A 54,904-nucleotide genomic window follows, 5' to 3' on the forward strand; every position below is an offset into this window, starting at 1 on the left:
GCCCGCGTGAGCGGAGCGGGGAAAGGCTGGTACCCTACGCAGCTGGCCGATCGGCCAGCTGCGCACGCTGTCTGGCGGTCTTCGGAAATCTTCGATTTCCGGGACCCAGAAAGGGCGCTCCGCGCCCTTTCTGATGGACATGCAAAGGGCGAGCAGGGCGAGGTTGCGAAGCGACCTCGCTTGCGAACGGGACGCTTCGCGTCCCGTGAAGCTGACCCGCCAGGGTCAGCCGAGGGCGTTCATTTGAAACGGAACGTTTCGAGGTTCTTCGGGGCGAAGGTGCGCATGTTGTAGTTGTGATAGAGCGCGCTCGAGAGGTCCTGCACCGAGCGTTCGTCGCCGTGGACACAGAGTACCTTCTCGGGGCGGGGGTTCATCGTCTTGACGAAGTTCTCCAGTCCCTGGCGGTCGGCGTGGCCCGAGAAGCCGTCGACGGTTTCGACGTCGAGGTTCAGCTTGAGCCGGTTCGAGCGCCCGCGGCTGTCGTTCATCGGGATCTCGTCGCGACCGCTCTGGATCCGCCGGCCCATGGTCCCCTGGGCCTGATAGCCGACGAAGATCATGGTGTTGTCCGGGTCGGGACCGAGGTGTTCGAGCCAGGACATGATCGGGCCGCCGGTGACCATCCCCGACGTCGACAGGATGATACACTGCTCGTCATCGGCGACGCGCTGGCGTTCGTCCTCGCCGCCGTCGATATGGTTGAAGTAATCGGCGAGAAACGGGTTCTGGTCGTCGTGGAAGATCCGATCCCGGACGTCGTCGTTCAGGTACTCGGGGTAGGTGGTGTGGATCGCGGTCGCCTCCCAGATCATCCCGTCGAGATGGATCGGCATCTCGGGGATCTTACCCGTCCGCATCGCCTCCTCCAAAACGAGCATGATCTCCTGTGAACGACCCACCGCGAACGCGGGGATCACGATCTTCCCGCCGCGGTCGTAAGCCTCGCTGATCGTCTCGATGAGCTTTTGCTCGGAGTCGCTCTGGTCGGTCTGGTAGTCGTTTCGGCCCCCGTAGGTGGATTCGAGCACGAGCGTCTCGACTCGGGGGAAGTCGTTGACCGCGCCGTTGAGCAGGCGCGTCTCGTCGTAGTGGATGTCCCCCGAGAACGCGACGTTGTACATCCCGTTGCCGATGTGGAAGTGTGAAACGGCCGAGCCGAGGATGTGACCCGCGTTGTGCATCGTGAGTTTGACGTCGGGCGCGATGTCGGTGACGTCGCCGTACTCGATGGGGATGGTGTGTTTGATCGTCTCCCGGACCATCTCCGAGGCGTAGGGCGGGGTCCGGCCCTCCTTGGCAGCGACGTCAAGGTAATCGAGCTGGAGCAACCCCATCAGGTCACGGGTGGGCTCGGTGGTGTAGATCGGGCCGTCGTAGCCGTACTTGAAGAGGAGTGGAAGGAGCGCCGAGTGGTCGAGGTGGGCGTGAGTCAGGACGACGGCGTCGATCGAGTTCGCGCCCGAACCGAGCGCTTCCGGGACCTGGAGGTACGGAACGTCGTCCGAGCCGGGCTTGTCCCCACAGTCGATCAGGATGCGGGTGTCGGCCGTCGAAAGAACGAAGGCGGCCCGCCCGACCTCGCGACAACAGCCGAGCGTACTGATACGAACCCACTGCTCTTCGGAGAGCTGTTCGCGGTGGATCTGGCGGCCGACCCGTTCGAGGATGTCTCGACGGTCGTCGCGTTCCTGTTTGAGGAAGCTCCGGACGTTCGAGACGGTTGGCGATTCGATCGGCGGCGTACGAACGACCTCGGGCGTCCAGCCGACCTTCTGGGTGATCTCCCGGAGCGTCGATCCGCGCCGGCCGATCACCATCCCCGGTTTCTGGGCCTCGATAACGACCTCGCCGGTGTCGGCGTGGAAGTCCAGATCGGTGACGCCGGCGTCTTCGGGGATGACCGATCGGATCTGCTCGCGGGCCTTCGCCGGCGGCGCGAGGACGTCGGGGTCCGGGCGGACGGTGATACGTTTGCGGAGCTTGCTCGCGAGCTGCCGGACGAGATCGCCCTGCTGGGCGAATTTCTTGGGCTCGCGGGTGTAGACGACCAGCTCCGGTCCCTCGTAGGTCACATCGGAGACGGAGATATCCGCGGGGATCTCGTCTTTGATCGTTTGCAGTGCGTCGTCGAGTTTCTGATCTACCGTGCTCATAGGTGAGACTGAAGTTGCGGGTGCGTCGCCACGCCGGGGAAACGTCGGTGAGCGATCGGCTCGCTCGCAACGATCGATCCGGTCGGACGTGGCATTGGAGACATCGTCGGTGACACGAGACGGCGACACCGTCGGTCGGACGTCAGTACCCGAGTTCGAGGCAACGGGCCGCGAACTGGCGTACCACAGGTACGGCCGGTGGTGTACCAGTGGTGAGACTGGATTTCGGACCCCGGACGGCGCCGAGGAAAACCCGCTTGTCCGACGGTATGACGCCGGGATTATAAAATCCCTTCGGCCGAACACACACTATGCGGCTCTCACCGTCCACCGTCGCCGACCAGTTCGAGTGGATCCACACCCGCCACGAGATCGTCGTCCCGCTGGTAAACGAGGTCCGCGCGGGCCTCGGGGAGGCGTTCGCGACCGAGGTCGATCCGATCTCGACCGAGGGGTACCACGCCGCGATCGACGCGGTCGGGTCCGAGGGCGACCTCGCGGTCAACGTCGCCGCGCTCGTGGCGATCCTCAGGGAACTCGACGTCGAGGGCGACTACCCGGGGTTCGTCGTCGACGAGCTGCTGGGACGGGAACTGGCCGCGATGGTCGCCGGCACCCAGCCCCGCCGTCTGCTCGCGGAGGCAACGTTCCACTACGCGGACGTCCACCACCATACCGACGGGCCCGCGGGTGCGGACGACCTCGACGCGGCGCTGGCCGCGGGCGTCCAGACCCGCCTCCCGGGTTGGGACTGGACCGAAACCGAGAGTCCGTTCGATATCGAGAGGCCGTCAGGTCAGTAATCGTTGAGATCACGAAGAGCGGTAACTTGTTAGTGAACCAGCCGATTCGCTCGCATGATATCGATTCCCGTCCGGAATCCGACTGGTGAGAACACGGCGTCCGCTTCGGGTCGGATCGAAACCCGTTGTTCGAGGACGAAATACGATCGAACCGACCGGTCGCGAACACCTGCCAACTCGTTTTCCAGTTGCGAGTGAACGACCCAGAGACGAACTACAACGCCTCATACACGAACTATTTTCTTCTTCAGAATTATCGACCAGTAGATATATTTCTCGAACCGGCGCCCTCAGAGTGTGCGCCGAACCGACCACAACGCAGCCGACGTATCGCGACGAACCGTCATCCGAACCGGCACCGCAGGGCTTCTGGCGCTGGGCGGAGTCGGCACCGTCTCGGCCCAAGACGACGGGGACGAAGAGGAATCGGAGGCCGACGGATCGGACGAGGGCGCCGAACCGACCGCGGACGTCACGTTCTCGGATCAGACGGTCGCCGACAACGACGACGCCCCGACCGTGACGGTCGACCGTTTGGAGATGAACGAGGGCGGGTATCAGTCGATCCATCAGTACAGCCGCTTTCAGTTCGCCGACGGGGAGGATCCCGACGAGTACGACGTTCCGGTCCCCGATGAACTGGAAAACCCCATCTGCGAGTCACTGATCGGTATCACGGAGTACCTCGAACCCGGCGTCTACGAGGACTTCGAGGTGCCGCTGTTCCGAGAGGACTCGCCGGCCGTAGAGCTCGGGGCGGCTGAGGTGGGACCGCTCGAGGAGAGCCAGGTCATGATCGCCATCCCGCACCACAACACGACCGACGAGGACACGTTCAACTGTCCCGACGACCCCTCGACGCCGGATCTGTTCGAGGACCCCGAAGCGGTCGACGGCGCGTTCCAGAACGGCGACCGCGACGTCGAGGACATCGGCGTCTCGCACGACCTCGCGACGGTGCTCGTCGAGAGCGACGACGAGGAGCAGAAAGAAACCGCCGAGCGGCAGACGGAACTGGTCAGAGAGGGCGTGCTCGTCCCACAGCCGATCGGTCCCGATAGCGAAGAGCAAGAAGAGGCAGACGAAGGGGACGAAGAACAACAGGAAGACGAGGACGAAGAGAACGACGACGAAAAAGAGCAGGAAAGCGACGACGAAAAAGAGGAAGAACGCGAGGACGAGGAGCGAGACGACGAGAGGGACGGGAAAGGAAACGACGACGACGATGACGATGACGACGACGATGACGGTGAGAAGAGCGACGGCGACGACGATGGGAACGACGAAAACGGGGACGACGACCGAAAGGACCGCGACGACGAGGACTCCTCGTAGTCGATAGGAACGAGGAGCCGCCCGGTCGCTCGTGGTCACCCTTTTCGACCCGGGATTCAAATACACGCGAGAGCGTAGCGGCGGGCGATGCGGTCACTCGGAGTCCTCACGGCGGTCGCGGTCCTCGGGAGCGTCGCGCTGACGACAGCGGTGTCGACGCTCGGTCCCGACGCGCCGCGGGCGGTCGTCGCCGCGTACAACATCTGGTTGCTCGCGACCGTCGCGCTGGTCGTCGCGACGGGGATCGTCCTCTGTGTCCGGTTCTTCTCGGCGATCACGGGCGGACATCGGGGCTAGACGGACGGCCGGACGATCAGCGCTCGGCGATCGCCTCGACGGCGGGCATCTCGAGGATCGTAAACAGCGTATAGAGCGCGGCGGTGTGGTCCTCGCCGTCCATATGGGCCTCGTAGCAGGCGTAGGCGGCCTCGCGGTCGAGAAACGGGAGCGCTTCGAGGAGCGCGTCGTTGCGTTCGAGGACCTCCCGACCGAACCCTCGCTCCCGGAGGACGACGCCCCGGTCGCGCCACGGTCCCCGCGAGTAGTACGGCTTGGGCGAGCGTTCGTCCGTGACGTGCTTTCGCCAGAACAGCGAGGCATATCGCTTCGCGTAATCGAGCGGGAACCGACTCGCGGGCCGGACGCCGGTCTCGGAGTGGGGAACTGTTGCGAGGGCGGGCGACAGGGCGCTCAGTGCGGCGTTGACGACGTCGCGCCGGAGGTGATAGCGCACAGGCATCGAGCGCGCGAGGTCGACAAAGCGGTTGTCGAGAAACGGCGTCCATTGAGGGACCATCTGCGTGAGCCCGAAGTAGTGGTAATCGCTGTCGTTCGAAAGCGGGTAGTACGGCCCGAAGAGCGCGAGTTCGTAGAGGGAGGCGTACTCGATCCCGTGAAACGACACCGACCCGTCCGGGCGCTCCTCGAGGTTCGCACGGAGGACCGCCCCGAGTTCCGGCGGGGTCTCAATGAACGGGGGAAGCGATCCGTCGAGCACGTCGAGGTAGTCGTCGACGGACTCGATATCGCGTTCGATCGGCGGCGTGACCGACCCGACCGGACCCAGATCGAGGTCGAAGGCGGGGACCAGCCCGCCCTTGAAAAAGGAGTCGCCGTACAGACCGGTGGCAAGGACGTCACACTCCTCGCGCAGTCGGGCGTCGAACCCATGGAGGTGAGCCTGGTCGAACCGCCCGTTGAAGTTCATGTGCCGGGGGACGTGATCGAGCATCCGCTCTACGTGGTCGTCGAGGCGTTCGAGCAGTCGAAAATCCGCGTCGGCGAGGAAGGCGATCCGTTCGGCGGTACGGGCCTCGCGGCTCATCCAGTCTGCGAGGTGGTAGGCGACGGGAAACTCGCCGGCCGCAAGCAGCAGTCGAGAATCGCTGCCCCCCGAGAGCAGTAGTCCGTACCGCCGGTCGTCGTCGGCCCGTTCGGCGAACACCTGCTGGAGGAGTTCGACGAACCGATCGACGAAGTAGGAAAACGACCGGTCGAGGGGCTCGTACTCGAGGTGCCAGTACCGTTCGGTGTCGAGGTCTCCGGTCGCGAGATCGACCGTCGTGATCGCGCCCGGCGGCAGGGTCGAGACCGCCTCGAAGGGCGTGTCGACGCCCGGAACGCGGTCGAACGCCAGATACGAGTACAGCCCGTGGGTGTCGATCGCGGGATCGACGGCCGGATGGGCGAGGACGGCCTGAATGCTGGTCGAGAAGACGATGCCGTCGTCCGTCTCGGCGTAGTAGACGGGATGGGTACCGAGGCGGTCGGTGACGATCGCCAGCCGATCGTGTTCGCGCTGGTGGACGAACACGCTCGCGGTAGCGTTCATCCCCCGGGCGAAATCGAGGCCGTGTCTGCGATAGAGATGGGCGGCGTACGTCGAGTCCGTATAACAGCCCGCATAGCGGTTCTCGTAGGTGTCCCCCTCGAAGCCGTGGATCTCGCCGAACGTCCAGATCGCGTCGTGGCCGTCGGTCCGAACCGGATCCTCGACCGCCCCGTGAGAGGACTTCGTTACGAGCACCTCGTCGGCGACGGTCGTCTCGACGACCTCGTCTCCGTCCCAACACAGCGTCTCGATCGGGGCCTCCGATCGCCGCTGTCTGCCACCGATCACACCCCACACACCGACCATACGGAGATATAAGAGTGTGGACAGGAATAGTTACCGACACGCTAATCGGGAACGGGGATCGAGTAGTGGTGGCCTATAGGTCGGAGGGGCGTTGCGGAACGCGACCGGCCCCCTCGAATACGTCGGGTTTAAGCGAGTCGTCGGGCACCAACGAAGTATGAGCGACGATCAGGAACTCGGCATCACCGAGTCGAAAGAACACAGCCCCGGCGAGTGGTACGCCGAGGTCGTCCGGAAGGCGAAACTCGCCGATTACGCCCCCATGGGCGGCTTTATCGTCACCCGTCCCCGTGGCTATGCCCTCTGGGAAGCCATTCAGGACCGACTGGACGGCTGGTTCAAGGAGACGGGGGTCCAGAACGCCTACTTCCCGCTTTTCATCCCCGAGAGCTACCTCGAACGCGAAAAGGACGTCGTCGAGGGGTTCGACCCCGAGGTCGCGTGGGTCACCCAGGGCGGCCACGACGAGTTAGAGGAACGCCTCGCCGTGCGCCCGACCAGCGAGTCGATCATCGCACCGTTCCTGAGCCAGTGGGTCCGCAGCCACCGGGACCTCCCTCTCAGAGTCAACCAGTGGTGTTCCGTGGTTCGATGGGAAGCGACGGAAACGAAGCCGTTCTTCCGCACGAAGGAGTTCCTCTGGCAGGAGGGCCACACCGCCCACCGCGACCATGACGACGCCTGGGACGAGACGATGCTTCGATTAGAGCAGTACGAGCAGGTCTATGAGGACGTGCTCGCGATCCCGGTGATGCGTGGGCGCAAACCCGAGCACGACAAGTTCCCCGGTGCCGACACCACCACCACGGTCGAGGCGCTGATGCCCGACGGTAAAAGCGTCCAGGGCGGCACCAGCCATCACCTCGGCCAGTCGTTCGCGGAAGCGTTCGACATCACCTACGTCGACGAGGACGAGGAGGAGACCGTCGCCCACACCACCTCGTGGGGCCTTTCGTGGAGAGCGATCGGCGCGCTGATCATGACTCACTCGGACGATCAGGGGCTCGTCCTCCCGCCCACTGTCGCCCCCGAGCAGGTCGTGATCGTCCCGATCTGGCAGGAGGAGAACCGCGAGGAAGTCTTGGAGTACAGCGAGGGCATCGCCGACGACCTCGAGGAGGCGGGTTTCAGAGTCGAACTCGACGACCGCGACGAGCGAAACCCCGGCTTCAAGTTCAACGAGTGGGAGCTGCTCGGTACCCCGCTTCGACTCGAAATCGGCCCCCACGAGGTCGAAGACGGCGAGGTAACGGCGGTCCATCGCCCCGACAGCGAGAAGTCAGTCGAAGGGCGCGAGGGGATCGTCGAGGCAGTCGAGGGACACCTCGAGACCGTCTACGCGAAGCTGTACGCCGCCGCCGAGGAGAACTTAGCGGAGAACGTTCGCGAGGCCGACAGCCGCGAGGAGATCCTCGGGACGATCGGCCGGTTCGGTGGGTACGTCCGTGCGCCGTGGTGTGGCGAAGAAGCGTGTGAGACCGCCATCAAAGAGGAGATCGCCGCCGAGATCGTGATGGTCCCGATGGAGGACGAGAAACCCGAGGGCGACTGTGCGGTCTGTGGGGAGGAAGCCGAGGAAACGGCTTACTTCGCGAAGTCGTACTGAGAACACTCTCGACGCGCTACTGCTCGGTTTTTCGAGAAGATATTGATAGATTATCGACAAAACTGCCTCCAGCGGTGGACAATCGAAACCCCCATGAGAATCCCGACGAACGTTCGATAGAAAGCCGAGAACCTATCGGAACGTCCCACTCATCGGAGCTCCGCTAAACGGATGTTAATACATCCTGGTTGTTCATGAGTGACATAAGGATCATAATATGGCATTAACAGACCCTTAGTCCTTCAGGAGTACCTTAATAAGGGAGTGATCCCCCTGTGACTGTATGACCAACCACGCTAGCGGGACGACTACCCAGCAGGGGCTCGCGAACCCGACCGACGAGCGATCAAACTGCGGGGTCGGTGTCGTGATGGATCTCGATGGAGGGGCCGATAACGGGGTCGTCGCAGAGGGACTCGAACTGCTCTCGAACCTCGAACATCGGGGGACGACCGGCGCCGAGGAGAACACCGGCGACGGGGCGGGCGTGTTGCTTCAGCGACCCGACGACTTCTTCGAGAGCGTTCTCGACTGTGATCTGCCGGATACCTACGCGGTCGGCTCCCTCTTTCTCCCGCAGGACCAGACGGCACGCGAGGAGCTTCAAGAACTGGTCGAAGGGACGCTCGCCGACAACGATCTGGATGTCTTGGCGTGGCGGGACGTCCCGACCGATAACACCGAGATCGGCCAGACGGCACTCGATTCCGAACCCGATGTCTGGCAGTGTTTTGTAGAACCCCGAGACCTCTCCGAGGAGGAGTTCGACCGCGCGCTCTACGTCGGTCGTCGGGCGCTCGAAAATCGGGTCAAACAGGAGGGAAACGAGGAGTGGAGTCGGTTTTACGTCTGCTCGCTGGACCGAAAGACGGTCGTCTACAAGGGACTGTTGAAGGGTGAGCAGGTTCCGGATTACTACCCCGATCTGACCGACGAGCGGGTAACGTCCACGTTCGTGATGGTCCACGAGCGCTTTTCGACGAACACGCTCGGCGCGTGGCACCTCGCACATCCCTACCGGAACATCATTCACAACGGCGAGATCAACACGATCCAGGGCAACATCAACTGGATGCGCGCCCGCGAGACCGACATCGCACACGAGGAACTCGACACCGAGACGATCAAGCCGATCATCGACGACCTCGAACAGTCCGACACCGCGAGCGTGGACAACGCCCTCGAACTCCTCTTGGAAGGCGGCCGGGACCTCCCCCACGCGCTGCGAATGTTGATTCCCGAGGCGTGGCGTGACGAGGCCAACGACCTCCCCGAGGACCGGAAGGCGTGGTACGACTTTCATGCCAATTTGATCGAGCCGTGGGACGGCCCCGCGCTGGTGGCCGCCACGGACGGCGAGCGGGTCGGTGCGGTGCTCGACAGGAACGGTTTCCGACCGTGTCGCTACGACATTACTACTGATAACACGCTGATCATGGCCAGCGAGGCCGGCGCGGTCGACCGCGATCCCAGCGAGATCGAGGAACGCGGGCGCCTCCAGCCCGGCCAACTGTTCCTCGCCGATCCCGCGGAGGGTCGAGTCATCCCCGATGCCGAGGTCTTCGACGGCCTCGTCGACGAAAAATACGAAGAATGGGTCGACGAGAACCAGGTAAACGTCAACGACCTCGCGGACGATCTGACCAACCAGGGCGCGACCGACGAGCAGCCCCGGCCCGATGATCTGACACTCGCGGAACTCGACGGCGATCTCCGGGGCCTGCAGGCTACCTTCGGGTACACCCACGACGAGTTCGACAACCTGCTCGAACCGATGGCGAAGAAGGGCAAGGACCCGGTCGGGTCGATGGGTGACGACACCCCGCTGTCGGTGCTGTCGGATTTCAACCGTCCGCTGTTTTCGTACTTCAAGCAGCTGTTCGCACAGGTGACCAACCCGCCGCTGGATTACATCCGCGAGGAGCTGGTCACCTCGATGGAGAGCCGGTTGGGCTTCCAGCGCAACCTCCTCGACGAGTCGCCCGAGCACGCCCGCCAACTGGTCGCGGACTCGCCGATCCTCTCGGACCGCCAGACCGCAGAGATCAGAGCCCTCGATCGGGAGGGGCTCTCCTCGAGCGTTGTCGATATCACCTACGACCCCGAGACGGATCTCGAGAGCGCCGTCGAACGAGTGCGTGAGCAGGCCGTCGAGGCGATCGAATCGGGAGCACAGATCCTCGTGCTCTCCGACCGAAACACGGGTCCCGACCGGGTAGCGATCCCGAGCCTGCTGGCGACGGGGGCGGTCCACCACGACCTCGTGCGAAACGGGCTTCGCAATCACACCGGATTGGTCGTCGAGTCGGCCGACCCCCGGACGGTCCACCAGGTCGCGACGCTCGTGGGCTACGGCGCGGGTGCGGTCAACCCTTACCTGGCCTACCGGACCATCGCGGATCTCGTGGCGGGACCGGACGGTGCGAACGAGGAGGCGGCGATCGCGGGATACATCGGCGCGCTCGAGGACGGCCTGCTGAAGGTGATGTCGAAGATGGGGATCTCGACGGTCGAGAGCTACCAGGGCGCCCAGATTTTCGAGGCGGTCGGGCTGGACTCGGAGTTCGTCGCGGAGTATTTCGAGGGGACCGAGGCCCGAACGGAAGGGATCGGCCTCGAGGAGATCGAGGAGGACCTCCGGACTCGCCACACCGTCGGTTTCGGCGAGGACCCCGACATCGAACGGCAGGGCGAGTTCGAGAACCGCTCTGGAGGCATCCACCACCAGTGGAACCCCGAGACGGTGGGCATCCTCCAACAGGCGGTTCGGGCGGGCGATTACGAGCGCTACGGGGAGTTCGCCGAACTCATCAACGATCAGGACGAGGAGCTCCAGACCCTGCGTGGACTGCTGGAGTTCGACTCCGAGGGCAGGGACTCGATCCCCATCGAGGAGGTCGAACCCGTCGAGGAGATCGTCACACGCTTCTCGACGGCGGCGATGAGCCTCGGCTCGCTGAGCCCGGAGGCCCACGAGAACAACTCGATCGCGATGAACCGCATCGGCGGGAAATCGAACACCGGCGAAGGGGGCGAACCGCCCGAACGCTTCGGCACCGAGAAGGCGTGTAACGTAAAACAGGTCGCTTCCGGACGATTCGGCGTCACCAGCGAGTACCTCAGCTCCGCCGAGGAGATCCAGATCAAGATGGCCCAGGGGAGCAAACCCGGCGAGGGCGGCCATCTCCCCGGCGAGAAGGTAAACGAGATGATCGCGCACGTCCGGTACGCCACGCCCGGCGTCGGGTTGATCAGCCCGCCGCCGCTGCACGACATCTACTCGATTGAGGACCTGAAACAGCTGATTCACGACCTGAAGGCCGCAAATCCCGAGGCCGACATCAACGTCAAACTCGTCAGCGAGGCCGGGATCGGCACCATTGCGGCGGGCGTCGCGAAGGCCAACGCTGACGTGGTCCACATCTCGGGTCACTCGGGCGGGACCGGCGCCTCGCCGAGAACCTCGATCAAACACGCGGGCCTCCCGTGGGAACTCGGCCTCGCAGAGGCCAACCAGATGCTTCACGCGACCGGGCTTCGCTCGCGGATCCGCGTCACGGCCGACGGCGGGATGAAAACGGGTAGAGACGTCGCGGTCGCCGCGCTTTTGGGCGCCGAGGAGTACGTCTTCGGGACCGCGTCGCTGGTGACTTCGGGCTGTGTGATGGCCCGCCAGTGTCACAACAACACCTGTCCGGTCGGGGTCGCGACCCAGGCGATGAAGCTGCGCGAGCGCTTCCCCGGCCAGCCCGATCACGTCATCAACTACATGACGTTCATCGCCGAGGAGCTCCGGGAGATCATGGCCGAACTGGGCTTCGAGACCGTCGAGGAAATGATCGGGCAGGTCGAACACCTCAAACAGCGCGAGGACGTCACCCAGCCCAAAGCGAAGAAGCTCGACCTTTCGACCGTTCTCGCCCCGCTTTCGGGCGACGAACACACCAAAACCCGCGAGCAGACCCACGAGATCGACGAACAGCTCGATCACGAGTTGATCGCGGCAGCCGAATCCGCACTCACCGACGAGGAACCGGTCGCGATCGAGACGGAAATCTCGAACGTGGATCGTGCAGTCGGTGCGATGCTCTCGAATCGCGTTTCGAACGAGTACGGCGGCGAGGGGCTGGCCGACGGCACCGTCTCGGTCGGGCTCTCGGGCACTGCGGGCCAGAGCTTCGGAGCCTTCCTCGCGCCGGGGATTTCGATGCATCTGACTGGTACCGCGAACGACTACGTCGGCAAGGGGCTTTCGGGCGGGAAGATTGCGGTCGAGACCCCCGAGAACGCCGGCTACAGCGCCGAGGAGAACATCGCGATCGGCAACGTCGCGCTCTACGGCGCGACCGACGGCGAACTCTACGTCAACGGGCAGGCCGGCGAGCGCTTCGGGGTCCGAAATTCGGGCGTCAAGGCCGTCGTCGAGGGCGTCGGCGATCACGGCTGTGAGTACATGACCGGGGGCGTCGTGGCCGTCCTCGGGGAGACGGGCAAGAACTTCGCCGCCGGCATGAGCGGCGGGGTTGCCTACGTCCTCGACGAGTCCGGCGAGTTCGAGCGACGGGCCAACACCGGCATGGTGACGCTTTCGCGGGAACTGGGCGAGCGCGACGAGCGCATGCTCCGGCGGCTCGTCGAAAACCACGCGACGTACACCGACAGCGAGCGCGCGAGCGAACTCCTCGAGAGCTGGGAGGAGTACGTCGAGTCCTTCGTGAAGGTCATGCCCGACGCCTACCACGAGGTCCTCTCGGAGGGCGCAGAAGACGTCCGGGACACCCCACCCGCCCGCGCCGAGTCGATCGACACGGTCACGACCGGCGGCGTCAGCGCCGACTGATCGCCGTCGATCCCAGTGATCGGAGGGTATAAATCCGCGACCCGGCATGGGTGGTGTATGCCACCACTGAGCGCACTCGACTGGATCGGGCTGGTCGTCCCCTTTGTCGTGTTTTTCCTCATGCTGATCGTTTATTACGTCTGGGAGGGACGGCGCGAACGACGGTTGCGACGGGAGTACGAGGTCGAGAATGTGGAGTGAACTCCCGCTCCAGACGGGCGGGATCGCCGGCGGGGCCGGCGTCTGGGTGCTCGCCACCTTCGGGACCTACCTCCTCGTCCTCATCGGCATCGGGCTGTACGCCTCGCGCCTGACCGACTCGGTGGGCGATTACGTCATCGGCGGCCGGCAGATCGGCCCGGTCGTGACGGGCTTTTCCGAACGCGCCTCCGAGATGAGCGGCTGGCTCACGCTGGGGGTCCCCGGCGACGCCTACAACACAGGGATCATGGCCTTCTACAACGGGCTGGGGATGATCCCCGCCGACCTCTTCGCGTGGGCGGGGATCGCGAAACGACTACGGAAGTACACCGAGATCGTCCGGGCGGTGACGCTGCCGACCTTCTTCGAGACGCGCCTGCAGGACGATTCGGGACTGATCAAGGCCACCTCGGCGGCTGTGTTGTTGATCTTCGAGGGCGGGTACGTCGGCGCACAGATCGTCGCCGCGGGCGTTCTCCTCGAAGTGCTGACCGGTGTCGCCCCCTGGATCGGGATCGTAGTCGGCGGGATCATCGTCGTCGGCTATACGATGCTCGGAGGCTACTTCGCGGTCGCGTGGTCGGATTACTTCCAAGGGGCGATCATCCTCGCGGCCTTCATCGCGCTGCCGGTACTGGCTTTCGGGGCCTACGGTCTCCCCTTCGAGGGGGTCGTCCAGAACGGCGGCGAGGCGATGGTGAGCATCACGGCCGGCGCGACCGGTTGGGCAGCAGTATTTGGAATCATCAGCTACGCCGCGATCGGGCTGGGGATCCCCGGCAACCCCCACGTGATGGTCCGGTTCATGGGCATCGATCGGGTGAAGAACATCCGGCTGGCGGCGGTGGTCGCCCAGCTGTTCATGTTCGTTGCCTACATCGGCGCCGCCTTCGTGGGCCTGTACGCCTTCGCCGTCTTCGGCGGCGGGATCGCCGGCGACGACGTGATGCCCCGGCTCACGCTGGAACTCTTCCCCGGCGTGATCGCGGGGATCGTCCTCGCGGCGGCGCTGGCGGCGATGATGTCGAGCGCCGACTCGCAACTGCTGGTCGCGACCAGCGCCGTCGTCGAGGACGTCTACCACGGCTTTCTCGACCGGGAGGCGACCGAGGCCGATCTCGTGAGATACTCCCGGATCACGACGCTCGCGCTCGGGGCCGCGAGCATCGCGTTTGCCTTCCTCGCCCGGGACACGCCCGTCTACACGCTGGTGCTCGATTACGCCTGGGGTGGACTGGGCGCGGCGATCGGGCCGACGCTGGTCGCGGCGCTGTGGTGGAAAGGCGTCACCGCCGAGGGATCGGTCGCGAGCATGATCGTCGGCGCGACGACGATGATCCTCTGGACCCAGCTCTCGACGGTCCTCGGGGCGCTGGGCGCGATGCCCGCCGAGTCCTCGGCCTTCCTCTACGGGCTGGTCACCGTCTACGGGCTGTTTCCGGCCTTCGTCCTCTCGGTGCTGACGTTGGTCCTCGTCTCGCTGCTCACGAGACCGCCCGAGGGCGTCGACGAGCAGTTCGAGATCTTCGATAAACCTCTCTCGGCGATCACCGCCGAGGGAAGTGCCGGCGCCACGCCGGAGTACGTCACCGACGGCGGGACGCGGGCAAAGGCCGTCACCGAGGCCGACGTCGTCCGCGCGCACGTCCGGGCGTCGGGCTACTGGGACGATGACGGGCGAGACGACTGACCGGCTCGTCGGCGAGCGCCGCGAGCGTGCCGACCTCTCCGTGATCCCGCCGGCGATCGCCCGCGAGGAGGTCGACTCCGGCGGTGCCGTCGGCGCGGTCGCGTATCCCTACCGGATCTACGAGATGTCGGTCACGGTCCCGCGGCGCTTTTTCGGGGGTCGAACCGAGGCATACGTCGTGGGGGTCGACCGCACTCGGCGGCTCGCGGTCCGGGCCGACACCGTCCCCGACCCCGAAACTCGACCCGTCGAGGACGTCCTGGTCGTCCCCGCGGAGCTCTCGCCTTCGGCAGCGGACGAAAAGGCCCGCGAGGCGGTGTTCGGCTGGTGTCTGCGTCGGTTCTCGATGGGCAACGCCCCGGAGATCAGTATCGAAAGCGTCGTCGAGGCCGACAAACTGTTCTGGCTGGCCGAGCGCCCCGACGGCGACGCCATCGTCGACAGCGTTCGGGGATCCGAACAGCCACTCGTCGAGTGACGGAATTCGGATGAAAAATTACTATACAAATCCTGACTGGATACCTCCATGAGAGCGCGTCATATGGTATCATTTCTTCGGCAAGCTTCATGTCTACGAGCGATCTACGGCGGATATAGAGGAGATTTCAACCGATACCAAATGCAGCTCGAAAACATCTACAAATTCAGAAACGTTGGGTTGTTCGCGGTGGTCGCACTCGTCTGGGGTGCGTCGTTTCCCGCGATCAACATCGGTCTCGAGTCGCTTCCGCCCGTCCTGTTTGCGGCGTTTCGCTACGACATCGCGGCGCTGGTGCTGTTCGGGTACGTCGCGTACACGGGGACCGCCTGGCGGCCGACCACATACGACGACTGGCTGTTGATCGCTGTCGGTGGCGTGTTGCTCATCGGTGCGCACTTCGCGTTGCTGTTTACGGGCCAACAGTACGTCACCGGGGGCGTGGCCTCGATCGTTCTGAGCCTGACGCCCGTGATGATGCCCGTGTTCGCGCTGGCACTCCTGCCGAACCAGCGACTCGGCCTCACGGGAGTCCTCGGGTTGGCGCTCGGCCTGCTCGGTGTGGGCATCATCGCTCAACCGAGCCCCGAGGCGCTTGCCGGCGGCCAGCTCTACGGGGTCGGCTTGCTCGTGTTGAGCGCGACGAGCTTCGCGCTCGGGGCGGTGCTCACGGTTCGGATACGGACGACCCTGCCGATGCTCTCGCTGCAGGCGTGGATGATGGGCGTCGGAGCGCTGTCACTGCATCTCACGAGCGCGCTTCACCCCGCCGAGTCGTTCGGGGCTGCCGAGTGGACCGTCGCGGGGGTCGGGGCGGTGCTCTTCCTCGCGGTCTTCGCGAGCGCGATCGGCTATCTGGCCTACTTCGACCTACAAGAACAGGTCGGTCCGATCGAGACCAGCCTCGTCAGCTACGCGACGCCCGTGGTGGCGACCGCAAGTGGCTGGGCGCTCCTGGGCGAGCCCGTGACCGACGCGACGGTGCTCGGATTCGCCGTGATCGCCTTTGGCTTCTGGCTCTGTAAGTGGTCGACGTTCACCTGGAAAGTCACCGGACTGGCCGGTCGGATACGCCACCGCCGGGCGTCTCGCTCTCCCGATCTGGTGGTCGTCGGTACCAGCGTCTACTACCGCGACTGACGGCGCGCTCGGCGCTTTTGCGCTCCGCCTACCGACGTGCCCTGAAGCAGCGCCGCGTCCCCGTAGCGAACGGGATGTCACCGCAGAACAGTACGCTGGCACCGAGGAGACCAGCCAGGGCCCGACCGGGATATCGGGGGTGTCCGTGATCGATTCGGAGGGGACGGTTCGCTACAAGCAGGTGGCCGAGGACCCACTAATAGTGTTTAGGGCGCCAGGAACCGGTATTTCGTCCGCAACGACTTCGCGGACCCCTTCCGAATCGTCGGGTCTATGCGAGCGGTGGCCCACCTCCACCCATGGACACGGCACTTGTTATTGGCGGCACCCGTTTTATCGGCCGCCACACCGTTACGGAACTGCTCGATCACGACTACGAGGTCACGATCTTCAACCGCGGGAACCACGAGAACCCCTTCGCCGAGGAGGAGCGAGTCAATCACGTCGCGGGCGACCGGAACGACCAAACCGCCTTGGAGGCCGCTGCGGTCTCGATCGCCCCCGATCTCGTGATCGACTGTGTGGCCTACCGACCCGAGCAGGTCCGGCGAGCGACCGAGGCGTTCGCCGACGCGCGCTACGTCTACGTTTCGAGTGGCTCCTCGTACGGCGCGGAACACGTCCCGAAACGCGAGGGCGAGACGCCACTCGAACCCTGTAGCGCCGAGCAGGCGAGCGACGACTCGCCCGAAACCTACGGCGCGCGCAAGGCCGAGGGGGACCGAGCGGTGATGGAGGCCGCAGATCGCGGTATCGACGCGATGGCGCTTCGGCCCTGCATCGTCTACGGCCCCCACGACTACACCGAGCGCCTCGACTACTGGATCGACCGGGTACTGACTCACGACCGAGTAGTCGTCCCCGGCGATGGCCAGCACCTCTGGCATCGCGTCTACGTCGAGGACGTCGCGAGCGCGCTGCGGGTCGTCGGCGAATCGGGGGTACCGGGGGAAGCCTACAACGTCGGGGACCGCCGACTGCTCACCCTGCGCGAAACGCTCGAAACGATCGCCGAGGTCGCGGGGACCGCCGTCGACGTCGTCACCGCGGGCGAGCGGGAACTCGCGGCGGGCGGGCTTTCATCCGAGGAGTTTCCGCTCTATCGGGAGTACCCACACGTCATGTCGACGGCGACGCTCACCGACTTGGGCTGGGACTCGACTCCCGTGAAGGAAGCGATGGCACGCACCGTCTCGGAACACGAAGAAAGCGACCGCGACGGAGCGGAACACGACCCCGGTCGTGACGCCGAAGAGCGGGTGCTCGGCGTGCTCGATACGTTCTGAACGGTCGGTCTGTTTCCGCCGGTCCGAGCCGACCGCTGTGAACGACGACCGAAACGCTCGGGTCCATATCAATCAAGAATAGTATTACTATTACTGTGATAATAGTATACGATAGGATATACCCACTTAGTACGTGTGATTTATGAGGGGATACTGTGCGTCTCTAGCCGTCAATGGTAGACACACGCGATGTAAGTAGAGGGAAGGGCGATGAATACGGCAGTTTTATGCCGAATAGGAGATCGTTTCTTAAGCTCACGGGGGCGGTCGGTGGGACGGCCCTCGCCGGGGGCACGGCGGCGGCACAGTCCACCGAGGAGTTCCTCGCGGACGTAGAGTTACCCGCGGAGGACGAAAAGCCACTCGTCCGGTTGGTGAGTACCGGCGGGACGATCGCGAGCACCGAGGCGGCCTCCGAGGGGGCGGGCTACAGCCTCTCCGAGGAAGCCGAAGCGATCGTCGATGCGGTGCCGCTGTTGGACTACTTCGTCGATATCGAGATCGATCGCGTCGCCCAGAAAGGGAGTTCGAGCCTGTTGGTCGAGGACTACGTCGGTGTCGCAAAAGCCGCAAAGCGCGCGGAAGCCGACGGGGCCGACGGCGTCATCGTCACCCACGGCACGGACGCGATCGAGGAGGACGCGTACTTCAACGATCTGGTGTTGGATCTGGACATCCCGGTCGCGTTCGTCGGGGCGATGCGGGCGGCTGACGCCGTCAGCGCCGACGGCCCGTCGAACCTCCTGACGGCCGTCCGCATGATCACGCGCAACGAGTTCCACCTCAGCGAGGAGCCAAGTGGGGTCTACGTCGTGTTGAACGAGACGGTTCATGCCGCCCGCGACGTGACGAAGACCAACACGACGAAAGTCGAGACGTTCGACTCCGGGCCGGCGGGGCCGATCGCCGTCTTCACCGACGACGAATTGCTCCTCTATCGCGAGCCGGGAAGCTACTCGTCGGATCTCTCGGGCTGTGATCTCGATACCGCCGCCGGGATGGTCGTCCCGATCGTCACGACGGGGGCGGGAGCCGACGCCTACCCGATCGAGCAGGCGATCAGCGGTGCGTACGACGTGGACGGGATCACCGTCCAGAGCACGGGTCGTGGCGGGTCGGCTCCCGAGATCAGCGAGGCGAGCCAGGCCGCCGTCGACGCGGGGATCCCGGTGGTTCGGGCGTCCCGCGTTCACTACGGCCCGCTCGGGCCGAGCGACGAGGCCGGATCGGTCGTGATAACGGAGGACCTGCCGGCATGGAAGGCACGGCTGCACCTGATCGTTGCGCTCACCGTGACGACCGATCTCGAAGGGATCCGCGAGACGGTCGAGGAGGGCAAGTACGGAACGCCGGTCGTCGCCCCGTCGACGCTTCACTGATCGCGGTACAGCCGAACGAACGGGACGCCGGCTCCACCAAGAGCAAACGGTTTGGCCGGCGGGCGTCTCCCACCGGTATGTTCGAGAAATCCAGCTGGATCCGCCTCCCGCGGAACGTCCTGATCGGCCACGGCGTGCTCGACCGGGCCGTCGAGGCCATCGACGAACTCCACCTGACCGGCCGCCCACTGATCGTCACCAGCCCGACCCCCAGGAAGATCGCCGGCGAGCGCGTGATCGAGCAGTTCGGGGGCCGAGGCGTCGAACCGGCGGTCATCACGGTCGAGGAGGCGAGTTTCGCGGCCGTTCAGGAAGTGATCGAGGCCGCAAGAAGCGAGGCGGCGGGCTACCTCATCGGGATCGGCGGCGGGAAGGCCATCGACATCGCGAAGATGGCCAGCGACGAGCTCTCGACGGGGTTCGTTTCCATACCTACTGCAGCGAGCCACGACGGGATCGTCTCCGGTCGGGGGTCGGTCCCGGAGGGCGACACCCGTCACTCGGTCGCGGCCGACCCGCCCGTCGCAGTGGTGGCCGATACGACCGTGCTCGCGAACGCGCCCTGGGAACTGACGACGGCGGGCTGTGCGGACATCATCTCGAACTACACCGCCGTCAAGGACTGGCGCCTCGCAAATCGCCTGCAGAACGTCGAGTACTCCGAGTACTCGGCAGCACTGTCGGAGATGACCGCCGAGATGCTCGTGGGCAATGCCGATTCGATCAAGCGGGGACTGGAGGAATCGTCGTGGATCGTCACGAAGGCGCTTGTCTCCTCGGGCGTCGCGATGAGCATTGCGGGTTCCTCGCGACCGGCCTCGGGCGCCGAACACCTCTTCAGTCACCAACTCGACCGGATCGCGCCGGGACGGGCCCTCCACGGCCACCAGGTCGGCGTCGGCTCGATCATGATCGAGTACCTTCATAGTGGTGAGAACGGCCGCTGGAGTGCGATCCGGGACGCCCTTTCGAGCATCGAGGCACCGACGACCGCGGCCGAACTCGGGCTCGACGACGAGGAGGTACTCGAAGCACTGACGAGCGCCCACGAGATCCGTGACCGCTATACGATCCTCGGCAACGGCATGAACGAGCGGGCGGCCCGCGAGGCCGCGACCGTCACCGGCGTGATCTAGCTCCCTTCGGTCGGCAGCCAGCCCTCGTCGGCGTCGACCCTGCCGGCCAGAACGGCGTTGAAGATCGCGCCAAAGAGCAGGATCAGCCCGCCGAGATAGAGCCAGGTGAGCACCAGCAAGACCGCGCCGGCGATCCCGTAGAGCGCGACGCTGTCGGCGGTCGCGGCGTAGACCCTGAAAAAGAGCGCCGAGAGCGTCCAGGCGACCGCCGAGAACGCCGCACCGGGCATCGCTTCGCCGAGCGTGACCGACTGGCCCGGAAAGCGGTAGTACATCGGGAGGAAGGCGAGGAAGAAGGCACCGAGCAGGAGAGGAACGCTGAGGACGGAGACGGCGACGCTGTCGACGCGGAGGACGAGCGCGACGCCGACGGCCCCGATCAGGGAGACGGCGATCAGGACCGTCGCGAAGATCAACAGCGTGTCCGTGCCCTTGCGAAGCCCCGATCGGCGCTTTCGCGTGCCGTAGATCTCGCTGAAGGCCATGTTCACCGCCTGGAACATCGTCACGGTGCTGTAGGCGAAGATGCCGGCCGCGATCAGCCCCGCGCGGGTCCGGGCCCCGCCGTTTCCGGTGACTTCCGCGATCACCGGCTCGATCTCGGTGGCGCGGAGCCCCGACACCGACTCGATCGCGCTGGCGGTCGTCTCGGGGTCGTAGACGATCGAGATCGCGATCGTGACGAGCAACAAAAGCGGGACGAGCGAGTTGAAGGCGTAGTAGCCGAGTCCGGCGGCCGTCACGGTGACGTGTTGTTCCCGACCGACCGCGACCGACGCCTTGAGCGCGCGGGTCCACTCGCGAGAGTACATTCCATCCGATCCACAGCGAGGCGACGGGAAACCCCTTCGAATCGCGGCGGTGGGGCTTATGACACTGGCCACGCAGCAGGCAGTATGGCGGACGATCACGATCACGATCGCAGGCTGGTGTCGGGCTGGGAAGGGCGCTATTTCGAGGACTTCGCGGTGGGCGACGTTTATAAACACCCCTACGGGCGCACCGTCACGGAGACCGACAACGTCTGGTTTACCAACGTGACGATGAACCTCAACCCGATGCACTTCAACGAGGCCTACGCCGCCGAGACCGAGTTCGGCGAGCGCCTCGTCGACGGCACGTTCGTCATCGCCCTTGCAGTGGGAATGAGCGTCATCGACATCTCGATGAACGCGACCGCGAACCTCGGCTACGACACGATCCGCCATCACGCGCCGGTCTTCCACGGCGATACGATCTTCGCCGAAAGCGAGGTCACAGAAAAGCGTGAGAGCGATTCGAGAGATCACGTCGGGATCGTCACGACCGAACTCCGGGCGTACAACGAGGACGACGAGTTGGTGCTCTCCCTAGAGCGCACGCCGATGGTGCTCAAACGCGAGTACGCAGACCCCTCCGCGGCACAGCCGACGGGGTGGCCCGAGGGGGTGGGCACCCAGCCTGCGGAGTTCGATTAGACGTGCTCCTCGAGGAACGCCGCGATCTTCGTGTAGGCCTCGATGCGGTTTTCGAGCTTCGTGAAGCCGTGGCCCTCGTCGTCGAAGATCAGCGTCTCGACGGGGACGTGTTCGGCCGCCGTCTCGGCGATCTGTTCGGCCTCGCCCACCGGTACCCGCGGGTCGTTCTCGCCATGCAAAACGAACAGCGGGGCCGCTATCGAGTCGATGTTGTTGATCGGCGAGACCGATTCGAGGAAGTCGCGGTCGCGTTCAAGGGATCCGTACTCGGCTTCCCGAAGCTCGCGGCGCCAGTCGCCGGTGTTTTCGAGGAACGTCACGAAGTTCGCGATACCGACGATGTCGATCCCCGCGGCCCATAGCTCGGGGTACTCGGTCAGGCTCGCGAGCACCATGAACCCACCATACGAGCCGCCGAGCGCGACGATCCTGTCGGGATCGATCGCTGGCTGCTCGTGCAGCCACTCGACGCCGGCCTTGATGTCGGCGACGCTGTCCATGCGCTTTTCGACGTCGTCGAGGTGGGTGTACTCGCGACCATACCCTGAAGAACCGCGGACGTTGGGCTCGAAGTAGGCGTAACCCCGATCGAGGAAGTACTGTTTGACCGGGCTAAAGGAGGGCCGGCGCTGGCCCTCGGGCCCGCCGTGGATGTCGACGATGGCGGGCGTTCCGCCCGCGGGCGCGTCGGCGGGCAACGAGAAAAAGGCGGGGATCTCGCGGCCAGCGCGGGACTCCGTCCCGCAGGCGGACGGGCGTTGCCCGTCAGCGCTGGAGCTCTCGAAGCGCACGAGTTCCGAGCCTGAAAAGCGCTCGGGGGGAATTCCACCCGTCGCGGCGTCCGTCCAGCGCTCGGTCTCGCCGGTTTCGCACTCGACGACGTAGACGTTCGTGGTGTGGGTGTCGCCGGTCGCGCTGACCGCAAACCGCTCGCCCTCGGGGCCGAAGCTTACTCCGCCGGCGATGCCCTTGGGTAGATCGGGGGTGGGAAGCTCCTCGATCCCGCTTCCAGAGAGCGCGCCGACGGTCAGCTCGGTGTAGCCGTCGACGTTGCGCGAGTAGACCACTCTCTCGCTTTCCTCGTCGAGGGCGACCCCGTCGACGTTCCACTCTCCTCCGCGCTCGATGACCGAGAGATCGCCCGTTTCGGCGTCCAGCCGCGCGAGATAGAGCGTATCGGCGCCTTCGTCGGTGACGAGGTAGATCCCGCCATCGGGACCCCAGCTGGGACTCTGAAACCGGACCCGCCCCTCGTGGGGCGTTAGATGGGTCAGTTCGCCCGAGTCGATATCGAGGACGGAGACATCCTGATCGAAACTGGAGTGCGATTCGGTGACGATCAGGCGCTCGTCGTCAGGGCTCCACCCGCCGATGGTGAGCCAGCCGTCGCCCTCGTGGATCAGTTCCGCCTCCTCACCGCGCTCGTCGCGACCCTGCGTGTAGATATCGAAGACCGCCCCGTCGCGGCGATTCGAGGCGAAAGCGAAGCGCTCGCCGTCGTGTGACCAGCCGCCGAAGCGATGCTTGGCCTCGGGATGGGCGGTCAGCGGGTCGACCGTGCCGTCCGGGCACAACAAGAAGAGCTGCTGGCGCTCGTTGCCGCCCTCGTCCATCCCGAAGAGCACTTCGGTGCGATCGGGCGAGAAGGAGGCGAAGGTGACGCGCTCGTCGTAGAACGTGTGTTGGGCGGGCCACTCGGTCGGAGCGCCGAGCGACCAGACCTGCGGGACGCCCGTCGTGTCCATCAGAAACGAGAGACGATCGCCCTCGGGGCCGAAGGAGGCGCCGTAGGCGTTGCGGACGTTGAGGTAGCGTTCGAACGGGTATGCCATGTGGCGGGCTGTCGCCGTGCTCGTATAGGAGTTCGGGTCGAGGAACCCCGAGGACGGCGCCGCTCTCGGCGCTGGCGGACAGGTTTTTATCGTCCGAATTCGTGTCCGACGTATGAAAACCGCGTTCGTCCACGCCACGCCCGAGGCCGAGACGGCGCTGGCCCGGCGAACGCGATACCTGGCGGGGCTGTTGGCCGAGTGCGGCCACGACGTGTGCGTGCTCTGTGTCCGGTGGTGGGACCGAAAAGACGGCGAGTACGACGAGTACGAACGCGAGGGTGTCCCCTACCTGTCGGCGAGCGACTCGACGCGCTGGTTCGTCCCTCGACTCCCCGGCGCGCTCGGTCGCGTCGATCCGGCGGTCGTCCACGCCGCCGGTTCGGTGCCGCGAGCCGTCCTCGCCGCCCGACTGGTGAACGCGCCGCTCGTCGTCGAGTGGTGCGGGGAGACGTCGCCGCGCCTGCTCGAGCGGGCGCTCTCGGTGGCCGACCGGGTCTGCGTCCCCTCAGAGCACGTCCGAACGGGGGTCCGCGAGCGCGGGGCGGACGCGACGGTCGTCCCGGAGGGGCTCCCGATCGAGGCGATCCGGGCGACCTCGCCGTCGGGATCGGCGGCGCTGGTGTGGTCGGGCCGACTCGACGAACACGCCGGTCTCGAAGGGTTGTTGCTCGCGATCGCCGAGTTCCGACACCGCGAGTGGCGCACGCTCGTGATCGGGACGGGCCCCGACCGGGAGCGCTACGAGCGACTGGCGCGGGACCTCCGGATCGATAACCGGGTGGATTTCGTTGGATCGGTGCCCGTCGCGGAGCGCATCGCCCGGTTCAAGGGCGCTCATGCGGCTGTCCACACGGCAGACCGGTGTCCGTTCGCGCGCGACCTCGCGCTCGCGATGGCCTGTGGCTGTGTCGGGATCGTCCGGTACCGACGCGACTCGGCGGCCCACGAACTGATCACGGGGGTCGAGCGGGGGATCCCCGCGACCGACGACGGCGACCTCGTCGCGGCGATCGAGGCCGCCGCCGAGTTCCCCCACGAGCGCTATCATCCGGGCTTCGAGCGGTTCTCGGACGCGGCGGTGGTCGAGCGGTATCGCGAGGTCTATCGTGACCTCGGGGTTGGTGGGTGATCAGTCGTCGGCCGAACCAGGTGTCGAGGGGCCGCTCAAGTATGCAGCGGCGAGGATCGCCACGGCGATCAGAAAGTCGAGGCCGTGGCTGAGGAGGTGATGGAGGGTCATCGGGACGTAGCTGAAGACGGTGCCCAGTCCGATGGCGGTGCGAAAGACGAGTGCTCCGAGGGCGATCAACACCAGCAGATACCGTGGGGAACGTCGGCGAGCGAAGACGGCCAAGCCGATCAGGAACAGCACCAGCGTTCCCAGCGCCGCGAGCAGGATGACCGCGAGCAGTAGGGGGGTGTGTTCCGCGGCCGGCCACCCCGACTGAGCAACGGCGCCGAGCGCGTTCATGGAGTCGAAGCGAAGTTCGCGTTCGGCGGACAAGTCCGTTGTGCTTACAGACGGTAAGAAGGCCATATACTTCCCCCTGGACCGCCTTGGGCCAACCAGTCCCTGCATGAGTCCGACGAACGAGACACGGCGGCGCGTCCGTGAACACGTCCATACTCAGCCAGGAATTCATTTCAACGCCCTGGTTCGGGACTCGGAGTTCGCCCCCGGCCAGATCCAGTACCACATCCGGCGACTGTTGCAGGCGGAGGAAGTGACGGCCGAACGTCTCTACGGGCGAACCCACTACTACCCGCCCATCCACGACGTCTGGGAACGGCGAACCCTCGCGCTCGCCCGGCGCGAAACCGCCCGCGAGGTGCTCGCCCATCTCCTCGAATGCGAGGGCGCGAAGCCGGCAACGGTCGCAGACTCCCTCGGGATCGCTCGAAGCACCCTCGAATGGCACCTCGACCGACTCTGCGAACAGGGGATCGTCGAGAAGAAGCGCGACGAGCGCAATCGGGTGACGCTTTTGATCTCTCACCCCGACCGCACTGCCCGGCTGCTCGCGGAAACCACCGACTCGCTGCCGGATCGCTTCGCCGACCGGTTCATGCGGCTGGTCGACGAACTCTTCGAGGAGTAGGGTTTCGACGCTCGAACCACAACCGAGAGGGAGACTGGAGCCCAATCGAGCGGTCATGAACCGAGGACGGCGGCCCGGAGCTCGGCGTGAGTCGAGCGTGGCCCCGGTGGGTTCGGATCGCGCTGGTTCTGGCGGTGCTGTGTGCTTCTCACTGGCGTGCCGCTGGCCGGTACCCACGCGTATTTGACGAAACGACGCCCGAAAAGGGCGAGCAGGTCGAAGGATCACTCGGAAAAGTGACCTTCTCGTGTAGCGGCGACGGCGTCCGACTCGCGGAGGTGGCGGTGATTGGCCCCGGCGGCGAGTTCGGAAGCGGCCACACGAGCCAGTAGCGGGTTACGAGCGCGAAAAAACGGGCGGAGTGGTGTGCGTTTACTGGCCGTCGCCGGTCTCGATCGGGGTGCGGATCATGCTGCCCCACTCGGTCCACGAGCCGTCGTAGTTGCGGACGTCCTCGAAGCCAAGCAGCTCGCGCAGCGCGAACCACTCGATCGAGGAGCGCTCGCCGACGCGGCAGTAGGCGATGGTCGACTCCTCGCCGTCGACGCCGGCCTCGGCGTAGATCTCGCGCAGTTCGTCGGCACTCTTGAACGTGCCGTCGTCGTTCAGGATGGTCGCGATGGGGACGTTCGACGCGCCGGGGATGTGGCCCGCACGCTGGGCGGTCTCGTTGAGCCCCTCGGGCGCGATGACCTCGCCGGAGAACTCCTCGGGCGAGCGCACGTCGACCATCGGCAGGCCCTGCTCGATGGCCGTATCGACGTCGTCGCGGTACGCGCGGAGCGACTCGAAGGGGCCGCGGGCGTTGTACTCCTGGGCATCGAACTCGGGTACCTCGTCGGTCAGCGGGTAGTCGTTGTCGACCCAGTAGCCCTTCCCGCCGTCAAGTACCTTCGCGTCCTCGTGGCCGTAGTACTTGGCCTGCCAGTAGGCGAAGAGCGCGAACCAGTTGGGGACCCGACCGCCGCCGTAGAAGACGATCGTGTCCTCTTCGGTGATACCCGCCTCGCCCATCGTCTGCTCGAAGGCGTCCTTCGAGAGGATGTCGCGGGTCTGCTGGTCGGTGAAGTCCTCCTCCCAGTCGAAGAAGATCGCCCCCGGCGCGTGGCCCTCCTCGTAGGCGGTGTACTCCGAGTCCGCCGTGACGGTGGGGTTGTTCACTTCGAGCAGTCGATAGCCCGAATCCTCGCTTTGGAACTCCTCTAAGTGGTCCTCGACCCAATCCGCACTCACGAGCACGTCGTTATCGTAATCGGACATACGCGTGGGCCTACGAGTCCCACCCTATCCATACTTTGGTCAGCGGCCGGATACGTCGCTTCACCACGAAAGACGCAATATTGCCCGCTATCGCTCCCCGTTTGCGGCCTCGACGGTCCGAACCGCGGCGACGTTCTCGGGGACGTCGTGGACCCGGACGATGTCAGCACCTCGCTCGGCAGCGATGGCCGTTCCGGCAACTGTTGCCGCCGTCCGGTTTTCCGGACCTCTGTCGACCCGGTCGAACATCGATTTATGCGAGTGGCCGATCAACACCGGACAACCGAGGGCGTGGAACTCCTCTACCCGCCCGAGGATCTCGAAGCCCTCGCGGGCGCTCTTTGCGAAACCCAACCCGGGATCGACGATGATCTGCTCGCGATCCAGCCCGGCCTTTTCGGCGAGCAGTACCCGCTCTGCGAGGTCGTTGATCACGTCCTCGACCACGTCGTCGTATGCGACCTCCCGATCGGGGTCGACCGGCGCGTCGAGGCTGTGCATCACGATCAGTGGAGCGTCGTACTCGGCGGCGACGAAGCGCATCTCGGGGTCCTCGAGGCCCGAAACGTCGTTGAGGATGTCGGCGCCGGCCTCCATGGCCGCGCGCGCGACCGCGGCCTTGCGGGTGTCGACCGAGATCAGCGCGTCGAGGTCGCTGATTCGCTCGATCACCGGGACGATACGCTCGATCTCCTCCTCGACGGGGACGACGTCCGCCCCCGGCCGTGTGCTCTCGCCGCCGACGTCGATGACGTCCACGTCGTTCTCGACCATCCGTTCCGCCTGCTCGACCGCGTCCTCGACGCGCTCGTACTCGCCGCCGTCGTGGAAGCTGTCGGGCGTGACGTTGAGGATCCCCATTACCGCGGTGCGGTCCTCCCACGGATACCCATAGGAGGTGGGCTCGACGCCGATTCCGAGCGCTTCGCGGACGTTCCGGGCGACCACGGGCAGGCCGTAGGGCTGGCCCTCCAACTTCTCACAGAGGCGTTTGAACTGTGCGAGCGTGCCCATCAACACGACGTCGATGGTCTCCTCGTCCTGGTCGTTGAGCCCCGACTGGGCGCACTCCCCGCCCAGCGAGAGCATCTCCTCCTTCAAGTACTGGGCCTGGCGGCGCTGGACGCGGGTCTTGAGCACGCGGTGGACCGCCTTCCCGCGCATCCGCCAGACGCCCGCCGAGGTGACGTGCGACCCCTCCAGTACCGAACGGGCCTCGCCCAGGTCCCGCACCCGTTTTTCGATCTCCGCGCGCGTCCAGCGCTCGCGGGCCTCCGCGACCGCGAACAGCGACCCCGCGACGAGCACGCAGTCCTCGGGCCCGGCCTCCGAAAGCGCGCGCGAGAGCGCCCCCGAGACCGCCCCGCGGGTTTTCACGTCCTCGACGCCGCGCTCGGCGAAGACGCGCGCGAGCACCTCGCGGTCCTCCGCCCGGTCGAGGTCCGGCTGGGTGCAGACGACGTGATCCGGCGCGGGCAGCGCCGCGGCCATTCCCCTGTGATCCTTCTCGTGCATCGCGCCGACCACAAGGAAGAGGTCGTCGTACTCGAACTCCGCGAGGGTTTCTGCGAGCGCCTCGCAGGCCCCGGGGTTGTGCGCCCCGTCAAGCACCGTGAGGGGTTCCTCGCCCATCACCTCGAAGCGCCCGGGCCAGTGGGCGTTTCTGAGCCCGCGTTCCAGTTCCGTCCCCGAGACGCTCGTCACTCGCCTCGCGAGCGCCGCCGCGATCCCCGCGTTTCGCGCCTGATACGCACCCAAAAGCGGGATCCGGGCCTCGACGTCCCAGCCGGGCCCCGCAAGCGTGACCCGGCTCTCGACGTGGTTCGTCCGTCCGCCGTACGCCACGCGCACGTCGCCCTTGGAGCCGACGGTGAGGACCTCGCCGGCCTGCTCGCGAACGGCCGACAGCGCCTCGCCCTCGGCGGCGGTCACCAGCGGGCCCTCGGCGGGCGCGACGTGGGCCTTATCGCGGGCGATCTCCGCGACGGTGTCGCCGAGGATGCCGGTATGTTCGAGGGTGACGCTGGTGACGGCGCTCGCGACGGGGTCGATCACGCTGGTCGCGTCGTAGCGCCCGCCGATGCCGACCTCCAGGACGGCGACGTCCACGTCCCGGCGGCCGAACTCCCACAGCGCCATTGCGGTCATCACCTCGAAGAAGGTCGGCGCCTCGCCAGCGGCCGCGCGCTCGACGACGTGGGGCTGGACCCGCTCGACGAACGTCGCGAGCGCTCCCTTCGTCATCGGCCGGCCGTCGACCTGCACGCGCTCACGGACGTCGTCGAAGTGCGGCGAGGTGTAGAGCCCGACCGTTAGGCCCGCCTCCCGAAGGATCGACTCGGTCATCTTCGCCGTGCTGCCCTTCCCGTTGGAGCCGGCGATCTGCACGTACTCGACGCCCTCCTGTGGATCGTCGAGAGCGGCCAGGAGATCGGCCGTCGACTCCGTGCCGGGTTTCGGCCGGAAGCGCCGCAGATCGAAGAGGAAGTTCGCGGCGTCGTGAAACTCCATACGGAAGGGTGAAACGGGGCGTGCTTAGGACTGTCGGAGAGCGCTATTCGAACGTTTCACCGGGTCGAACCGTCTCGCGCTCGACGACTTCCGAGCGCTCGGCATACGCCCGCGCGTTCTCGACGTAGTGGTCGGCGGCGAGGGCCGTCCGGTCGTCCTCGTCGAGTTCCTTCACCACGTCGGCGGGCGCGCCGGCGACCAGCGTCCGCGCGGGGACGACGGTCCCCTCGGTGACGGTGCTGTTGGCCGCGACGATCGCCCCCTCGCCGACGGTCGCGTCGTCGAGGACGATCGCGCCCATCCCGACGAGGCTCGCCCGCTCGGTGCGGGCCGCGTGGACGATCGCGTTGTGACCCACCGTCGTCCGGGGGCCGAGGTCCGTTCCCTCGTGGAGGGTGGCGTTGTCCTGGACGTTCGCGCCCTCCCGGAGGGTGATCCGCCCGTGGTCCCCGCGAAGAACCGCGCCGGGCCAGACGCTCGTTTCGGCGTCGAGTACCACGTCCCCGATGACGACCGCGCTCTCGTCGACGTACGCCGAATCGGCGATCTCCGGTGTCGTGCCGTCGAATGACCTGATCATGATCCGAGGTCGAAGGCCGGGCGAATAAACCTTCACGTGTCACGCCGACGCTAAACGACGTTATCGGGTTCGGACGCCTACGGAACGCGATGACACGCGAGGGAACGCGACGGACCAGACCGGAGACCGAAGCGAGTTACGGGATCCCCAGCGACGGGGAGGGGCTGCTCCCCTGGCAGTTCGTCGCCGAGGCGATGGAGGGCGACCGAAACTACTGGGTGTCGACGACGCTGCCCGACGGCCGCCCACACGCGCGGCCAGTCTGGGGGATCTGGCTCGACGGAACCGTTCATTGTGGCGGCGGCGAGCGCACGCGCTGGGCGCGGAACCTCGCTTCGAGTCCCGAACTCGCCGTCCACCGCGAGAGCGGCGAGGCGGTCGTCATCATCGAGGGAACGGCCGAGAGAATCGACGAAAAGAGCGCCGACCCGGAGTTGATCGAGCGCCTCGACGCGGCTTACGAGGCGAAATACGGGATCCGCCACGGGACGCCCTTCTGGGCGGTCCGACCACGGAAAATACTCGCCTGGAACGACTACCCGACCGACGCGACCCGCTGGACGTTCGGGTGAGTCGCGGTTTCGTCCCGGTGGAGAGGGCGGGCCTCAGTCGTGGCGGAACGCCCGGCTCCCGGTGAACACCATCGCCATGTCGTGTTCGTCGGCGGCCGCGATCACGTCCTCGTCGTTCACGGAACCGCCGGGCTGGATCACCGACTCGATGCCGGCCTCGCTGGCTTCCTCGATCCCGTCCGGGAACGGGAAAAAGGCGTCGGAGGCCATCACCGCTCCTTCCGAGTCCTTGCCCTCGGCGTGTTCGGCCGCCTTCATCGCCGCCAATCGGACGGCATCAACCCGACTGACCTGCCCCATGCCGACGCCCACGGTCTCGGTGCCCTTCGCGAAGAGGATCGCGTTCGACTTGACGTGCTTGATGGTGTGCCACGCAAAGAGCAGCGATTCGAACTCAGCACTATCGGGCTCGCGCTCGGTGACGACCTCCAGATCCTCGCGTGCGAGGTGCTGGTCGTCGGCTTCCTGGACGAGTCGCCCGCCCGCGAGGTGCTTCTCGCGCAGTCGGGGCTCGCGCTCCCCGAAGGGGCCGACGTCGAGGACGCGGAGGTTCTCCTTCTCCCGGAGGACCGAAAGCGCTCTTTCAGTATAGTCGGGCGCGACGACGACTTCCTTGAACGAGTCGGTGATCGCGTTTGCAGTACGCTCGTCGCAGGCGCGGTTCAGCGCGACGATCCCTCCAAAGGCGCTCATCGGGTCCGTCGAGAGCGCGTTCTCGTAGGCCTCGCTCACGGTGTCGGCGATGGCACATCCGGCGGGGTTGGTGTGCTTGATTACTGCGGCCGCCGGTTTCTCGAACTCCTTGATCAGACCGAGGGCCGCGTCGGCGTCGTTGTAGTTGTTATAGGAGAGGGCTTTCGCGCCCTCGTTCAGTTGCTCGGCGCCGACGACGGTCGCGGCCTCCTCCGTCTCGTCGGCGTACAGGGCGGCGTCCTGGTGGGGGTTCTCCCCGTAGCGAAGTTCGGTCGACCGGTCCTCGCCCGTAAGCCGCCGGGCCGGGAACCGCTCGTCCGAATCGGCCTCGACGCGAACCCCGTCGTCGTCGACATCGACGGTCCCCTCGGCGACCCAGCGCACCGCACGGGGATACGCGCGGAACTCCGCGTCGTGAAGGACGCGCTCCTTCAGGCTCGCCGCGTCGTCGTCCTCGTAGACCGGAACCGCCTCCTGGGTGACGATCGGCCCCGCATCGACCTCCTCGGTGGCGACGTGTACCGTACAGCCCGTGATCCGGGCGCCCGCTTCGAGGACCTGCTCGTGGGCGTCGGTCCCGGGAAACGACGGGAGCAGGCTCGGATGAACGTTCAGTGTCAGGGGCGCCCCATCCAGGAACTCCCCGGTCAGCACGCGCATGTAGCCGTCGAGACAGACGAGATCGAGGTCGTAGCCATCGAGGGCATCGAGGATTCGGCGTTCGTGCGATTCTCTGGACTCGCCCTCGTCGCGCTCGACGACCTCGGTCGGGATACCCCGATCGGCCGCCGTCTCCAGCACCGGCGCGTCGGCGTGGTTCGAAAGCACGACCGCGAGGTCGGCCCCGCCCGGCGCGCTATCGGCGATGTGCATGAGGTTCCGCCCGCGATTGCTCGCCAGCCCCGCAACCTGTGTCATACGTCGAGGGGCGACCGCGACTCGGAAAATCGTTGCGGTCCGAACGAATGGTGTGTGCACGTTCGCGCAATATAACCGGGCGAAAACGAGAGACGAGGGCGTTTTGTATGCACGGTAGTGGGATAACACCGATACGGTTTTGCGGCGGGCGTCGGTAGCCCGCCGTATGGACGAGGACCACCGTTCAGATCCCCTCTATGCCGTGTCGCCCCTCGACGGCCGGTACGCGACCCGGACGGCGCCACTGGCCCCGTACGCCAGCGAGGCCGCGCTCATGCGTGCCCGGGTGCGCGTCGAGATCGAATACCTGATCGCGCTCGCGGATCTCGACGCGACGCCGGTGGAGATCGATAGAGAGGGACGTAAGAGGCTACGGGAGAGCTACGAGGCGTTCGACCGCGAGGACGCCCGTCTGGTAAAGCGCATCGAGACGGAGGGCTACGGCGAGTACAGCGCGACCAACCACGACGTGAAAGCCGTCGAGTACTTCGTTCGCGAGCGGCTGCCCGAGGGAGTCGGAACGGAGTGGATCCACTTCGGGCTCACGAGTGAGGACGTGAACAACCTCGCCCACCGGCTGCTCCTCAAGCCCGCCGTACGGGACGTGCTGATGCCCGCGCTCCGCGAGGTCCGGGACGCCCTTGTCGAGCTCGCCCGCGAGAATCGGGCGGTTCCGATGCTCGCACGGACCCACGGTCAGCCCGCGACACCGACGACCTTCGGCAAGGAGATGGCCGTCTACGCCGCCCGTCTCGGGCGCGCGCTCGGACGGATCGAGCGGGCCAGCGAGGGGCTGGCGGGCAAACTCGCCGGGGCCTCGGGTACCTACGCGGCCCACGTCGCGGCCTATCCCGAGGTGGACTGGCGGACGTTCTCGAAGGGGTTCGTCGAAGGACTCGACCTCGAACACACATCCCTCGCCACGCAGGTCAACCCGTGTGACGACCTGGCCGAACTGTTCGACGCGCTCAGGGGCGCCAACGACGTCCTGCTCGACCTCGATCGGGACGCCTGGCTCTACGTCTCGGACGGGTATCTCGGCCAACGAACGGTCGAAGGCGAGACGGGCTCCTCGACGATGCCCCACAAGGTCAACCCGATCGACTTCGAGAACAGCGAGGGAAACCTCTCGAAGGCCAATTCTGATTTAACGTTCCTCGCCGACTACGTCACCACCTCGCGGCTCCAGCGCGACCTCTCGGACTCGACGGTGAAACGGAACATCGGCGCGGCGCTCGCCCACTGCCTGATCGGCTACGGGAAATGCGAGACGGGGCTAGGAAAAGTGACGCCCAACGAGGCGGTCATGCGCGAGGAGCTAGAGGAGAACCCGGAGGTGATCGGCGAAGCAGTGCAAACGATTCTCCGACGGGAGGGTCACACCGACGCCTACGAGCGGGTGAAGGCACTGACGCGCGGGCGGCGCACATCTCTCGACGACTTCAAAGAGCTCTTTCGGGAGCTCGACGTCGACGAGCGGACTCGCGAGGAGCTCCTCGCCCTGTCCCCGGCCGGCTACACCGGGCTGGCCGACGAGCTGGTCGACGACCTCAACGGTTAGGAGTCCGCAGAACCCACTCGACGCATGAACGTCGTTTCGACCTCACCCTCGGGAACGGAGATCCTGTGTGCGCTCGGGATCGACCCGGTCGCCGTCTCGCACGCCTGTGACTACCCGCCGCGAGTGAAGGAGCTCCCGTCGATCGATTTCTCCAGAGTGCGCGGCGGGTCGAGCGCCGAACGCCACGACCGCGTTCGGACCGTGAGCGCCGAGGGGACCGTCTACCGCCTCAACGTCGGGACGCTTCGCGACGCCGAGCCCGACCTGATCCTGAGCCAGGAGGTCTGTGGGGTCTGTGCGGTCGATACGACCCTCGTCGACGAGGTCCTCGGTGACTTGGACGGCGATCCCGACGTGGTCGGTCTGCACGCCAACGAGTTGGAGGACCTCTTCTCGTGTATCGAGCGGGTCGGCGAGGCCGTCGGACGCGAGAAACGGGCGGAGGAGCTGAACGCGGCGCTTCGCGATCGATTGGCGGGGATCGAGGCGCGGACCGAGGGGCTGGATCGCCCGCGGGTTGCGGTCCTCGAGTGGCTCGACCCGCCCATCGCCGCCGGCAACTGGGTGCCCGAGCTGGTCGGGATCGCCGGCGGCGAGTACGGGCTCGCCGAGCCCGGCGACCGGACCGTCGAGGTCGAGTGGCCCTCGGTAATCGAGTACGACCCCGAGGTGCTCGTCGCCGCACCCTGTGGATTCGACAGCGAGGCCACCCTCGCCCGAAGCGGGGAGCTGACCGAGCGCGAGGGATGGTCGGGGCTGTCGGCGGTTCGGTCAAAGCGCGCCTACGCGATGGACGGCGCGAGCTACCTCAACCGCTGGAGTCCACGGCTGGTCGAGGCGACCGAGCGCCTCGCGGCCTGCATCCATCCCGAGGAGTTCGGGGACCCCCCACAGGACGTCCCAGCGCTCTCGTAGTGCGGAGCGGGAGAGAGTATATAGCTGTCAGCGGCTATGGATGTGGTATGGAAACTCGAACCATGCAACGGGCGGGGATCGTACTGGTCGCCCTCGCGGTACTCCTGTTGATCGGGCTGTTGCCCGGAATCGCGCTCGTCCCGAACCTGCCGGGGGCGTCGCTGGCGGTCGTTCTGCTCGCGGTCGGGACCCTGTTGATCGGGGTTGCCCGCGAGCGCCGACCCGTGTAGGTCAGCCCGAGAGCGCCTCGGTCAGAATGGTGGCCGCCCGGCGCACCCGCTCGACCCGGACGTACTCGCGCTCGCCGTGGGCGACCGCGCCCGTTTCGTCGGCGAGCACGCCGGGGCCGAAAACGACGGTCGGGGCCTCGCTTGCGAAGTACGACGCCTCCGTCGCGGCGGTAAAGGGACGAACCTCGCCCGCACCCGCCGCCCGCAGCGCCTCGACAATCGGCGAATCCGGGTCGGTTTCGAACGCCTCGAGGAAGGGCGTCTCGCGATCCGTGAACCGGAACTCGGCGTCGAGCCCAGGCACGTGCGAGTCGAGGTGAGCGGCGAGCGCCGCGGCGAACGCTTCGGTCGTCTCGGGCGGGACGCTGCGGCGATCCAGCGTGATCCGGCAGGCGGCTGGCACCTGGTTGGTCGCGGTCCCGCCCTCGATGACGGTGGGGGTGAGTGTCGGCCCGCCGAGCTCGGGATGAGGGTTGGCATCCGCGTCGAACGATTCGAGCGCGACGAGGGCGCGGCCCGCCTCCGAAATCGCGTTCGTTCCCGTCTCAGGTTCGGCGGCGTGGGCGCTTTCGCCACGGACGGTGAGAGTGCCCTGGAACCGGCCTTTCGCGGCGGTACAGACGTCGAGATCGGTGGGCTCGCCGACGATACACCGGTCGAACTCGAGCGAGAGGTGGTGTGCGCCCATCGAGAGCGTCTCCTCGTCGGGCGTGATCGCGAGGGTGAGCGTCCCGTCGGGGTCGCTTTCGAGAAAGGCCGCGAGCATGGCCGAAAGCGGGCCTTTCGCGTCACAGGAGCCGCGTCCGCGGATGGTCTCGCCGTCGCGCTCGAAGGGGACGTGTGGCGAGACGGTGTCGATATGCGTGTTCAACAGGGTGTGTAGAGCCCCGTCGCCCCGGGAGGCGATCACGTTGCCCGCCTCGTCGATCTCGGGCTCGACACCGTGGTCCCGGAGGGTGGTACACAGGAACTCACGCATCGCGGAGACGTTCTCGTCCGAGGGGATCTGCACGGCTCTCTCGAGGAAGGCGATCGGGTCGAAGCTCACGGGGACACCTCGCCTCGACCCTCGAACTCGACGGGCCCGGAGAGGACCGCGGGTCCGTCGTCGGGAACCCGTACGTCGAGGTCGCCACCGGGCGGCGAGACCGACACGCGGTCGCCCTCGACGAGTCCGATCCGTTTTGCTACCGCCGCGATGGCGACCGCACCGGTGCCACACGAGCGGGTCTCGCCCTCGACACCCCGCTCGAACGTGCGCTGGTCGAACCCGCGTTCGCTCGGGCTTGCGAGGTTCACGTTCGCGCCCTCGGGAAAGACCTCGGCGTGACGGATCGGCGGGGCCATCGCCCCGAGGTCAGTCGTCGAAACGTCGTCGACGAAGACGACGGCATGGGGAACGCCCGTGTTCAGCGCCGTCACCTCCCAGCCTTCCACGTCCTCGCGGATCAGGGGCTCCTCGCGTGCTAGCGGGACATCGGCAGGCTCGAAGGAGGGAACGCCCATCTCGATCTCGATCGTGTCCTCGCCAACGCGGGCCCGGCGCTCGCCCGCAGGTGTGTCAATGGCGAACTCGTCGGCTCCGATCCCGCCCGCTCCGCTCGCGGCCTCCGGTCGCTCGCGCGTATCGAGGCGCCGAAGTCGCCTCGCAGCCCACTGTGCCGCACACCGCGCGCCGTTGCCACACATCGCCGCCGTCCCGCCGTCGGGCTGGTACAGCCGCATGCGCACCCGCTCACCCGAAAGCGAGAGGACGAGCACGCCGTCGGCACCGCGGCGGCCGTCGACCTCGATCCCAGTCTCCCGGTCACAGTGCTCGATCGCGAACGCGCCCCAGTCGACGGCCTCGTCGGCCCCACAGATCAAGAAGTCGTTGCCCGTCCCGTGGTACTTCTCGAAGGCTACGACCATGTGACCTCCCGTTCGAGGCGCGTCACGTCCGCGAGGGTCTCGCGGCGGCGGTCGACCCCACTGTTCTCGCCGTCTACCACAACGGTCGCGGGCCGCGGGCGGCTGTTGTACTGGCTCGCCATCTCGTAGCCGTAGGCCCCCGCGTTCCCGACCGCCAGCAGGTCGCCGCGCTCGGGGGCGGGCAGGTCGTACTCGCCGAAGACGTCGCCACTCTCGCAGATCGGGCCGGTCACGGTCGCCTCGACGGTTTCGCGCTCGCCCTCGGCGAGCGACCGGATCCCGTGATGGGCGCCGTAGATGGCGGGGCGTGCCAGCGTCGTCATCCCCGCGTCGACGCCGACGACCAGCTCCTCGCCCGCGGGTTTGACGGTGTTGACTCGGGTAAGTAGGACGCCCGCGTCGGCGACGAGGTAGCGCCCGGGCTCGACGGCGAGGGTGGCCTCGACCTCCCCGAGCGCCTCCCGGGTCGCACGGGCGACCGCCTGTAGATCGAGGGGCTCCTCCCCCTCGCGGTAGGGCACCCCGAACCCGCCGCCGACGTCGACGAACTCCAGGTCGAGGTCGGTTCTTCGAGCTAGCTCGCCCATCCGCGAGACGAGTTCGCGGTGGGCCGCCAGGTCCTCGCCGCTGATCCCGCTGCCCGCGTGGGCGTGGATCCCGACGACGTCGAATCGCTCATCGGCCTTGTCCAGCAGGTCGGGCGCGCGCTCGATGGGCACGCCGAACTTCGCGTTCGCCCCGGTCGAGACCTTCTCGTGGTGGCCCGCGCCGACGCCGGGGTTCACTCGGAGGCAGAGCCGTCCCGAGAACCCGCGCTCGGCGAGCCGATCGATCGTGTCCTCGGCTCCCGCCGTGATCGTCAGTTCCGGGTGGTCGTCGGCGATCGAGACGGCGTAATCGAGGTCCGCCTCGGGCGGGTTGACCGCGGTGTACTGTACGCGCTCGGGGAGACAGCCGGCCGCGAGCGCGCGTTCGACCTCGCCCGCGGAGGCACACTCGATGCCGGCACCGGCGTCCGAAAGCGTCCCCAACACGGTTTTTGCCGTGTTGGCCTTCGCCGCGTACATGACCCGTCCCTCGGGGAAGGCGGCGGCCATGCGGGCGTAGTTCTCGCGGACCCGATCGAGGTCCTGGACGTACAGCGGCGTTCCATGGGTATCCGCCAGCCCCGCCAGTCGGGCGGCGTCCCAGTCGGCGAGCCGCCGTACCGGCGGGTTCATTCCCGAAGCGCCTCCTCGCGGCGCGTCGCGTCGAGGGTCCCGTCCTCGACGTCGAGTGCGACGACTGCGGGCTTGTACGCCCCGCCCTCGAAGAGGTCGTGATCGCCCAGCGAGGACTCGACGTAGCGGGTGAAAGCGCGCCGTTCCGGGGGAAGCTCGCCGTAGAGCACCTCCTCCTCGACGAGGTCGTAGACGGGAATGCGGGGCGTCAGCAGAGTGTTCTCGCCGACGATCGAGTCCTCGCCGACGACGAACCCCGAGGTGACCCGACAGCCGGCTCCAAGGGAAACGCCGTCCTCGACGATCACGGGTGCGTCCTCGACGGGCTCCAGAACCCCGCCGATGAGGGTGTTCGCGCCGAGCTTGACGTTCTCGCCGATCTGGGCACACGAACCGACGGTGTCACAGGAGTCGATGAGGGTGCCACTTCCCACGAAGGCGCCGGCGTTGACGAAACTCGGGCTCATCATGATGCAGTCCGAGCCGACGTAGGCCCCGCGGCGGATCGCCGTTCCGTCGGGCGTGTTTCGAGTTCCCCGCTCGCCGAGATCGGCCGTGTCGCGAAGCGGCAGGACGTCGTGGTAGGTCACGTCGCCGTAGGTCCTCGGATAGGTCTCCCGGAGCCCGAAGTTGAGCAGGATGCCGCGCTTGACCCACTCGTTTGCCTCCCACTCCCCGGAACGTTTCTCGGCGGCTCGGACCTCGCCGGCTTCGAGCGCCGCGAGGAAGGCGTCGAGCGTGTCGAGGTGGTCGGTCGTCGCGGTGTCGGCACCGATATCGTCCCGCCGGTACTGCTCCCACAGGGCCGTGACTTCGGTTTCGAGGCTCATGACTCGCTATCGGGCAGGGTATCGGAAAAGTCGTACCATCCCGGCGAGCGCCCCGCGAGCCACTCGGCGGCGTCGAGTGCCCCAGCAGCGAACACGCCGCGACTCCCCGCGCGATGCGTAAGCCGAAGCTCCTCGTGGTTGCCCGCGAGCAGTACCTCATGCTCCCCGCTGATGTCGCCCGCCCGGCGAGCATGAACGCCGATCTCGCCGGCCTCGCGGGGCGCCTCGCCCTCGCGGCCGTGGACCCGCAGGGAGTCGCCTCTGGTCTCGTCGATCGCGTCGAGCACTCTGTTGGCGGTCCCGCTGGGGGCGTCGCGCTTGCCGTTGTGGTGGGTCTCGGTGAGCTCGACGTCGTACTCCGGCAGGGCGGCGACGGCCTCGCGGACGGCGCTCAAGAGCCCTTGAACCCCGCGGGCGAAGTTCGCCGCCTGCAACACGGGAACTGCCTCGCTCGCCTCGCGCAGCTCCCCGTGCTGGGCCTCGGAGAAGCCGGTGGTGCCGACGACCGCCGGGACGCCCGCCTCGGCACAGTCCCAAACGTACGAAACGCTCGGGTCGGGGAGCGTAAAGTCGATCGCCGCATCGGGTTCGTGTTCTTCGAGCAGCGTTGGGAACTCGCGTGCGGGTTCGATCTCGACCCCGCCGATCTCGCCCGAGGCGCTGTGGCTCACGGCGACGACGTCGTGGCCCGCCTCGCGGGCGGCGTCGATGACCTCGCGGCCCATCCGGCCCGTCGCGCCGGTGACGACCACCCTCATGCTTTGAGTTCGAGTTCGGGCGTCGGTTCGAGATCCGAGAGGAGTCGTTCGAGGTCCTCTCGCACGCCCGCGGAGGCCCGCGAGAGCGGCGACCGAAGGTGCGGTTCACAATGGCCGCGGATCGCCATCGCCTCCTTCACTGGAATCGGGTTCGACTCCGCGAACAGCCCCCGCATCAGCGGGCCGAGTTCGTGATGCAGCGACCGGGCGCGCTCGTAATCCCCTGCGAGTGCCGCCCCGACCATCGCACAGGTGCGTTCGGGCTCGACGTTCGCGACGACGCTGATCGTACCGGTCCCACCCACCGACAGTGTGGGAAGCGTCATGGCGTCGTCACCGGAGAGGACCGAGAAATCGGCCTCGCGTGTCTTCTCGACGACCTCGCTGATCCGCCCGAGGTCGCCGCTTGCGGCCTTGTAGCCGACGATATTCTCGTGCTCCGCGAGCGAGACGGCAGTTTCGACTGCGATGTCCCGGCCCGTGCGTCCGGGGACGTTGTAGATGATCTGGGGCAAGTCGACTGCGTCCGCGATCGTCCGGTAGTGGCGTTCCATTCCCTCAGGCTCGGGGCGATTGTAGTACGGCGAGATCAGTAGCAGGCCATCCGCGCCCGCTTGCGCCGAGCGCTCGGAGAGTTCGAGCGCCTCCTGGGTGTTGTTCGATCCGCTGCCGGCAATCACGGGGACGTCCTCGACCGCGCCGCTTACGGTTTCGACGACTTGGACGTGCTCGTCGTGGGTCAACGTCGCGCTCTCGCCGGTGGAGCCCACCGGGACGAGCCCGTCGACGCCCGCGCGTTCGAGGCGCTGGGCGTCGGCCGCCAGTGAGTCGAAGTCGATGCTGCCGTCGTCGTCGAAGGGCGTCACCATCGCCGGGAAGACGCCGCTGTAGGTGTCGTATGCTGTCATTTCGGTGGTTTCGTGGGTCGATGAGATGGTTAGCGCGCGATCCCGGAGCGGGCCACGGACGGGGTCGCTACCCCCGCCGGAAGCCCCCGTCACGCGCGTTTTTTGAAAAGAGCGCTGGGCGACACGCTGTCGGAACCGGCTCCCGTGCGTGTCGGTCGCGTCATACCCGTATCCGTGCGGTCGGGCCACTTAGCCCTTGCGACCCGAGCGAACGTTGCCGCCCGCCGCCGGTTGATTCCGAAGCGCGATCCATAATCCGAACGAAGCGTTTTATCGTCTCCCCGGCGAGGGTCCGGTATGACGGTCGTCCATCCGAACCAGCGCGTCGCCGTGCTGGTCGACTCACAGAACCTCTATCACTCCGCCCACAGCCTCTACTCGCGGAACATCGACTACTCCGCGCTCCTCGAGGAGGCCGTCGGCGGACGCGAACTCGTCCGTGCCATCGCCTACGTGATCCGTGCGGACTCCCCCGAGGAGGAGAGTTTCTTCGAGGCGCTGATCGACATCGGCTTCGAGACGAAGATCAAGGACATCAAGACCTTCGGGGACGGCTCGAAGAAGGCCGACTGGGACGTCGGGATGAGCCTCGACGCCGTGACGCTCGCCTCCCACGTCGATACCGTCGTGCTGTGTACCGGCGACGGCGATTTCTCTCGGCTCTGTTCGCACCTTCGCCACCAGGGCGTGCGCGTCGAGGTGATGGCGCTCGGTCCCTCGACGGCCGAAGAACTGATCGAGGCGACCGACTCCTTCGTCGATCTGACCGACCGCGAGGAAACGTTCCTGCTCTAAACCGCCCGCCCGTCGCCGGTCGTCCCGACCAGCAGGGAGCCCACCGCGAGCCCCGTCGTCGCGAGGGCCGCGAGTACGATCGGTACCGAGAGACTGAGCATGCCGGTCGCAAACAGGAGCGCCGCGCTGAGGACGAGAAGGGCCCCCCCTGCGATGATCTTGGTCTGATCCGAAGCCATTGGCCCCCAGTATGACGGGGCGCTATATAATTCTCACCAAACACGCCGGATCACACACACCACGGTATCAAGTGACACGCCCGCCGAACGCAGCGTTCTTGTACGGTGCTTGCCACCCTCCTGTCGTGAGCGAACCCGAGGACAGGGGCCGGCTGGTGCGGATCGCCGACTACCAGTTCGGTCCCGACGCGGGCGAGGCGCTGTTTGCGGGCGAGTTGCGTATCGAGCGCTCGAAGTCGGGACGCCCCCGACAGGTCCACGCCCCCGCAGGACGGCTCGTTTCCCTGGGCGGGGACGGTCGCTTCACGCTGGGGCTCGCGGGCGGACGGCGAGTACTCTCGGCGCTTCCCGCGCCCGCGGGCCGGGTCGTCGTCGGCGACGAGTCCGAACCGTTCGTCCGGGAAGGCAAGAACGTCTTCGCGAAGTTCGTCGCCGCGGCGGGCCCGGAGATCCGCCCGGGCGACGAGGTTCCGGTCGTCCACGAGGACGGCGAGTTGCTCGCGGTCGGGCGCGCGGAGCTGTCGGCGGGTGCCATGGACGAGTTCGAGACGGGCATGGCCGTGAAGGTCCGCGAGGGATGCGAGGACTGAACGCCAGCGGCCCGAAAGCATTTGTCGAGCCGGCCGGATCGAACGCCATGTTTCGGCGCGCCGTTCTGTGGAGCGCGGTCGCGGGCATCGGCGCCACGGTCACCGCCGGCTGTCTCGGCCGGAACGACCCGGCATCGGCCCCGTCCGACGGAAGCGAACCCCCGGAGGTCGAACCCTCTCCGGGTCGTGTGGGCTCGCGGCGGAGCCGCTCTCCTCGCGGTTCGCGGACGACGGCGGCACCGACGCCTGTTTCGACGGGGCCGAGCCGTCGCTCGAGGTGGAGAACGAGCGGGACGAGCCGATCGAGGCCGCCGTCGAGATATCGGTCGGTGGGGCCGACGGACCCGTCCTCGCCGAGCGCTACGAACTCGACCCCGGCGAACGCACCGTCGAGCGTCGCGCGCTCCCGGCCCACGGCGAGCGCACGGCGCAGGTGACGATCGACGGCGGCACGGAGAGCGGATCCTGGGAGGAGCCCTCGTGCTATCGCCACGGGATCGGGATCGGTCCCGACGGGATCGGGTTCGGTCTCGTCGAGCCTATGTCCGGGCTGGGTGACACGCAACACGACTGTTACGCTGGCGACGATGCGATCATCAGGATCTACAACGACGGGACCGAACGGACGGTTCGACTGCAGGTGGTGGATCACTGTGCCGGGACGACCGCGGTCGAGACGTTCGGGATGGAGCCGGACGGCGTCGAGAGCGTCCGGGGTGCGATCGTGAACGGGGGCGTCTACGACGTGACGGTAAGCGCCGAGGACGGCGGCGAGGAGACCTTCGAGTTCGCGAACGACTGCGGGGGCCTCTTGGCGAGTATCGACGGGGACGGCGCGGTCGCGATCCGGGAGATGGCGATCGATTGACGGGGCGTTCGGCACGTTTTTCCCTCCGTGTCCCGACTGGCCGGGTATGTTCGGAGGAGGCGGCGGCGGATTCGACCCGCGCAAGATGGAACAGATGATGAAACAGATGGGCATCGAGTCCGAGGACCTCGACGCCACGGAGGTCGTCATCCGCACCCCCGACGAGGAGCTCGTCTTCGCGGATGCCGACGTCACGAAGATCCAGGCCCAGGGCCAGGAGACCTATCAGATCGTCGGCGAACCCGAAACCCGCGAGGCCGGTTCGGGCGCGGACGCGGGCGAGGACGCCGCGATCGAGGACGCCGACATCCCCGCGGACGACGTCGAGATCGTCACGATGCGCACGGGCGCGAGCGAGGACGACGCCCGCGAGGCCCTCCGGGAGGCCGACGGTGATCTAGCGACAGCGGTCGAGAAGCTCGAAGCCGAGCCCAAGTGATCTTACTCACCCACGGCGATCGGGAGTACCTCCGCGAGCCGGGCGAGGAGCTCCAGACCGACCTCGGCGTCGTCGAGATCCCCGACGACGCCCGACCGGGCGACGTTTTAGAGAGTCACCTCGGCGAGGAGTTTCGCGTCCGTCGACTGCGGGGACCGGACCTGTTCAACCACCTCCAGCGCACCGGCGCGCCGATGCTTCCCCGCGATATCGGCCTCGTCCTCGGCGAGACGGGGATCGCCGCCGGCGACCGGGTGCTCGATGCGGGCACCGGGACCGGCGTGCTCGCGACCTACATGGGCCGGGTCGGTGCGGAGGTCATCACGTACGAGCGAAACCCGGAGTTCGCCGAGGTCGCTCGCGAGAACGTGCGACTAGCAGGCGTCACTGATCGTGTCGAGGTTCGGACGGGGGATCTGACAAACGAAGCGGATCCATCGGGGTTCGACGTCCTGACCCTCGACACCGAGGACGCCCCCGACGTGGTCGCGCGGGCCGGCGAACTGCTGGTTCCGGGAGGTTTTCTCGCGGTCTACTCGCCGTTCATCGAAGCCACCCGGGAGGTCGTCGAAACCGCACGCGGGACGCTCTCGGACGTACGGGCCGTCGAGACGATCCAGCGCGAACTCGACGTCGACGAGCGTGGAACGCGCCCGAGTACGGGCCCAGTGGGCCACTCGGGGTATCTGGTGTTCGCGCGCAACGTCTGATTCGGCCGCCGGGCTACCCGTAGACGAGGACCTCGCGCTCGACGGCGTCGATAGTGACCTGATAGCCCTCGAAACCGAAGGAGACGGTGCCGCCGGTTCGGCGTTGGCCGTCGGCTCGCGGGCCGAACAGATCACAGAGCGCCTCGGGGTCGAGGACGTCGTTGAGCGGCCCGATCTCGGCGTGGGGCAACCCCGAGGCTCTCGCGACCGCGTCGATGACGGTGAACGCGAGGTCCTCCCGGTCGTCGTACTCGACTCGATGGATCAGGTCGGGTGGGCTGTTGGCGTTCACGGTGGGGTCCTCCAGGGGCCGGTGCAGTCGTTCGGGATTGATCCAGCTTTCTTTCCTGAGTAAATAACTGTTGTCATTAAAAGGAGTGCTGCCGCTATCGGTCCGGCGAGCGCGCGACCCCCGATCACGGTATCTTTATTCCGTGAGTGCGGTACTACTGGGTATGGTCGAGTGGGACGGTATCCGGCGAATATACCGCGAATCACTCCCCGTACTCGCGGTCAGCCTTCTGGGTGGGATCTTCGCCGGCACCGTCCTCGGCTCCGATCGGATGATCGCCGGGTTCGAGCAGTTCCCCGGGATGTTGCTCCTGTTGCCGGCGTTTCTCGCGACCCGCGGGAATGTCTACGGGGCGCTTGGCGCGCGGATATCGAGCGGGCTCCACCAGGGGCTGATCGACCCCGCGTTCGGGACCGACGAGCGACTGGTCAACGCGGTGGTCGCCTCCTTCGTCAACGGTATCTCGATCTCGGTGTTCATCGGCGTGCTCGCGTGGGCGATCAATCGGGTACTCGGTCGACAATCGGCCGCGCTGATCGAACTGGTCGGAATCACGTTCATCGCGGGCACCCTCACGGCGGTCGTGTTGATCGTCGGGCTGCTCGGGCTGTTGTTCGTGGGCTACGCCCGCGGGATCGATCCGGACAACCTCGTCGGCCCGATCGTTACCACCTTCGGGGACGTCTTCGGCGTCGTGTTCCTCTACGTCGCGATGGTCCTCGTCGGGGCGATAGTATGAGCGCCGACGATCGGATCGACACCTGGAGCGTCCGCTCGATCGTCGTGACGATGATGCCGCTTTTGATCGCGCTGTCGGTCCTCGAGATGGGCTCGGGGTTCGTCCTCGAGACCTTAGAGGAGACGTATCTCGACAACCCCGTGTTGCTCGTCCTCGTCCCGGTGATGATCGGGATGGGTGGGAACCTCGGAAGCGTCCTCAGTTCGCGATTGACCACCCGCTTTCATCTGGGGACCCTCTCGTTTTCCCCCCGGGACGAGGCCCTCCGGACGAACGTCCTCGCCATCCTCGCGCTCGCGGTCACGATCTTCTCGGCGCTTGGGGTCGCCGCGTACGTCCTCGGTCGCCTGCTGGGCGAGCCGATGGGACTGGGGACCCTGCTGACGATCACGCTGTTGAGCGGGATGACGCTCGCGGTGCTCGCAGTCGTCCTCTCGATCGCGGCGGCCTACGCCTCCTATCGGTTCGGGCTGGACCCCGACGACGTGACCATCCCCGTCGTGACCAACGTCTGTGACATCCTCGGCGTGGTGGTGCTCTCGGTCGTCGCGATCGTGGTCCTCGAGGGCGGGACGTCGCTGGCGGCGCTCGTCGGCCTGGGGTGACTCAGGCGCTCGCGAGGGCCCGAAACGTCTCGGCGGAGGTCCGGGTGCCCTTCGCGATCAGCACGTCGCCCCCCTGGAGCTGGGTGTCGGCGTCGGGGACGAGCATCCAGCCCGCCTCGGGGCGGCGCACGGCGAGAACGTTCATGCTGACGTCCGATTCGGGGACCCCGTCGACCAGCGAGGTGTCCTCGATGGCGCTCCCGCTTTCGACGCTCACGCGGACGATGATCTCGTCGCTCTCCTGAACCGCGAGTTCGACGACGGGATGGACGTCGATCTCCCGGAGGATCCCCTCGGAGATCTCGAGGGCCGCATCCGAGATCTCCTCGGTACTAAAGCCCAGATGGAGGAGGCCGCGAAGCGCTACCGGGTCGGGCGCGTCGCCAGCCGCCCGCAGCGTCCACGCCTCGAAGCGCGAGCGCAGCGCGTCGACCTCGACCTCGAGGTTCCGGACCTCCTCTGCGAGTTCGACGGTGTCGAAGAGGATCGACCCGTAGGCCAGATCGACCGCGAGTTCGCTCAGGTTCTTCATCAGGACGATCGAGTCGACCGCCCGATCGAGGTCCTCGATCTCCGAGTCGGCGATCTCCGGCGGGCTGTACTCGACGCCCGTGATCGTCCCGTATACATCCTCGATCCCCGCGTCGGGCCCCCGAAGCAGCGTGACGTCCTCGGCCCGGATCTCGGTGTCGGGGCCGGGATTGAGGATCCACTCGGAGCCCCGCCGGATCGCGATCACGCGCACTCCCGTCTCGGATTCGAGGTTGATGTCCAAGAGCGTGCGCCCGGCGTACGGCGAGTCCTCCTCGACGCTCGCGCGCACGAGCGTCTCGACGGCCTCGGGAAGCGCCGCACGCATCGCACTCGGGAGGCCGACCTCCTCTAAGACCACCTTCGCGATGTCGCCAGCCGCGTCGCTGATCTTCTCCGCACCGCTGACGATCCCCAACACGGGTGCGAGCTTCTCGGCGTCGGCGGGGTTTCGCGCGGCCATCAGCAGGCTCATCCGGGCTCGTAGCTGCAGGACGTCCATGCGCTCTTCGAGCCGAAGGACCTCGGTGGCGATCTCCCCGTTGTTCAACAGCACTGCCGAGTACGACAGGTCGATCAGGTGCTCGGAGGTGTCTTTCATCTCCACGAGCAGGTCCTTGACGCTGACCGGTTCGTACTCGACCGTGGTCGGTGGCGGATCGCCGCGAGGGGGTCCCATGGCCGAGGGTTGATCGGGTGCGTAAAAAGTCCTTGCGCAGCTAGTGGTCGTCCTCGCGCCACTTGTGCTCGCACTCGGTACAGACGAAAAAGCGCGTCTCGCTTTCGTCGGCCGAGCGGATCTGTTGCATATACCAGTACGCCCGGTCGTTATCACACTCGGGACACTGTGCGCTCGTGGTCGGCAGCCCGCTGTTTTCCGCACCCGACTCGATGACCTCGCTTTCCTCCTGGGCGTCGGTGGTCGTATAGGAGGCGCTATCGCCCTTTGGCTGTTCGTGCCCGCAGCCCTTACAGACCCACACCTCGTCTTGGGCCATCATCATCGAACCGCACTCGTCGCAAAATTCCATGCCCTGCCTATCGCATCCAGTCAATTAAGCGCCCCGAATCGCGTCATCCCTCGCCTTCCGACTGGTAGGGCTCGCCGACGGCCTCGCGGGGCAGCGAGTTGTGGAGTTCGGTCTTGAGACCCTCCGCGGAGCGATAGGTGTCGCTGTCCGTCTCGGAGACGAGTTCACCGAGGTTCACCTCGCCGTCGGCCAGCAACACGGTCACCCCGTCGAGTTCGACCGCGGCGTCGTCCCGCGGGATCGGATAGGAGAGAGCCTCCAGTTCGTCGTCGACCCGGCTCAGTTTGACTTCCCGTGTCATGAACCCACATACGTTGGCCGGGGTCTTAGCCCTTCGCCGAACAGTAGGCTGATAGCCACCCCGTCCATAGAACCGGCGTGGCGCTCTTCGAAACCGACCGGCGCATCCTCGCGCTCGCGATGGCCCGGATGGCCGACGGCGTCGGCAACTCCTTTCTGATCATCGTCCTCCCGCTCTATATCGCGAGCGGGATCGTCGAGGGGCGGACCTTCGGGCTCACCGAATCAATGCTCATCGGGATCGTCCTCTCGCTGGTGGGCTTCGTCAGCAGCCTCTCCCAGCCGTTTACGGGCCGTGTCTCCGACAGAACGGGCAGACGGAAGTTCTACATCCTCGTCGGGTTGGGCGGGCTGACGACGGCCAATCTCCTCTACCTCTTCGCGGGCTCGTACCTCTCGTTGATCGCGCTGCGCGCCCTGCAGGGGGTCTCGATCGCCTTCATTATCCCCGCATCGGTCGCGCTGGTCAACGAACTCGCGGGCGCGGGCACCCGTGGGGGGAACATGGGCGTCTACAACACCTTTCGACTCGTCGGCTTCGGCGCGGGGCCGATCGCCGCCGGCGTCCTCGTCAACGCCGGTCCCTACTCGCTGTTCGGCGTTGCCCTGAGTGGGTTCGATGCGACGTTCTACGTCGCCGCCGGGGCGGCCGCGCTGGGTTTGCTGCTCGTCTCCGCACTCGTTCACGACCCGGCGGAGCTCGAACGGGCGGGGGAGGACCTCTCGATCGACGTCTTCGACGGCGACGGTGGGCTTGACCCGGTCTTCACCCTCGGGATCGCCTCGCTCTTTATGGCGATCGGGATCGCGCTGTTTGCGACCCTCCAGCCCGAGATCAACGCCCGCCTCGATCAGGGCTCGACGTGGTTCGGGGTGCAGTTCGCCGCGTTCATCATCTCGCAGGTCTTCCTGCAGGTTCCCATCGGTCGGGCGAGCGACCGCTGGGGGCGAAAGCCGTTCATCCTCGCGGGACTCGTCTTGCTCGTGCCTTCGACGCTCGCACAGGGGCTCGTACTCGACTCGTGGCTCATGTTGGTCGTCCGGCTCACCCAGGGAGTCGCCGGCGCGATGGTCTTTGCACCCGCACTCGCGCTCGCGGGCGATCTGGCGACCGGCGGGGACTCGGGGACGAAACTGTCGGTGTTGACGATGGCCTTCGGTCTGGGGATCGCGCTCGGGCCGCTTTCGGCGGGCTTTCTCGTCAGCCTCGGGTTCGTGGTGCCCTTCGCCGTCGGCGCGACGCTTGCGGTGGTCGGGTTCGTGCTGGTCTACACGCAGGTCGAGGAGACCGTCGGCGCCGAACGCCACGGGGCCGGCTCCGAGCCCGTCCCACAGGACTGAACGGCTAAACCGGGTTGGTCGGCTCCTCGCCCGAAAGCACCGAGAGAACGTCCCGAACCACCGTCTCACGCAGTTCCGCGATCGACTCCTCGGAGTACCACGCGACGTGAGGGGTGAGGACCACGTCCTCCAGACCGAACAGCGCCGACTCTTCTGGGGGCTCCTCGGGCATGACGTCGAGGCCGGCGCCGGCGATCCCGCCGTCCTCGATGGCCGCCGCCAGCGCCGTCGTGTCGACGACCGCTCCACGGGCGGTGTTTACGAGCACCGCGTCATCCCGCATGGTCGCAAAGGCCTCGTCGTCGAGCAGTCCGTGGGTTTCATCGGTCAGGGGTGCGTGGACCGAGACGACCCGTGACCGTTCGAGCAACTCCCCGAACCCGACCTTCTCGACGCCGGCCTCGGCGAGGTCCTCGGCCGAGCGGTAGGGATCGTACGCGAGGTACTCGAAGTCGAATCCCGACGCCTTCGCCGCGAGCCGTTCGGGGATCGACCCGAAGCCGACGAAGCCGACCGTCGCGCCCTGCAGGCGGTTGATGGGCCTGCCGACCGTCCAGTCCCACTCGCCGTCCGTGATCCGGGCGTCGAACCGGGCGGTCTCCCGTACACAGGAGAGGGTCAACGCGAGGGCGTGCTCGGCGACCTCGTCCTGGCAGTAGTCGGGGACGTTCACGACCGGGACGCCGTGGTCGGCGGCGGCCTCGCAGTCGACGGTATCGACGCCGATACCGTACCGGCCGACCACATCGAGGTCCAACTCCTCGAAGACCGTCCGGGTGATCGGCGCGAACTGGACAAGCAGGGCGTCGGCGCCGACTTCGCGGGCGGCCTCGATGACCGCCTCGGGATCGGCGGCGGCTGCACTTTCGATCTCGACGCCGGCCTCCGCGGCGAGTTCGCGCTCGACGTCGAGATCGGGAAAGTCGAAGTCGGTGACCAGAACTGTCGAGTTCATTCGAACTCGGGATCGCGCTTCTCGACGAACGCCGCCATCCCCTCGCGCTGGTCGTCGGTGCCAAAGAGACCGCTCCAGAGGCGTTTTTCGTACTCCAATCCCGACGACTGGGGCCCCTCGTGGACCTGATTGAGCGCCTCCTTCGCGGCGGCGAGCGCAAAGCGGGGTTTCGCAGCGAGTTGGGCGGCCATCTCCTCGACCACCGAGTCGAGTTCCGCCTGGGGGACGACCTCGCCGACCAGTCCGATCTCGGCGGCCGATTCGGCATCGAGCCGTTCGCCAAGAAAGACCATCCGCCGGGCGGCAGCGTCCCCGACCAGCCGGGAGAGACGCTGGGTGCCGCCCCAGCCCGGGACGATCCCGAGGTCGATCTCGGTCTGGCCGAGGACGGCGTTCTCGCTCGCGACTCTGAGATCGCAGGCCAGCGCGAGTTCACAGCCACCGCCGAAGGCATACCCGTTGACCGCGGCGATCACGGGTGCGGAGTGGGTCGCGAGTCGGTCACAGATCCGGTGGCCGAGTTCGGCGTAGGCCATCGCCTCCTCGACGGAGAGCGTTTTCATGTACTCGATGTCCGCGCCGGCGACGAAGGCGTCCTCGCCCGCGCCGGTCAGGACGAGCGTGCGGGCGTCGTCGGTCTCGTCGAGGACGTGATCGAGCGCTTCGAGGGTGTTGACGTTGAGCGCGTTGAGGCTGTCGGGGCGGTCTATGGTGATGGTGGCGACGCCGTTTTCGCGTGTGATGGTGACGTTCTCCGTCATGGGCCCGAGGACGACCCCCGTCGCCCTAAGCGTTGGCCAATCGGAGAACGAACGAATAACGTATCACCTCCCCGTAGCGTCGGGCAATGACACTCTCGGAGGAGGCAACGGAGCGTCTGGCCGACATCGTCTCGCTCCAACCGACGAAGAACGGCGAGCTACAGGAACGGTGGGGGCTCGAAAGCGGTAGCGATGTCCACCAGTACCTCGAAAACGAGCTCTCTGCGTACTACTACCGCGACGAGAACAGCCTCATTCGGGCCACCCCCGACGCCGCAGACCTCGTCGACGTCGACCCGGGCATCGAGGGCGGCGAGGAGGGCACGGTCATCCGCGTGCCCGAGCTACAGGGACAGGTCTTCGAGGTGCTCGCCGGCCCGGAGGAGCGTTCTCAGAGCGTGGTTTCGGTGCTACAGGACCTGCGCGCCGAGTTCGGGATCGATCCTGAGGCGGGGGAGGTACGCGCTGCGCTCCAGAGTCTGAAGCGAAAGGGGATCGTCGAGGTCGAGTACCGGACCGTTCCGACGTTCCGGAAGACGGCCCCCCGAGAGGACGTCACCGTCGAGACCCTCGAGTAGCCCCCGTCGCCCGCGAGCGCGCCCGCTTCCGACGGCGTTCGAGCACCCTCCGCACTCCCCGTCCGGGCCCGCCCTCGACGGGCCAGCCTCTCGTGCGCCACGCGGGCGGTTCGGGCGAGAAGTCGGGACACGACCCCGAGCACTCCGCAGCGGTCTGCTCGCGGCATTTTGCCCCACAGTGGGGCACGAGCGCCTCTCCGTCGATCCGGCCCTCGAAATGTCGGCAGTCCGGGCGCATGGTGTCGATATACGACCGCCAGCCCCGCTCGTAGGCCCGTTCGGCGATTTCGAGGCGTTTTCTCGCTTTCCACTCGGGCGAGGCGTACTCGAAGCGGGCCCCGGAGCGGTCGAACTCGCCCTCTGACGGGCGCTCGACGATGCGGGTCCCCGGGTCCTCGACCGCGAGCCGGCGGGGGTGCCAGCGAACGCTCGCCTCGCCCCCCGAGAAGACGAGGATCCCGGCCTCGACGGGCAGGTCCTCCAGCAGCGCGGGTTCGATCCGCTCGCCCGTCGCGCGGGTGGCGACCCAGACCTCGTCCGCGAGCGCGAGTGCGACGTCCCGCTGTAGCTGATCGGAGAGCGCCCGGGCCGCACCCGCGTCCAGATCCGGTTTGTTCTCGATGGCGATCACGCGCGAGCACCACTCGGGGTACGCGAACCGGCGCCGTATCTCGATGCGATTGGCCCGCTTTCGGACGTCGAGAATCGCCCTCCTATCGGCCTCGTGGATCGACTCCCGTACGTAGCGCCACGGATAGCCCGGGTCGGGCAGCGCCTCCCGATAGTAGACCCACTCAGTGGGGGCGTTCCGGACGACGAAAAGGAGATCCGAATCGAGGCGCTCGTGGCCAAAGCGCGAGCGGCGGTCGAGTCCCTCGGGGTCGACCTCGAGGACGATCGTATCCCAGCGCCGGCTTCGGGTACCGAGTTGGCGCGAAATCACGGCGGCGGCGTCACCGTCGGGCGGCCACTCCCGCTCGGCCCACCGACAGACCCGGAGTTCGAAGCCGAACTCGTGGTCGATCCGCTCGCACGCCATATGCGGGGCTCGGGTCGGACCGGCCTAAGTCGTTCGAATCCGACCCGTTCGTCGCGGTCGGTATCGCGATCCACGCCGTCTGCTCCTATCGGAACTGCAGCCGGGAACACCGCTGCTCTCCAGTGGGGTCCGGAGCGACCGGCTGGGGAGGTCGCCGGGTCAGTAGCCCTCGTCGTCGAGGAACTCGTGGGCGTCCTCGAGGATGTCACGGGGACCGTCCTGAGTAATGGTGTTTATCGCCTGTTCGTAGTCGCGCCACTGGAGGTCGCGGTGTTCGGTCGAGAGTTCGGCGCTGGCCTCGAACGATTCGGCGATGAAGAGGTGGACCGTCTTGTGGATCGTCTGGCCGTTGGCCTGAAAGACGTAGTCGTACTCGTCACGAAAGCCGTCGATCAGCCGGAAGTCCTCGATGCCCGCCTCCTCTTTCACTTCGCGTATCGCGGTCTGTTGGAGTTCCTCCTCGCCCTCAACGCCGCCCTTGGGGAACTCCCAGTCCCCCGGGCGGCTCTTGAGGAGGAGGTACTCGCGCCGTCCACGCGTATCCCGAAAGAGGATCGCGCCGGCGCTCGTCGCATCTACCGTCATTGCTTTCGATAGCCGGTCGGACGTTAAGAGAATATCGGAGTCAGGGCACCCCCGACTTGCGGACGGATGAACGCTTAACTCTCGGGAAACGAACAGTAGGGTATGGACGTCTCCCCCAAACGGATCTATCACACCCTCCGTCAGTTCCAAACGCTCGCCGAGATCGAACGCGAGAGCGTCGAGTTCACCTCGCTGTCGCTCGCCGAGCGGGTCTGGTACTGGCGGCGGGGCTTTCTGAGCCGATCGGCCGTCCTCTATGACTTCGAGAGGTACGGCCACGAGGACTACCTCACCGACTACCAGCGCTACATCAAAACCAGAGGGATCAACGGCCGCTTCGGCTACGCGCTCGACAACAAGCTCATGCTCTATGGCCTTCTGAGCCGCTTTTCGGCGCGCCTGCCCGACCTCTACGGGATCGTCGACGGGGGCACGTTTCGCTCGATCTCGATAGCGGGCGAGCGCGGTCCGACCCGCCCCGCCATCGAGTGGGCCGCGGACCTCGAGGCGGGCGAGACCGCCGTGGTCAAGTGGGTGATCGGCGGCGGCGGCCACAGCGTCCTGTTGCTCACGCGCACCGACGGCGGCTACCGGGTCAACGGCGACCGGATCTCCCGGACCGAACTGCGCGAGCGCTTCGCGGCGATGGACGACTACATCGTCACGGGCTTTTCACAACAGGCCGAGTACGCCGACACGATCTACTCCGAGGCGACCAATACCGTCCGGGCGGTGACGATGTGGGACACCGAACGGGACGAGCCGTTTCTCGCGCGGGCGGTCCACCGGATCGGCACCGACGAGACGAAACCGATGGACAACTGGTCGCAGGGCGCACTGGGCGCGCTGATCGATCCCGGGACGGGCGAACTCGGCGAGGCCGTGACCTACCCGGACGACGGCGAGCGCAGGTGGCGCACGGACCATCCCGACACCGGAACGCGGATCGAGGGCGTCGAGATCCCCGGCTGGGAGTCGATTCGGGAGGGGTTACTCGACGTGGCCGACTCGATCCCCTATCTGCCCTACGTCGGCTGGGATCTGGTGGTGACGGGGCGAGGGGAGTTCGAGATCATCGAGGCGAACAACTACCCCGGCATGAAGTCCCTGCAGGTCCACGGGCCGCTGTGTGCCGACGAGCGCGTCGAGCGGTTCTATCGCGACCACGGCGTGCGCTAATTCGGACCGCTTTTGATGCCTGCCCGCAACAGTAGTCGGTAGAACCCACCATGACCTTCGTCACGAAACTCACGCTCCAGAGCGGGGACCGGGCGGTGCTCGAACGCGTCGTCAGCGAGATCGCCACGGCCGTCGAGCGAAAGGGCGCCGAGATGAAAGGGCCGCATCCGAGCCCGCCCGAAACGCTCCGGGTGCCCCAGCACAAACGAACCACCGGCGGGGAGACCTTCGATTCGTGGTCCTACACCGTCTACACCCGGACCATCGAGATCGTCGGCCACGACGATGTCGCCCGGGGCGTGATGGATCGCTCGCTTCCGGAGGGCGTCCATCTGGGCGTCGAGGTCGAGCAGGTCCGACCGCTCGGATCGAGTTAGGTTAAGTAGCCCCCGGTTCTCGACTGGGGTATGAGCACCGACCACCTGATCGAGCTCCGACGCGACCTGCATCGCCATCCCGAGCCCGCGTGGCGAGAGTTCTACACCACCTGCCGCATCGTCGAGGAGATAGAGCGCATCGGCGTCACCGACCTCTACGTCGGGCGTGAGGCGATCGACGTAGAGGAGCGACTCGCGGTCCCCGACTCGGCCGAACTCGTCGAGTGGTTCAATCGGGCGCGGGAGGCGGGCGCAAAGGAGGACGTCCTCGAACGCCTCGACGGCGGCTACACCGGTTGTGTCGCGGTCGTCGAGCGTGGTGAAGGGCCCACGATCGGCCTGCGGGTCGACATCGACGGGCTGTTGCGCGAGGAATCGCGGGACGACGAGCACGCCCCCGCCGCGGAGGGCTTTCGCTCGGAGAACGAGGGCGCGATGCACGCCTGCGGGCACGACGCCCACGCGACCATCGGGCTCGGGGTACTGGAAGCGATCACGGAGAGTGACTTCCAGGGCACGCTCAAGGTGTTCTTCCAACCCGGCGAGGAGATGATCGCCGGCGGGAAGG

56 protein-coding genes (1 of these 56 running past the window's edge) are annotated in these 54,904 nt (G+C 66.6%); 32 read left to right on the plus strand and 24 right to left on the minus strand.

Annotated elements, in window-relative coordinates:
• Positions 1-239: 239 nt before the first annotated feature.
• Positions 240-2,156: a beta-CASP ribonuclease aCPSF1 gene (locus tag HACJB3_RS13195; protein WP_008416092.1), complete on the minus strand. Its 1,917-nt coding sequence runs from the start codon at positions 2,154-2,156 to the stop codon at positions 240-242.
• A 311-nt stretch (positions 2,157-2,467) separates the two neighbouring features.
• Here HACJB3_RS13195 and HACJB3_RS13200 point away from each other — a divergent pair, with 311 nt between their 5' ends.
• From HACJB3_RS13200 to HACJB3_RS13210, 3 genes are all read left to right on the plus strand, one after another.
• Positions 2,468-2,959: a hypothetical protein gene (locus tag HACJB3_RS13200; protein ID WP_008416095.1), complete on the plus strand. Its 492-nt coding sequence runs from the start codon at positions 2,468-2,470 to the stop codon at positions 2,957-2,959.
• A 297-nt stretch (positions 2,960-3,256) separates the two neighbouring features.
• Positions 3,257-4,294 carry a DUF7282 domain-containing protein gene (locus HACJB3_RS13205; RefSeq protein ID WP_008416096.1) on the plus strand — a complete coding sequence of 346 codons (1,038 nt, stop codon included), beginning with the start codon at positions 3,257-3,259 and terminating at the stop codon, positions 4,292-4,294.
• Between the two features lie 87 nt (positions 4,295-4,381).
• Entirely contained in the window at positions 4,382-4,591 is a 210-nt protein-coding gene (locus tag HACJB3_RS13210) for a hypothetical protein (RefSeq protein WP_008416097.1), read from the plus strand.
• A gap of 16 nt (positions 4,592-4,607) precedes the next feature.
• Here HACJB3_RS13210 and HACJB3_RS13215 read toward each other — a convergent pair whose 3' ends face one another.
• Entirely contained in the window at positions 4,608-6,413 is a 1,806-nt protein-coding gene (locus HACJB3_RS13215; protein WP_158306595.1) for an asparagine synthase, read from the minus strand.
• Between the two features lie 175 nt (positions 6,414-6,588).
• Here HACJB3_RS13215 and proS point away from each other — a divergent pair, with 175 nt between their 5' ends.
• The 9 genes from proS (at position 6,589) to HACJB3_RS13255 (ending at position 20,187) form a co-directional block, all read left to right on the plus strand.
• Positions 6,589-8,037, plus strand: coding sequence for a proline--tRNA ligase (gene proS / locus HACJB3_RS13220; protein ID WP_008416104.1), 1,449 nt, complete (start codon positions 6,589-6,591; stop codon positions 8,035-8,037).
• Between the two features lie 283 nt (positions 8,038-8,320).
• Positions 8,321-12,877, plus strand: a complete 4,557-nt coding sequence (gene gltB, locus HACJB3_RS13225; RefSeq protein ID WP_008416106.1) for a glutamate synthase large subunit — start codon at positions 8,321-8,323, stop codon at positions 12,875-12,877.
• A 57-nt stretch (positions 12,878-12,934) separates the two neighbouring features.
• Entirely contained in the window at positions 12,935-13,078 is a 144-nt protein-coding gene (locus HACJB3_RS20275; RefSeq protein ID WP_008416108.1) for a hypothetical protein, read from the plus strand.
• Positions 13,068-14,768 carry a sodium/proline symporter gene (locus HACJB3_RS13230; protein ID WP_008416110.1) on the plus strand — a complete coding sequence of 567 codons (1,701 nt, stop codon included), beginning with the start codon at positions 13,068-13,070 and terminating at the stop codon, positions 14,766-14,768. Before HACJB3_RS20275 ends, HACJB3_RS13230 begins: the two co-directional genes overlap by 11 nt.
• A complete protein-coding gene (locus tag HACJB3_RS13235) occupies positions 14,749-15,246 on the plus strand; it encodes a hypothetical protein (RefSeq protein WP_008416111.1) in 498 nt (165 codons plus the stop codon). The genes HACJB3_RS13230 and HACJB3_RS13235 overlap by 20 nt, the downstream gene beginning before the upstream one ends.
• Before the next feature lie 141 nt (positions 15,247-15,387).
• Entirely contained in the window at positions 15,388-16,386 is a 999-nt protein-coding gene (locus HACJB3_RS13240) for a DMT family transporter (RefSeq protein WP_008416113.1), read from the plus strand.
• A 299-nt stretch (positions 16,387-16,685) separates the two neighbouring features.
• Complete coding sequence (locus tag HACJB3_RS13245) at positions 16,686-17,672, plus strand: NAD-dependent epimerase/dehydratase family protein (RefSeq protein ID WP_008416115.1); 987 nt, start codon at positions 16,686-16,688, stop codon at positions 17,670-17,672.
• 227 nt (positions 17,673-17,899) lie between these two features.
• The gene (locus HACJB3_RS13250; protein WP_013199534.1) at positions 17,900-19,051 is read left to right on the plus strand and encodes an asparaginase; all 1,152 of its coding nucleotides are present in this window, start codon (positions 17,900-17,902) and stop codon (positions 19,049-19,051) included.
• Positions 19,052-19,128: 77 nt separating this feature from the next.
• On the plus strand, positions 19,129-20,187 hold the full coding sequence (locus HACJB3_RS13255; RefSeq protein WP_008416119.1) for an NAD(P)-dependent glycerol-1-phosphate dehydrogenase: 1,059 nt from the start codon (positions 19,129-19,131) through the stop codon (positions 20,185-20,187).
• Here the strand turns inward: HACJB3_RS13255 and HACJB3_RS13260 are convergent.
• Positions 20,184-20,999, minus strand: coding sequence for a YihY/virulence factor BrkB family protein (locus HACJB3_RS13260; RefSeq protein WP_008416121.1), 816 nt, complete (start codon positions 20,997-20,999; stop codon positions 20,184-20,186). The genes HACJB3_RS13255 and HACJB3_RS13260 overlap by 4 nt on opposite strands.
• A gap of 84 nt (positions 21,000-21,083) precedes the next feature.
• Here HACJB3_RS13260 and HACJB3_RS13265 point away from each other — a divergent pair, with 84 nt between their 5' ends.
• Positions 21,084-21,644, plus strand: coding sequence for a MaoC family dehydratase (locus tag HACJB3_RS13265; RefSeq protein WP_008416122.1), 561 nt, complete (start codon positions 21,084-21,086; stop codon positions 21,642-21,644).
• On the opposite strand, the gene HACJB3_RS13270 is transcribed toward HACJB3_RS13265, so the two are convergent.
• Positions 21,641-23,476, minus strand: a complete 1,836-nt coding sequence (locus HACJB3_RS13270; RefSeq protein WP_008416123.1) for a S9 family peptidase — start codon at positions 23,474-23,476, stop codon at positions 21,641-21,643. The genes HACJB3_RS13265 and HACJB3_RS13270 overlap by 4 nt on opposite strands.
• 112 nt (positions 23,477-23,588) lie before the next feature.
• On the opposite strand from HACJB3_RS13270, the gene HACJB3_RS13275 reads away from it, so the two are divergent.
• Positions 23,589-24,605 carry a glycosyltransferase family 4 protein gene (locus HACJB3_RS13275; RefSeq protein WP_008416124.1) on the plus strand — a complete coding sequence of 339 codons (1,017 nt, stop codon included), beginning with the start codon at positions 23,589-23,591 and terminating at the stop codon, positions 24,603-24,605.
• Here HACJB3_RS13275 and HACJB3_RS13280 read toward each other — a convergent pair whose 3' ends face one another.
• Positions 24,606-24,947, minus strand: a complete 342-nt coding sequence (locus tag HACJB3_RS13280; RefSeq protein ID WP_013199535.1) for a DUF7471 family protein — start codon at positions 24,945-24,947, stop codon at positions 24,606-24,608. It abuts the gene before it with no gap.
• A 106-nt stretch (positions 24,948-25,053) separates the two neighbouring features.
• Between HACJB3_RS13280 and HACJB3_RS13285 the strand changes: the two genes are divergently transcribed.
• Entirely contained in the window at positions 25,054-25,575 is a 522-nt protein-coding gene (locus HACJB3_RS13285; RefSeq protein WP_008416126.1) for a winged helix-turn-helix transcriptional regulator, read from the plus strand.
• Between the two features lie 86 nt (positions 25,576-25,661).
• A complete protein-coding gene (locus tag HACJB3_RS13290) occupies positions 25,662-25,907 on the plus strand; it encodes a hypothetical protein (RefSeq protein ID WP_008416127.1) in 246 nt (81 codons plus the stop codon).
• A gap of 40 nt (positions 25,908-25,947) precedes the next feature.
• Here HACJB3_RS13290 and HACJB3_RS13295 read toward each other — a convergent pair whose 3' ends face one another.
• The 3 genes from HACJB3_RS13295 to HACJB3_RS13305 form a co-directional block, all read right to left on the minus strand.
• A complete protein-coding gene (locus HACJB3_RS13295) occupies positions 25,948-26,835 on the minus strand; it encodes a sulfurtransferase (protein ID WP_008416128.1) in 888 nt (295 codons plus the stop codon).
• A gap of 87 nt (positions 26,836-26,922) precedes the next feature.
• Complete coding sequence (folP, locus tag HACJB3_RS13300) at positions 26,923-29,346, minus strand: dihydropteroate synthase (protein ID WP_008416129.1); 2,424 nt, start codon at positions 29,344-29,346, stop codon at positions 26,923-26,925.
• A 43-nt stretch (positions 29,347-29,389) separates the two neighbouring features.
• Positions 29,390-29,926, minus strand: coding sequence for a gamma carbonic anhydrase family protein (locus HACJB3_RS13305; protein ID WP_008416130.1), 537 nt, complete (start codon positions 29,924-29,926; stop codon positions 29,390-29,392).
• Between the two features lie 89 nt (positions 29,927-30,015).
• Here HACJB3_RS13305 and HACJB3_RS13310 point away from each other — a divergent pair, with 89 nt between their 5' ends.
• Positions 30,016-30,498: a pyridoxamine 5'-phosphate oxidase family protein gene (locus HACJB3_RS13310; protein ID WP_008416131.1), complete on the plus strand. Its 483-nt coding sequence runs from the start codon at positions 30,016-30,018 to the stop codon at positions 30,496-30,498.
• A gap of 33 nt (positions 30,499-30,531) precedes the next feature.
• Here the strand turns inward: HACJB3_RS13310 and purH are convergent, their stop codons facing one another.
• Positions 30,532-32,109: a bifunctional phosphoribosylaminoimidazolecarboxamide formyltransferase/IMP cyclohydrolase gene (gene purH / locus HACJB3_RS13315; RefSeq protein WP_008416133.1), complete on the minus strand. Its 1,578-nt coding sequence runs from the start codon at positions 32,107-32,109 to the stop codon at positions 30,532-30,534.
• 166 nt (positions 32,110-32,275) lie between these two features.
• Here purH and purB point away from each other — a divergent pair, with 166 nt between their 5' ends.
• From purB to HACJB3_RS19650, 3 genes are read left to right on the plus strand one after another with little or no spacing between them, the layout of a single operon-like run.
• A complete protein-coding gene (gene purB, locus HACJB3_RS13320; protein WP_008416134.1) occupies positions 32,276-33,670 on the plus strand; it encodes an adenylosuccinate lyase in 1,395 nt (464 codons plus the stop codon).
• A 24-nt stretch (positions 33,671-33,694) separates the two neighbouring features.
• Positions 33,695-34,585, plus strand: a complete 891-nt coding sequence (locus HACJB3_RS13325) for an ABC transporter substrate-binding protein (RefSeq protein ID WP_008416136.1) — start codon at positions 33,695-33,697, stop codon at positions 34,583-34,585.
• 47 nt (positions 34,586-34,632) lie between these two features.
• Positions 34,633-34,815 carry a hypothetical protein gene (locus HACJB3_RS19650; protein WP_049946396.1) on the plus strand — a complete coding sequence of 61 codons (183 nt, stop codon included), beginning with the start codon at positions 34,633-34,635 and terminating at the stop codon, positions 34,813-34,815.
• A 1-nt stretch (position 34,816) separates the two neighbouring features.
• On the opposite strand, the gene HACJB3_RS13330 is transcribed toward HACJB3_RS19650, so the two are convergent.
• Genes HACJB3_RS13330 through dapA form a run of 6 tightly spaced genes read right to left on the minus strand, consistent with a single transcriptional unit; the run spans position 34,817 to position 40,442 of the window.
• Complete coding sequence (locus HACJB3_RS13330) at positions 34,817-35,863, minus strand: M20 family metallopeptidase (protein WP_008416139.1); 1,047 nt, start codon at positions 35,861-35,863, stop codon at positions 34,817-34,819.
• Positions 35,860-36,726, minus strand: coding sequence for a diaminopimelate epimerase (dapF, locus tag HACJB3_RS13335; RefSeq protein WP_008416141.1), 867 nt, complete (start codon positions 36,724-36,726; stop codon positions 35,860-35,862). The genes HACJB3_RS13330 and dapF overlap by 4 nt, the downstream gene beginning before the upstream one ends.
• The gene (gene lysA / locus HACJB3_RS13340; protein ID WP_008416143.1) at positions 36,717-37,946 is read right to left on the minus strand and encodes a diaminopimelate decarboxylase; all 1,230 of its coding nucleotides are present in this window, start codon (positions 37,944-37,946) and stop codon (positions 36,717-36,719) included. Before lysA ends, dapF begins: the two co-directional genes overlap by 10 nt.
• A complete protein-coding gene (locus HACJB3_RS13345; RefSeq protein ID WP_008416145.1) occupies positions 37,943-38,776 on the minus strand; it encodes a 2,3,4,5-tetrahydropyridine-2,6-dicarboxylate N-succinyltransferase in 834 nt (277 codons plus the stop codon). Before HACJB3_RS13345 ends, lysA begins: the two co-directional genes overlap by 4 nt.
• The gene (dapB, locus tag HACJB3_RS13350; RefSeq protein ID WP_008416146.1) at positions 38,773-39,534 is read right to left on the minus strand and encodes a 4-hydroxy-tetrahydrodipicolinate reductase; all 762 of its coding nucleotides are present in this window, start codon (positions 39,532-39,534) and stop codon (positions 38,773-38,775) included. The genes HACJB3_RS13345 and dapB overlap by 4 nt, the downstream gene beginning before the upstream one ends.
• Positions 39,531-40,442 (minus strand): 4-hydroxy-tetrahydrodipicolinate synthase, encoded by a 912-nt coding sequence (gene dapA, locus HACJB3_RS13355; protein ID WP_008416148.1) that lies wholly within the window; start codon positions 40,440-40,442, stop codon positions 39,531-39,533. The genes dapB and dapA overlap by 4 nt, the downstream gene beginning before the upstream one ends.
• A 297-nt stretch (positions 40,443-40,739) precedes the next feature.
• On the opposite strand from dapA, the gene HACJB3_RS13360 reads away from it, so the two are divergent.
• Positions 40,740-41,237: a LabA-like NYN domain-containing protein gene (locus tag HACJB3_RS13360; RefSeq protein WP_008416150.1), complete on the plus strand. Its 498-nt coding sequence runs from the start codon at positions 40,740-40,742 to the stop codon at positions 41,235-41,237.
• Here the strand turns inward: HACJB3_RS13360 and HACJB3_RS13365 are convergent.
• Entirely contained in the window at positions 41,234-41,416 is a 183-nt protein-coding gene (locus tag HACJB3_RS13365) for a hypothetical protein (RefSeq protein WP_008416152.1), read from the minus strand. The genes HACJB3_RS13360 and HACJB3_RS13365 overlap by 4 nt on opposite strands.
• Positions 41,417-41,541: 125 nt before the next feature.
• Between HACJB3_RS13365 and HACJB3_RS13370 the strand changes: the two genes are divergently transcribed.
• The 4 genes from HACJB3_RS13370 (at position 41,542) to HACJB3_RS13385 (ending at position 44,023) form a co-directional block, all read left to right on the plus strand.
• Complete coding sequence (locus HACJB3_RS13370; RefSeq protein WP_008416154.1) at positions 41,542-42,006, plus strand: PUA domain-containing protein; 465 nt, start codon at positions 41,542-41,544, stop codon at positions 42,004-42,006.
• Positions 42,007-42,073: 67 nt separating this feature from the next.
• Positions 42,074-42,874, plus strand: coding sequence for a hypothetical protein (locus HACJB3_RS13375; protein WP_008416156.1), 801 nt, complete (start codon positions 42,074-42,076; stop codon positions 42,872-42,874).
• A 46-nt stretch (positions 42,875-42,920) separates the two neighbouring features.
• Complete coding sequence (locus tag HACJB3_RS13380; RefSeq protein ID WP_008416157.1) at positions 42,921-43,313, plus strand: nascent polypeptide-associated complex protein; 393 nt, start codon at positions 42,921-42,923, stop codon at positions 43,311-43,313.
• Positions 43,310-44,023: a methyltransferase domain-containing protein gene (locus HACJB3_RS13385; protein WP_008416159.1), complete on the plus strand. Its 714-nt coding sequence runs from the start codon at positions 43,310-43,312 to the stop codon at positions 44,021-44,023. Before HACJB3_RS13380 ends, HACJB3_RS13385 begins: the two co-directional genes overlap by 4 nt.
• Positions 44,024-44,036: 13 nt before the next feature.
• Here HACJB3_RS13385 and HACJB3_RS13390 read toward each other — a convergent pair whose 3' ends face one another.
• On the minus strand, positions 44,037-44,315 hold the full coding sequence (locus HACJB3_RS13390) for a HalOD1 output domain-containing protein (RefSeq protein WP_008416160.1): 279 nt from the start codon (positions 44,313-44,315) through the stop codon (positions 44,037-44,039).
• Between the two features lie 163 nt (positions 44,316-44,478).
• Between HACJB3_RS13390 and HACJB3_RS13395 the strand changes: the two genes are divergently transcribed.
• Together HACJB3_RS13395 and HACJB3_RS13400 are read left to right on the plus strand one after the other, a co-directional pair.
• A complete protein-coding gene (locus tag HACJB3_RS13395) occupies positions 44,479-45,054 on the plus strand; it encodes a magnesium transporter (protein ID WP_008416161.1) in 576 nt (191 codons plus the stop codon).
• Entirely contained in the window at positions 45,051-45,659 is a 609-nt protein-coding gene (locus HACJB3_RS13400) for a magnesium transporter (RefSeq protein WP_008416162.1), read from the plus strand. The genes HACJB3_RS13395 and HACJB3_RS13400 overlap by 4 nt, the downstream gene beginning before the upstream one ends.
• A 1-nt stretch (position 45,660) precedes the next feature.
• Here HACJB3_RS13400 and HACJB3_RS13405 read toward each other — a convergent pair whose 3' ends face one another.
• Genes HACJB3_RS13405 through HACJB3_RS13415 form a run of 3 tightly spaced genes read right to left on the minus strand, consistent with a single transcriptional unit; the run spans position 45,661 to position 47,522 of the window.
• Positions 45,661-46,869, minus strand: coding sequence for a potassium channel family protein (locus HACJB3_RS13405; RefSeq protein WP_008416163.1), 1,209 nt, complete (start codon positions 46,867-46,869; stop codon positions 45,661-45,663).
• A gap of 40 nt (positions 46,870-46,909) precedes the next feature.
• On the minus strand, positions 46,910-47,221 hold the full coding sequence (locus HACJB3_RS13410) for a transcription factor S (protein WP_008416164.1): 312 nt from the start codon (positions 47,219-47,221) through the stop codon (positions 46,910-46,912).
• Between the two features lie 43 nt (positions 47,222-47,264).
• Entirely contained in the window at positions 47,265-47,522 is a 258-nt protein-coding gene (locus tag HACJB3_RS13415) for a DUF5789 family protein (RefSeq protein ID WP_008416165.1), read from the minus strand.
• Positions 47,523-47,641: 119 nt separating this feature from the next.
• On the opposite strand from HACJB3_RS13415, the gene HACJB3_RS13420 reads away from it, so the two are divergent.
• The gene (locus tag HACJB3_RS13420; protein ID WP_368085822.1) at positions 47,642-48,862 is read left to right on the plus strand and encodes an MFS transporter; all 1,221 of its coding nucleotides are present in this window, start codon (positions 47,642-47,644) and stop codon (positions 48,860-48,862) included.
• Between the two features lie 4 nt (positions 48,863-48,866).
• On the opposite strand, the gene HACJB3_RS13425 is transcribed toward HACJB3_RS13420, so the two are convergent.
• Both HACJB3_RS13425 and HACJB3_RS13430 read right to left on the minus strand, forming a co-directional pair.
• Positions 48,867-49,817: a C-terminal binding protein gene (locus HACJB3_RS13425; protein ID WP_008416167.1), complete on the minus strand. Its 951-nt coding sequence runs from the start codon at positions 49,815-49,817 to the stop codon at positions 48,867-48,869.
• Positions 49,814-50,578: an enoyl-CoA hydratase/isomerase family protein gene (locus tag HACJB3_RS13430; protein WP_008416168.1), complete on the minus strand. Its 765-nt coding sequence runs from the start codon at positions 50,576-50,578 to the stop codon at positions 49,814-49,816. Before HACJB3_RS13430 ends, HACJB3_RS13425 begins: the two co-directional genes overlap by 4 nt.
• An 86-nt stretch (positions 50,579-50,664) precedes the next feature.
• On the opposite strand from HACJB3_RS13430, the gene HACJB3_RS13435 reads away from it, so the two are divergent.
• Positions 50,665-51,156 (plus strand): DUF5797 family protein, encoded by a 492-nt coding sequence (locus HACJB3_RS13435; protein ID WP_008416170.1) that lies wholly within the window; start codon positions 50,665-50,667, stop codon positions 51,154-51,156.
• Here HACJB3_RS13435 and HACJB3_RS13440 read toward each other — a convergent pair.
• Together HACJB3_RS13440 and HACJB3_RS13445 are read right to left on the minus strand one after the other, a co-directional pair.
• Positions 51,134-52,195, minus strand: coding sequence for a DUF5787 family protein (locus HACJB3_RS13440; RefSeq protein WP_008416172.1), 1,062 nt, complete (start codon positions 52,193-52,195; stop codon positions 51,134-51,136). The genes HACJB3_RS13435 and HACJB3_RS13440 overlap by 23 nt on opposite strands.
• A 159-nt stretch (positions 52,196-52,354) precedes the next feature.
• Positions 52,355-52,780, minus strand: coding sequence for a bis(5'-nucleosyl)-tetraphosphatase (locus HACJB3_RS13445; RefSeq protein ID WP_008416174.1), 426 nt, complete (start codon positions 52,778-52,780; stop codon positions 52,355-52,357).
• 102 nt (positions 52,781-52,882) lie between these two features.
• Here HACJB3_RS13445 and HACJB3_RS13450 point away from each other — a divergent pair, with 102 nt between their 5' ends.
• The 3 genes in view from HACJB3_RS13450 to HACJB3_RS13460 are tightly spaced (at most 50 nt apart) and all read left to right on the plus strand, a layout consistent with a single transcriptional unit that may run on beyond the window.
• Positions 52,883-53,959, plus strand: coding sequence for a sugar-transfer associated ATP-grasp domain-containing protein (locus tag HACJB3_RS13450; RefSeq protein ID WP_008416175.1), 1,077 nt, complete (start codon positions 52,883-52,885; stop codon positions 53,957-53,959).
• 50 nt (positions 53,960-54,009) lie between these two features.
• Positions 54,010-54,336: an uS10/mL48 family ribosomal protein gene (locus HACJB3_RS13455; protein ID WP_008416177.1), complete on the plus strand. Its 327-nt coding sequence runs from the start codon at positions 54,010-54,012 to the stop codon at positions 54,334-54,336.
• 30 nt (positions 54,337-54,366) lie between these two features.
• Positions 54,367-54,904, plus strand: partial view of an amidohydrolase gene (locus tag HACJB3_RS13460; protein WP_008416178.1) — the 5' portion only. Its footprint extends 737 nt past the window's final position; only the first 538 of its 1,275 coding nucleotides appear in the window; it begins with the start codon at positions 54,367-54,369; its stop codon lies off the right edge, out of view.

This window comes from Halalkalicoccus jeotgali B3 (assembly GCF_000196895.1).
Classification (GTDB): Archaea; Halobacteriota; Halobacteria; order Halobacteriales; family Halalkalicoccaceae; genus Halalkalicoccus; species Halalkalicoccus jeotgali.

What these genes read in the sequence shown, in the direction of transcription:
- HACJB3_RS13195 (WP_008416092.1), bottom strand. Translation starts at nt 2,156, where the DNA reads ATGAGCACGGTAGATCAGAAACTCGACGACGCACTGCAAACGATCAAA.
- HACJB3_RS13200 (WP_008416095.1), top strand. Translation starts at nt 2,468, where the DNA reads ATGCGGCTCTCACCGTCCACCGTCGCCGACCAGTTCGAGTGGATCCAC.
- HACJB3_RS13210 (WP_008416097.1), top strand. Translation starts at nt 4,382, where the DNA reads ATGCGGTCACTCGGAGTCCTCACGGCGGTCGCGGTCCTCGGGAGCGTC.
- proS (WP_008416104.1), top strand. Translation starts at nt 6,589, where the DNA reads ATGAGCGACGATCAGGAACTCGGCATCACCGAGTCGAAAGAACACAGC.
- gltB (WP_008416106.1), top strand. Translation starts at nt 8,321, where the DNA reads ATGACCAACCACGCTAGCGGGACGACTACCCAGCAGGGGCTCGCGAAC.
- HACJB3_RS20275 (WP_008416108.1), top strand. Translation starts at nt 12,935, where the DNA reads ATGCCACCACTGAGCGCACTCGACTGGATCGGGCTGGTCGTCCCCTTT.
- HACJB3_RS13230 (WP_008416110.1), top strand. Translation starts at nt 13,068, where the DNA reads ATGTGGAGTGAACTCCCGCTCCAGACGGGCGGGATCGCCGGCGGGGCC.
- HACJB3_RS13235 (WP_008416111.1), top strand. Translation starts at nt 14,749, where the DNA reads ATGACGGGCGAGACGACTGACCGGCTCGTCGGCGAGCGCCGCGAGCGT.
- HACJB3_RS13240 (WP_008416113.1), top strand. Translation starts at nt 15,388, where the DNA reads ATGCAGCTCGAAAACATCTACAAATTCAGAAACGTTGGGTTGTTCGCG.
- HACJB3_RS13245 (WP_008416115.1), top strand. Translation starts at nt 16,686, where the DNA reads ATGGACACGGCACTTGTTATTGGCGGCACCCGTTTTATCGGCCGCCAC.
- HACJB3_RS13250 (WP_013199534.1), top strand. Translation starts at nt 17,900, where the DNA reads ATGCCGAATAGGAGATCGTTTCTTAAGCTCACGGGGGCGGTCGGTGGG.
- HACJB3_RS13255 (WP_008416119.1), top strand. Translation starts at nt 19,129, where the DNA reads ATGTTCGAGAAATCCAGCTGGATCCGCCTCCCGCGGAACGTCCTGATC.
- HACJB3_RS13260 (WP_008416121.1), bottom strand. Translation starts at nt 20,999, where the DNA reads ATGTACTCTCGCGAGTGGACCCGCGCGCTCAAGGCGTCGGTCGCGGTC.
- HACJB3_RS13265 (WP_008416122.1), top strand. Translation starts at nt 21,084, where the DNA reads ATGGCGGACGATCACGATCACGATCGCAGGCTGGTGTCGGGCTGGGAA.
- HACJB3_RS13270 (WP_008416123.1), bottom strand. Translation starts at nt 23,476, where the DNA reads ATGGCATACCCGTTCGAACGCTACCTCAACGTCCGCAACGCCTACGGC.
- HACJB3_RS13275 (WP_008416124.1), top strand. Translation starts at nt 23,589, where the DNA reads ATGAAAACCGCGTTCGTCCACGCCACGCCCGAGGCCGAGACGGCGCTG.
- HACJB3_RS13280 (WP_013199535.1), bottom strand. Translation starts at nt 24,947, where the DNA reads ATGAACGCGCTCGGCGCCGTTGCTCAGTCGGGGTGGCCGGCCGCGGAA.
- HACJB3_RS13285 (WP_008416126.1), top strand. Translation starts at nt 25,054, where the DNA reads ATGAGTCCGACGAACGAGACACGGCGGCGCGTCCGTGAACACGTCCAT.
- HACJB3_RS13295 (WP_008416128.1), bottom strand. Translation starts at nt 26,835, where the DNA reads ATGTCCGATTACGATAACGACGTGCTCGTGAGTGCGGATTGGGTCGAG.
- folP (WP_008416129.1), bottom strand. Translation starts at nt 29,346, where the DNA reads ATGGAGTTTCACGACGCCGCGAACTTCCTCTTCGATCTGCGGCGCTTC.
- HACJB3_RS13305 (WP_008416130.1), bottom strand. Translation starts at nt 29,926, where the DNA reads ATGATCAGGTCATTCGACGGCACGACACCGGAGATCGCCGATTCGGCG.
- HACJB3_RS13310 (WP_008416131.1), top strand. Translation starts at nt 30,016, where the DNA reads ATGACACGCGAGGGAACGCGACGGACCAGACCGGAGACCGAAGCGAGT.
- purH (WP_008416133.1), bottom strand. Translation starts at nt 32,109, where the DNA reads ATGACACAGGTTGCGGGGCTGGCGAGCAATCGCGGGCGGAACCTCATG.
- purB (WP_008416134.1), top strand. Translation starts at nt 32,276, where the DNA reads ATGGACGAGGACCACCGTTCAGATCCCCTCTATGCCGTGTCGCCCCTC.
- HACJB3_RS13325 (WP_008416136.1), top strand. Translation starts at nt 33,695, where the DNA reads ATGAACGTCGTTTCGACCTCACCCTCGGGAACGGAGATCCTGTGTGCG.
- HACJB3_RS19650 (WP_049946396.1), top strand. Translation starts at nt 34,633, where the DNA reads ATGGAAACTCGAACCATGCAACGGGCGGGGATCGTACTGGTCGCCCTC.
- dapF (WP_008416141.1), bottom strand. Translation starts at nt 36,726, where the DNA reads ATGGTCGTAGCCTTCGAGAAGTACCACGGGACGGGCAACGACTTCTTG.
- lysA (WP_008416143.1), bottom strand. Translation starts at nt 37,946, where the DNA reads ATGAACCCGCCGGTACGGCGGCTCGCCGACTGGGACGCCGCCCGACTG.
- HACJB3_RS13345 (WP_008416145.1), bottom strand. Translation starts at nt 38,776, where the DNA reads ATGAGCCTCGAAACCGAAGTCACGGCCCTGTGGGAGCAGTACCGGCGG.
- dapB (WP_008416146.1), bottom strand. Translation starts at nt 39,534, where the DNA reads ATGAGGGTGGTCGTCACCGGCGCGACGGGCCGGATGGGCCGCGAGGTC.
- dapA (WP_008416148.1), bottom strand. Translation starts at nt 40,442, where the DNA reads ATGACAGCATACGACACCTACAGCGGCGTCTTCCCGGCGATGGTGACG.
- HACJB3_RS13360 (WP_008416150.1), top strand. Translation starts at nt 40,740, where the DNA reads ATGACGGTCGTCCATCCGAACCAGCGCGTCGCCGTGCTGGTCGACTCA.
- HACJB3_RS13365 (WP_008416152.1), bottom strand. Translation starts at nt 41,416, where the DNA reads ATGGCTTCGGATCAGACCAAGATCATCGCAGGGGGGGCCCTTCTCGTC.
- HACJB3_RS13380 (WP_008416157.1), top strand. Translation starts at nt 42,921, where the DNA reads ATGTTCGGAGGAGGCGGCGGCGGATTCGACCCGCGCAAGATGGAACAG.
- HACJB3_RS13395 (WP_008416161.1), top strand. Translation starts at nt 44,479, where the DNA reads ATGGTCGAGTGGGACGGTATCCGGCGAATATACCGCGAATCACTCCCC.
- HACJB3_RS13400 (WP_008416162.1), top strand. Translation starts at nt 45,051, where the DNA reads ATGAGCGCCGACGATCGGATCGACACCTGGAGCGTCCGCTCGATCGTC.
- HACJB3_RS13405 (WP_008416163.1), bottom strand. Translation starts at nt 46,869, where the DNA reads ATGGGACCCCCTCGCGGCGATCCGCCACCGACCACGGTCGAGTACGAA.
- HACJB3_RS13410 (WP_008416164.1), bottom strand. Translation starts at nt 47,221, where the DNA reads ATGGAATTTTGCGACGAGTGCGGTTCGATGATGATGGCCCAAGACGAG.
- HACJB3_RS13415 (WP_008416165.1), bottom strand. Translation starts at nt 47,522, where the DNA reads ATGACACGGGAAGTCAAACTGAGCCGGGTCGACGACGAACTGGAGGCT.
- HACJB3_RS13420 (WP_368085822.1), top strand. Translation starts at nt 47,642, where the DNA reads ATGGCCCGGATGGCCGACGGCGTCGGCAACTCCTTTCTGATCATCGTC.
- HACJB3_RS13425 (WP_008416167.1), bottom strand. Translation starts at nt 49,817, where the DNA reads ATGAACTCGACAGTTCTGGTCACCGACTTCGACTTTCCCGATCTCGAC.
- HACJB3_RS13430 (WP_008416168.1), bottom strand. Translation starts at nt 50,578, where the DNA reads ATGACGGAGAACGTCACCATCACACGCGAAAACGGCGTCGCCACCATC.
- HACJB3_RS13435 (WP_008416170.1), top strand. Translation starts at nt 50,665, where the DNA reads ATGACACTCTCGGAGGAGGCAACGGAGCGTCTGGCCGACATCGTCTCG.
- HACJB3_RS13440 (WP_008416172.1), bottom strand. Translation starts at nt 52,195, where the DNA reads ATGGCGTGCGAGCGGATCGACCACGAGTTCGGCTTCGAACTCCGGGTC.
- HACJB3_RS13445 (WP_008416174.1), bottom strand. Translation starts at nt 52,780, where the DNA reads ATGACGGTAGATGCGACGAGCGCCGGCGCGATCCTCTTTCGGGATACG.
- HACJB3_RS13450 (WP_008416175.1), top strand. Translation starts at nt 52,883, where the DNA reads ATGGACGTCTCCCCCAAACGGATCTATCACACCCTCCGTCAGTTCCAA.
- HACJB3_RS13455 (WP_008416177.1), top strand. Translation starts at nt 54,010, where the DNA reads ATGACCTTCGTCACGAAACTCACGCTCCAGAGCGGGGACCGGGCGGTG.